The sequence below is a fragment of the Pseudomonas sp. 008 genome (assembly GCF_016861935.1).
Lineage (GTDB): Bacteria > Pseudomonadota > Gammaproteobacteria > Pseudomonadales > Pseudomonadaceae > Aquipseudomonas.
In genome coordinates, this window is the sequence record NZ_BOMA01000007.1 from 1 (window position 1) to 54,074 (window position 54,074).

At 58.9% G+C, this 54,074-nt stretch carries 58 protein-coding genes and 4 pseudogenes (1 of these 62 running past the window's edge); 33 read left to right on the forward strand and 29 right to left on the reverse strand.

Annotation, left to right across the window (positions count from 1 at the left end):
- A pseudogene (locus JUI81_RS31820) lies at positions 1 to 956 on the reverse strand (adhesin); the annotation flags it as partial.
- 352 nt (positions 957 to 1,308) lie between these two features.
- Between JUI81_RS31820 and JUI81_RS15590 the strand changes: the two are divergent.
- The 8 genes and pseudogenes from JUI81_RS15590 to JUI81_RS31825 all read left to right on the forward strand — a co-directional run.
- A complete protein-coding gene (locus tag JUI81_RS15590; RefSeq protein WP_204124724.1) occupies positions 1,309 to 1,842 on the forward strand; it encodes a Bro-N domain-containing protein in 534 nt (177 codons plus the stop codon).
- Between the two features lie 118 nt (positions 1,843 to 1,960).
- Entirely contained in the window at positions 1,961 to 2,674 is a 714-nt protein-coding gene (locus JUI81_RS15595; RefSeq protein ID WP_028939373.1) for an HNH endonuclease signature motif containing protein, read from the forward strand.
- Between the two features lie 189 nt (positions 2,675 to 2,863).
- The gene (locus JUI81_RS15600) at positions 2,864 to 4,048 is read left to right on the forward strand and encodes a colicin E3/pyocin S6 family cytotoxin (protein ID WP_204124622.1); all 1,185 of its coding nucleotides are present in this window, start codon (positions 2,864 to 2,866) and stop codon (positions 4,046 to 4,048) included.
- The gene (locus JUI81_RS15605) at positions 4,045 to 4,275 is read left to right on the forward strand and encodes a hypothetical protein (protein ID WP_028939375.1); all 231 of its coding nucleotides are present in this window, start codon (positions 4,045 to 4,047) and stop codon (positions 4,273 to 4,275) included. Before JUI81_RS15600 ends, JUI81_RS15605 begins: the two co-directional genes overlap by 4 nt.
- Positions 4,276 to 4,354: 79 nt before the next feature.
- Positions 4,355 to 4,900: pseudogene (locus tag JUI81_RS15610) on the forward strand (colicin E3/pyocin S6 family cytotoxin); the annotation flags it as partial.
- Positions 4,897 to 5,124 (forward strand): hypothetical protein, encoded by a 228-nt coding sequence (locus JUI81_RS15615; protein WP_028939376.1) that lies wholly within the window; start codon positions 4,897 to 4,899, stop codon positions 5,122 to 5,124. The pseudogene JUI81_RS15610 and the gene JUI81_RS15615, both read left to right, overlap by 4 nt.
- A gap of 86 nt (positions 5,125 to 5,210) precedes the next feature.
- A pseudogene (locus tag JUI81_RS15620) lies at positions 5,211 to 5,438 on the forward strand (helix-turn-helix domain-containing protein); the annotation flags it as partial.
- A 6-nt stretch (positions 5,439 to 5,444) separates the two neighbouring features.
- Positions 5,445 to 5,564, forward strand: a pseudogene (locus tag JUI81_RS31825) (HNH endonuclease); the annotation flags it as partial.
- Positions 5,565 to 5,697: 133 nt separating this feature from the next.
- Here the strand turns inward: JUI81_RS31825 and JUI81_RS15625 are convergent.
- Positions 5,698 to 5,943, reverse strand: a complete 246-nt coding sequence (locus JUI81_RS15625) for a type II toxin-antitoxin system Phd/YefM family antitoxin (protein ID WP_028939378.1) — start codon at positions 5,941 to 5,943, stop codon at positions 5,698 to 5,700.
- Between the two features lie 200 nt (positions 5,944 to 6,143).
- Here JUI81_RS15625 and JUI81_RS15630 point away from each other — a divergent pair, with 200 nt between their 5' ends.
- Positions 6,144 to 7,133 (forward strand): hypothetical protein, encoded by a 990-nt coding sequence (locus JUI81_RS15630; protein WP_204124623.1) that lies wholly within the window; start codon positions 6,144 to 6,146, stop codon positions 7,131 to 7,133.
- A 3-nt stretch (positions 7,134 to 7,136) separates the two neighbouring features.
- Here JUI81_RS15630 and JUI81_RS15635 read toward each other — a convergent pair whose 3' ends face one another.
- Entirely contained in the window at positions 7,137 to 8,327 is a 1,191-nt protein-coding gene (locus JUI81_RS15635; RefSeq protein ID WP_204124624.1) for a hypothetical protein, read from the reverse strand.
- 103 nt (positions 8,328 to 8,430) lie between these two features.
- Positions 8,431 to 9,261, reverse strand: coding sequence for a sulfite exporter TauE/SafE family protein (locus JUI81_RS15640; RefSeq protein ID WP_204124625.1), 831 nt, complete (start codon positions 9,259 to 9,261; stop codon positions 8,431 to 8,433).
- Between the two features lie 112 nt (positions 9,262 to 9,373).
- On the opposite strand from JUI81_RS15640, the gene JUI81_RS15645 reads away from it, so the two are divergent.
- Positions 9,374 to 10,141, forward strand: a complete 768-nt coding sequence (locus JUI81_RS15645; RefSeq protein ID WP_204124626.1) for a helix-turn-helix domain-containing protein — start codon at positions 9,374 to 9,376, stop codon at positions 10,139 to 10,141.
- Between the two features lie 59 nt (positions 10,142 to 10,200).
- Here the strand turns inward: JUI81_RS15645 and bglX are convergent, their stop codons facing one another.
- Positions 10,201 to 12,564 carry a beta-glucosidase BglX gene (gene bglX / locus JUI81_RS15650; RefSeq protein WP_204124627.1) on the reverse strand — a complete coding sequence of 788 codons (2,364 nt, stop codon included), beginning with the start codon at positions 12,562 to 12,564 and terminating at the stop codon, positions 10,201 to 10,203.
- 254 nt (positions 12,565 to 12,818) lie between these two features.
- Here bglX and JUI81_RS15655 point away from each other — a divergent pair, with 254 nt between their 5' ends.
- Positions 12,819 to 13,136, forward strand: coding sequence for a helix-turn-helix domain-containing protein (locus JUI81_RS15655; protein ID WP_018926408.1), 318 nt, complete (start codon positions 12,819 to 12,821; stop codon positions 13,134 to 13,136).
- Between the two features lie 11 nt (positions 13,137 to 13,147).
- Positions 13,148 to 13,342 carry an XRE family transcriptional regulator gene (locus JUI81_RS15660; protein WP_019581424.1) on the forward strand — a complete coding sequence of 65 codons (195 nt, stop codon included), beginning with the start codon at positions 13,148 to 13,150 and terminating at the stop codon, positions 13,340 to 13,342.
- A gap of 44 nt (positions 13,343 to 13,386) precedes the next feature.
- Here the strand turns inward: JUI81_RS15660 and JUI81_RS15665 are convergent, their stop codons facing one another.
- Positions 13,387 to 14,445 carry an MBL fold metallo-hydrolase gene (locus JUI81_RS15665; protein WP_019581425.1) on the reverse strand — a complete coding sequence of 353 codons (1,059 nt, stop codon included), beginning with the start codon at positions 14,443 to 14,445 and terminating at the stop codon, positions 13,387 to 13,389.
- Between the two features lie 215 nt (positions 14,446 to 14,660).
- Between JUI81_RS15665 and JUI81_RS15670 the strand changes: the two genes are divergently transcribed.
- Together JUI81_RS15670 and JUI81_RS15675 are read left to right on the forward strand one after the other, a co-directional pair.
- Complete coding sequence (locus JUI81_RS15670; RefSeq protein WP_204124628.1) at positions 14,661 to 15,269, forward strand: TetR/AcrR family transcriptional regulator; 609 nt, start codon at positions 14,661 to 14,663, stop codon at positions 15,267 to 15,269.
- A 141-nt stretch (positions 15,270 to 15,410) separates the two neighbouring features.
- Positions 15,411 to 15,956 carry a DUF1003 domain-containing protein gene (locus tag JUI81_RS15675; protein WP_019581427.1) on the forward strand — a complete coding sequence of 182 codons (546 nt, stop codon included), beginning with the start codon at positions 15,411 to 15,413 and terminating at the stop codon, positions 15,954 to 15,956.
- On the opposite strand, the gene JUI81_RS15680 is transcribed toward JUI81_RS15675, so the two are convergent.
- The gene (locus JUI81_RS15680) at positions 15,928 to 16,890 is read right to left on the reverse strand and encodes a LysR family transcriptional regulator (protein ID WP_204124629.1); all 963 of its coding nucleotides are present in this window, start codon (positions 16,888 to 16,890) and stop codon (positions 15,928 to 15,930) included. The genes JUI81_RS15675 and JUI81_RS15680 overlap by 29 nt on opposite strands.
- Positions 16,891 to 16,905: 15 nt before the next feature.
- On the opposite strand from JUI81_RS15680, the gene JUI81_RS15685 reads away from it, so the two are divergent.
- Positions 16,906 to 17,613, forward strand: coding sequence for a CTP synthase (locus JUI81_RS15685; RefSeq protein ID WP_204124630.1), 708 nt, complete (start codon positions 16,906 to 16,908; stop codon positions 17,611 to 17,613).
- A complete protein-coding gene (locus JUI81_RS15690) occupies positions 17,610 to 17,933 on the forward strand; it encodes an antibiotic biosynthesis monooxygenase (RefSeq protein ID WP_019651741.1) in 324 nt (107 codons plus the stop codon). Before JUI81_RS15685 ends, JUI81_RS15690 begins: the two co-directional genes overlap by 4 nt.
- Before the next feature lie 73 nt (positions 17,934 to 18,006).
- Here the strand turns inward: JUI81_RS15690 and JUI81_RS15695 are convergent, their stop codons facing one another.
- Positions 18,007 to 18,333, reverse strand: a complete 327-nt coding sequence (locus tag JUI81_RS15695; RefSeq protein WP_019581430.1) for a DUF2025 family protein — start codon at positions 18,331 to 18,333, stop codon at positions 18,007 to 18,009.
- A gap of 236 nt (positions 18,334 to 18,569) precedes the next feature.
- On the opposite strand from JUI81_RS15695, the gene JUI81_RS15700 reads away from it, so the two are divergent.
- The 3 genes from JUI81_RS15700 (at position 18,570) to JUI81_RS15710 (ending at position 21,494) form a co-directional block, all read left to right on the forward strand.
- The gene (locus JUI81_RS15700) at positions 18,570 to 19,697 is read left to right on the forward strand and encodes a glycerophosphodiester phosphodiesterase (RefSeq protein WP_019581431.1); all 1,128 of its coding nucleotides are present in this window, start codon (positions 18,570 to 18,572) and stop codon (positions 19,695 to 19,697) included.
- Between the two features lie 172 nt (positions 19,698 to 19,869).
- A complete protein-coding gene (locus JUI81_RS15705; RefSeq protein ID WP_007934833.1) occupies positions 19,870 to 20,175 on the forward strand; it encodes a PepSY domain-containing protein in 306 nt (101 codons plus the stop codon).
- A 158-nt stretch (positions 20,176 to 20,333) separates the two neighbouring features.
- Positions 20,334 to 21,494, forward strand: a complete 1,161-nt coding sequence (locus JUI81_RS15710) for a GAF domain-containing sensor histidine kinase (RefSeq protein ID WP_204124631.1) — start codon at positions 20,334 to 20,336, stop codon at positions 21,492 to 21,494.
- Here the strand turns inward: JUI81_RS15710 and JUI81_RS15715 are convergent.
- Together JUI81_RS15715 and JUI81_RS15720 are read right to left on the reverse strand one after the other, a co-directional pair.
- A complete protein-coding gene (locus JUI81_RS15715; RefSeq protein WP_019581434.1) occupies positions 21,491 to 21,925 on the reverse strand; it encodes a hypothetical protein in 435 nt (144 codons plus the stop codon). The genes JUI81_RS15710 and JUI81_RS15715 overlap by 4 nt on opposite strands.
- A gap of 112 nt (positions 21,926 to 22,037) precedes the next feature.
- Positions 22,038 to 23,663: a methyl-accepting chemotaxis protein gene (locus tag JUI81_RS15720; protein WP_018926422.1), complete on the reverse strand. Its 1,626-nt coding sequence runs from the start codon at positions 23,661 to 23,663 to the stop codon at positions 22,038 to 22,040.
- 275 nt (positions 23,664 to 23,938) lie between these two features.
- Between JUI81_RS15720 and JUI81_RS15725 the strand changes: the two genes are divergently transcribed.
- Positions 23,939 to 24,961, forward strand: a complete 1,023-nt coding sequence (locus tag JUI81_RS15725) for a transporter (RefSeq protein ID WP_019581436.1) — start codon at positions 23,939 to 23,941, stop codon at positions 24,959 to 24,961.
- A 274-nt stretch (positions 24,962 to 25,235) separates the two neighbouring features.
- Positions 25,236 to 26,852 carry an inorganic phosphate transporter gene (locus JUI81_RS15730; protein WP_019581437.1) on the forward strand — a complete coding sequence of 539 codons (1,617 nt, stop codon included), beginning with the start codon at positions 25,236 to 25,238 and terminating at the stop codon, positions 26,850 to 26,852.
- Between the two features lie 83 nt (positions 26,853 to 26,935).
- Here the strand turns inward: JUI81_RS15730 and JUI81_RS15735 are convergent, their stop codons facing one another.
- The gene (locus JUI81_RS15735) at positions 26,936 to 27,376 is read right to left on the reverse strand and encodes a multidrug/biocide efflux PACE transporter (RefSeq protein ID WP_028939392.1); all 441 of its coding nucleotides are present in this window, start codon (positions 27,374 to 27,376) and stop codon (positions 26,936 to 26,938) included.
- A gap of 89 nt (positions 27,377 to 27,465) precedes the next feature.
- Between JUI81_RS15735 and JUI81_RS15740 the strand changes: the two genes are divergently transcribed.
- The gene (locus JUI81_RS15740) at positions 27,466 to 28,320 is read left to right on the forward strand and encodes a LysR family transcriptional regulator (RefSeq protein WP_018926428.1); all 855 of its coding nucleotides are present in this window, start codon (positions 27,466 to 27,468) and stop codon (positions 28,318 to 28,320) included.
- A gap of 116 nt (positions 28,321 to 28,436) precedes the next feature.
- Here the strand turns inward: JUI81_RS15740 and JUI81_RS15745 are convergent, their stop codons facing one another.
- The 3 genes from JUI81_RS15745 to JUI81_RS15755 form a co-directional block, all read right to left on the reverse strand.
- The gene (locus tag JUI81_RS15745) at positions 28,437 to 29,672 is read right to left on the reverse strand and encodes an RNA polymerase sigma factor (RefSeq protein ID WP_204124632.1); all 1,236 of its coding nucleotides are present in this window, start codon (positions 29,670 to 29,672) and stop codon (positions 28,437 to 28,439) included.
- A 76-nt stretch (positions 29,673 to 29,748) separates the two neighbouring features.
- Entirely contained in the window at positions 29,749 to 30,093 is a 345-nt protein-coding gene (locus tag JUI81_RS15750; protein ID WP_018926430.1) for a YciI family protein, read from the reverse strand.
- Positions 30,094 to 30,191: 98 nt separating this feature from the next.
- Positions 30,192 to 30,617, reverse strand: coding sequence for a nuclear transport factor 2 family protein (locus tag JUI81_RS15755; RefSeq protein WP_018926431.1), 426 nt, complete (start codon positions 30,615 to 30,617; stop codon positions 30,192 to 30,194).
- A gap of 139 nt (positions 30,618 to 30,756) precedes the next feature.
- Here JUI81_RS15755 and JUI81_RS15760 point away from each other — a divergent pair, with 139 nt between their 5' ends.
- Both JUI81_RS15760 and JUI81_RS15765 read left to right on the forward strand, forming a co-directional pair.
- Positions 30,757 to 31,242, forward strand: a complete 486-nt coding sequence (locus JUI81_RS15760; protein ID WP_028939395.1) for an N-acetyltransferase — start codon at positions 30,757 to 30,759, stop codon at positions 31,240 to 31,242.
- Positions 31,243 to 31,261: 19 nt separating this feature from the next.
- Complete coding sequence (locus JUI81_RS15765) at positions 31,262 to 31,867, forward strand: pyridoxamine 5'-phosphate oxidase family protein (protein ID WP_028939396.1); 606 nt, start codon at positions 31,262 to 31,264, stop codon at positions 31,865 to 31,867.
- A 42-nt stretch (positions 31,868 to 31,909) separates the two neighbouring features.
- Here the strand turns inward: JUI81_RS15765 and JUI81_RS15770 are convergent, their stop codons facing one another.
- From JUI81_RS15770 to JUI81_RS15780, 3 genes are all read right to left on the reverse strand, one after another.
- Positions 31,910 to 32,398, reverse strand: a complete 489-nt coding sequence (locus JUI81_RS15770; RefSeq protein ID WP_204124633.1) for a GNAT family N-acetyltransferase — start codon at positions 32,396 to 32,398, stop codon at positions 31,910 to 31,912.
- Between the two features lie 324 nt (positions 32,399 to 32,722).
- Positions 32,723 to 33,208, reverse strand: coding sequence for a GyrI-like domain-containing protein (locus tag JUI81_RS15775; protein ID WP_064616409.1), 486 nt, complete (start codon positions 33,206 to 33,208; stop codon positions 32,723 to 32,725).
- Between the two features lie 69 nt (positions 33,209 to 33,277).
- A complete protein-coding gene (locus tag JUI81_RS15780; RefSeq protein WP_019581442.1) occupies positions 33,278 to 33,940 on the reverse strand; it encodes a LysE family translocator in 663 nt (220 codons plus the stop codon).
- A gap of 138 nt (positions 33,941 to 34,078) precedes the next feature.
- Here JUI81_RS15780 and alaC point away from each other — a divergent pair, with 138 nt between their 5' ends.
- A complete protein-coding gene (gene alaC / locus JUI81_RS15785; RefSeq protein WP_007934798.1) occupies positions 34,079 to 35,287 on the forward strand; it encodes an alanine transaminase in 1,209 nt (402 codons plus the stop codon).
- Positions 35,288 to 35,352: 65 nt separating this feature from the next.
- Here alaC and JUI81_RS15790 read toward each other — a convergent pair whose 3' ends face one another.
- On the reverse strand, positions 35,353 to 36,705 hold the full coding sequence (locus JUI81_RS15790) for a GntP family permease (RefSeq protein ID WP_019581444.1): 1,353 nt from the start codon (positions 36,703 to 36,705) through the stop codon (positions 35,353 to 35,355).
- Between the two features lie 81 nt (positions 36,706 to 36,786).
- Positions 36,787 to 37,320, reverse strand: a complete 534-nt coding sequence (locus JUI81_RS15795) for a gluconokinase (RefSeq protein ID WP_019581445.1) — start codon at positions 37,318 to 37,320, stop codon at positions 36,787 to 36,789.
- A gap of 215 nt (positions 37,321 to 37,535) precedes the next feature.
- Here JUI81_RS15795 and JUI81_RS15800 point away from each other — a divergent pair, with 215 nt between their 5' ends.
- From JUI81_RS15800 to JUI81_RS15810, 3 genes are all read left to right on the forward strand, one after another.
- A complete protein-coding gene (locus JUI81_RS15800; RefSeq protein WP_019581446.1) occupies positions 37,536 to 38,567 on the forward strand; it encodes a LacI family DNA-binding transcriptional regulator in 1,032 nt (343 codons plus the stop codon).
- Positions 38,568 to 38,631: 64 nt separating this feature from the next.
- A complete protein-coding gene (locus tag JUI81_RS15805; protein WP_018926441.1) occupies positions 38,632 to 39,264 on the forward strand; it encodes a glutathione S-transferase family protein in 633 nt (210 codons plus the stop codon).
- Positions 39,265 to 39,307: 43 nt separating this feature from the next.
- Positions 39,308 to 40,051 (forward strand): NAD(P)-dependent oxidoreductase, encoded by a 744-nt coding sequence (locus JUI81_RS15810; protein ID WP_018926442.1) that lies wholly within the window; start codon positions 39,308 to 39,310, stop codon positions 40,049 to 40,051.
- A 98-nt stretch (positions 40,052 to 40,149) separates the two neighbouring features.
- Here JUI81_RS15810 and JUI81_RS15815 read toward each other — a convergent pair whose 3' ends face one another.
- Positions 40,150 to 41,049: a LysR family transcriptional regulator gene (locus JUI81_RS15815; protein ID WP_204124634.1), complete on the reverse strand. Its 900-nt coding sequence runs from the start codon at positions 41,047 to 41,049 to the stop codon at positions 40,150 to 40,152.
- 99 nt (positions 41,050 to 41,148) lie between these two features.
- Here JUI81_RS15815 and gstA point away from each other — a divergent pair, with 99 nt between their 5' ends.
- A complete protein-coding gene (gene gstA, locus JUI81_RS15820; RefSeq protein ID WP_204124635.1) occupies positions 41,149 to 41,751 on the forward strand; it encodes a glutathione transferase GstA in 603 nt (200 codons plus the stop codon).
- A 57-nt stretch (positions 41,752 to 41,808) separates the two neighbouring features.
- Here the strand turns inward: gstA and JUI81_RS15825 are convergent, their stop codons facing one another.
- The 4 genes from JUI81_RS15825 to JUI81_RS15840 all read right to left on the reverse strand — a co-directional run bounded on the left by JUI81_RS15825 (position 41,809) and on the right by JUI81_RS15840 (position 45,298).
- The gene (locus JUI81_RS15825; protein WP_204124636.1) at positions 41,809 to 42,822 is read right to left on the reverse strand and encodes an ABC transporter substrate-binding protein; all 1,014 of its coding nucleotides are present in this window, start codon (positions 42,820 to 42,822) and stop codon (positions 41,809 to 41,811) included.
- Positions 42,819 to 43,382 carry a sigma-70 family RNA polymerase sigma factor gene (locus JUI81_RS15830; protein WP_204124637.1) on the reverse strand — a complete coding sequence of 188 codons (564 nt, stop codon included), beginning with the start codon at positions 43,380 to 43,382 and terminating at the stop codon, positions 42,819 to 42,821. Before JUI81_RS15830 ends, JUI81_RS15825 begins: the two co-directional genes overlap by 4 nt.
- Positions 43,383 to 43,540: 158 nt before the next feature.
- A complete protein-coding gene (locus tag JUI81_RS15835) occupies positions 43,541 to 44,332 on the reverse strand; it encodes a phosphate/phosphite/phosphonate ABC transporter substrate-binding protein (protein ID WP_204124638.1) in 792 nt (263 codons plus the stop codon).
- Between the two features lie 24 nt (positions 44,333 to 44,356).
- The gene (locus JUI81_RS15840; protein WP_204124639.1) at positions 44,357 to 45,298 is read right to left on the reverse strand and encodes a fatty acid desaturase; all 942 of its coding nucleotides are present in this window, start codon (positions 45,296 to 45,298) and stop codon (positions 44,357 to 44,359) included.
- A 340-nt stretch (positions 45,299 to 45,638) separates the two neighbouring features.
- Here JUI81_RS15840 and JUI81_RS15845 point away from each other — a divergent pair, with 340 nt between their 5' ends.
- Positions 45,639 to 46,058 carry a GNAT family N-acetyltransferase gene (locus JUI81_RS15845; RefSeq protein ID WP_019581452.1) on the forward strand — a complete coding sequence of 140 codons (420 nt, stop codon included), beginning with the start codon at positions 45,639 to 45,641 and terminating at the stop codon, positions 46,056 to 46,058.
- 19 nt (positions 46,059 to 46,077) lie between these two features.
- Here the strand turns inward: JUI81_RS15845 and def are convergent, their stop codons facing one another.
- The gene (gene def, locus JUI81_RS15850; protein ID WP_018926451.1) at positions 46,078 to 46,617 is read right to left on the reverse strand and encodes a peptide deformylase; all 540 of its coding nucleotides are present in this window, start codon (positions 46,615 to 46,617) and stop codon (positions 46,078 to 46,080) included.
- Positions 46,614 to 47,558, reverse strand: coding sequence for a YihY/virulence factor BrkB family protein (locus JUI81_RS15855; protein WP_018926452.1), 945 nt, complete (start codon positions 47,556 to 47,558; stop codon positions 46,614 to 46,616). The genes def and JUI81_RS15855 overlap by 4 nt, the downstream gene beginning before the upstream one ends.
- 217 nt (positions 47,559 to 47,775) lie before the next feature.
- On the opposite strand from JUI81_RS15855, the gene JUI81_RS15860 reads away from it, so the two are divergent.
- The gene (locus JUI81_RS15860) at positions 47,776 to 48,153 is read left to right on the forward strand and encodes a hypothetical protein (protein WP_018926454.1); all 378 of its coding nucleotides are present in this window, start codon (positions 47,776 to 47,778) and stop codon (positions 48,151 to 48,153) included.
- A 217-nt stretch (positions 48,154 to 48,370) separates the two neighbouring features.
- Here JUI81_RS15860 and fadD1 read toward each other — a convergent pair whose 3' ends face one another.
- A complete protein-coding gene (fadD1, locus tag JUI81_RS15865; RefSeq protein WP_018926455.1) occupies positions 48,371 to 50,071 on the reverse strand; it encodes a long-chain-fatty-acid--CoA ligase FadD1 in 1,701 nt (566 codons plus the stop codon).
- Between the two features lie 376 nt (positions 50,072 to 50,447).
- Positions 50,448 to 52,136, reverse strand: a complete 1,689-nt coding sequence (gene fadD2 / locus JUI81_RS15870) for a long-chain-fatty-acid--CoA ligase FadD2 (protein WP_019581454.1) — start codon at positions 52,134 to 52,136, stop codon at positions 50,448 to 50,450.
- Positions 52,137 to 52,369: 233 nt separating this feature from the next.
- On the opposite strand from fadD2, the gene JUI81_RS15875 reads away from it, so the two are divergent.
- Together JUI81_RS15875 and JUI81_RS15880 are read left to right on the forward strand one after the other, a co-directional pair.
- Positions 52,370 to 53,314: an alpha/beta hydrolase gene (locus JUI81_RS15875; protein ID WP_019581455.1), complete on the forward strand. Its 945-nt coding sequence runs from the start codon at positions 52,370 to 52,372 to the stop codon at positions 53,312 to 53,314.
- 44 nt (positions 53,315 to 53,358) lie between these two features.
- Complete coding sequence (locus JUI81_RS15880; RefSeq protein WP_019581456.1) at positions 53,359 to 53,829, forward strand: MaoC family dehydratase; 471 nt, start codon at positions 53,359 to 53,361, stop codon at positions 53,827 to 53,829.
- 192 nt (positions 53,830 to 54,021) lie between these two features.
- Here the strand turns inward: JUI81_RS15880 and JUI81_RS15885 are convergent, their stop codons facing one another.
- On the reverse strand, positions 54,022 to 54,074 hold the 3' end of the coding sequence (locus JUI81_RS15885; protein WP_019581457.1) for a PA2169 family four-helix-bundle protein. It continues 415 nt past the right edge of the window; only the last 53 of its 468 coding nucleotides appear in the window; its start codon lies beyond the right edge, outside the window; it ends in the stop codon at positions 54,022 to 54,024.

Below are 54,074 nucleotides of genomic sequence, written 5' to 3' on the forward strand. Positions count from 1 at the left end.
CCGACAGTGACATTACCAAATGGATCGGTATGGACTAGCCATTTCTCTACTCGTCCTGCAAGCAAAGCACTACGGATGTTTTCCGCCTTGTCTGCATCGCCACCCACAGACTCAAGAATGCGATTGTAATTAGTGGTTGTCCCCGTCATCCAATCATCACTCATCTGCAAACCGTCTTTAGTCGGTTTCAATTTAGACGAGCCGAATTTGTACTCCACGATCAAGTAATCAGCACCCGGCCTGTCGACCTTATACAGGTCATCAATACCGGTTTGACCAATATCCGGAGCCCGGCCGATTTTCTCGGCACCTGGTACCAGTGTTTTGATCTGCTCGCCACCCATGACATCGCCCACGATGCTTTTTTGCGCGTTGGTCAAGGCCCGGAAATCCATCAGGGGGGTGCCGTTAGGGTTGAACTGCCCACCACGGGCCACTAGCTTCTCGAACCTGGCCAGTCCGGCCATCGCCTCAAGCCCTTCCGTCCCCACCTTAATCCCGGTTTTCGCCAACGCCACGCCGCCCTTGGCCGCCCCGCCGACGCCGGTGGCGATGCTGCCGACCTGCCAGACGAGTTCGCCAATGTCCTGGCCCAGTTGCACGGCGCGGTCGTCGCCGCCGTTTTCCAGGGCGTCTTTGACGCGGTCGATTTTGACGTTGAGTTCATTGACTACGCCGTCGCCGAACTGCTTGCGGGCCTCGGGATCGTTGACCAAGGCTTTGAGGCCGTTGAGCCCGTCAACAGGATGCAGGAGGAATTGCGCCAGGCCCTCGACGTCGCTCCAACCCGCCTGCACCAAGCCTTTGCCCACGCCGAAGCGAGTCAGTACGTCTTGTTTTTGATTGATGAAGGCCCATTTGGCGATCACTTGCAGTTTGGCCGCAGTACCGACGGCCTCTGTGTATTCTTTGTCGGCCTGGACCAGTTGCTGGGTCGCAAGCCAGTTATTGTCCACCGCTGCGCCTGCCGCACTGTTGGCGGCAGGGACGACTTTTTATTGGGTAAGAAAATTCTCACTAATTTCGACCTTCGCTACTAAAACTCCTACAACAATTCCAGCACCGTCCGCATTGATGTCGTTTCAGAGCATCTCTAAGCTCTATAGCAGGTGCCTAAGAAACGCCCAACGTAGAAGCTAACTTCCTTTCCTCAGTACGCGCGCTGATATCAGCGATATACGCGTAATCCTGTGAGTGGGAGAAACAGCCTGTTGGGACTTCTTAGATCCTCTACGTCGGGTTCCGGCCCTCTTCCACTCATACGTAGAGGTAATGGATATGCCTGCAGAAACTCCACACCGATCGATCATGCGTGATCCCTTTAGGGCGACGATCTTCACCCGCCACAACCTTCACCTCCATGCCCTTCTTCTTGAAAATCAACCATGGTTCTGCGCCCGCGATGTTGGCCGTTTGATGGGTGTCCATCTGAGTGATCGTACGGTCAGCAAGCTGGATAAAGATCAGCGTCGCATTTTGTGGATTGAGTATTTCCGACAACCAGAAAAACAGCTAATGCTCAGCGAGTCCGGCGTGTATGCGCTTTTGGTGTATCACTATGTTCCAGGGAATCGATTGCTGCGAGAGTGGTTGACCCATCAGGTGGTGCCAGCCTTACGCGATGCAAAACCCTCGGAAAATTCGGATCGTCCGATGTTGAGTGTGTTGGATTGGCCGGAGATGTCGTTGAGTTTGATTCATTGGCAGGATGAAAGTTGGATTCGGCTTCGGGACATGCCGTACCTGTTGAGCGATCAATCGCAGCGGCACGTGGCGGCGGTTAGGCCTTGGTGGCGGAAGGTTGCGGAGGTGTTTCAGTCTTCGAAGCGTTCGGTGGGTTAGAGCGACGTGTATTTGTAGGATCGCTTGAGCGATGCGTCGGTCTTTTCTGTAGGAATTTTCGTAGACAGGTGTAATGGCCACTCAGTATCGTCCGAGGGTTTCAACCCTCGGCGATTGTATGGATACGGAAAAAAGCAATAGCGATTGGAGTGACGTGGAGATTCAGGCTGCGGTCGATGCCTATCTCAGCATGTTGTCACGCGAGCAAAGCGGTCAGAAGGTCAATAAGGCTCACGAGAATCGCGTCCTGCGCGAAGGTGCCTTAGCGGGCCGCACCAAAGGCTCGGTTGAGTTTCGAATGCAGAACATCTCTACCGTGCTGGTCGAACTCGGACGAGATCGCATTGAGGGATACAAACCTGCCAAGAATGTCGGCGCGAATGTTGCGCGTAGCATTCGTGAAGCGCTGAACGCGCCGAATACTGTAACGCCGGAAGACTTTGCCCCGACCGCCGATGAAGCAACGCTAGAAGAACGTGCTGCCAAACTTGAGAAGCGACCGTTCAAAGGCGAGCCGAAGGGGATATTGAAACCACAACAAGTGCCGAGCTCGAGCAACTCTTTTGTACGCGATCCTGAGGTTAGAGCCTGGGTGCGGAAAGAGGCCAAGGGTATCTGCGAGGGTTGCGGAAAACCGGCTCCGTTTGAAAAGGACGGCAAGCCGTTTCTTGAGGTTCATCACGTTAAGCATTTGGCGCAGGAAGGTTCGGATCGCCCGAGCAATGCCGTGGCGCTGTGTCCGAATTGTCATCGACGTTGTCACCATTCGAGTGATCGGGATGAGTTCACTGCTTCGCTGTTTCAGAAGGTGAAGCGGTTGAAGTTTGAGTGATTGGGCCTGGAAAACTTCATCGACGCATGTACACGAAGGCGGCGAGTCGTAAGGATTGCTGCCGTCCTGAAAAAAAGAAAACACCTAGAGTCATCCAGGACTCGTCCTACAGCCACGATTAGCCACGTTCGTTAACGTCGCGCAGCCCCCTTTTCCGGGGCTGCCGATGGATGAACGAAAGGATGATCAGTGGCTGGCAACAAGGACATTCCGCGGATTAAGAATCCACCCTCCGGTGATGGGCATCACGTCACCTACCGCTACATGTCTGCCACCGAATTGGCCGAGCGGGACGCCCGACAAAAAGCCTACGAAGCCATGCTGGTCAGGCAAGACGCCTTCGAACACAGCCGTCAGGTCATCGCGGAAAAGCAAAGGCCTACTCAAGCCGGATGTGTCTTCGCCAAGTCCTGCAAGCTGCCGGATGCCATCACCGATTACTCGAATCCCTCAGGGATGGTGCCGACCGATAGCCTGAGAGACTACGGTGACCTGATTCTGCTGGGTGCTCGCGAAGCGGATGAATCAGGCGCTGTGCCACTGAAGAAGATCAGTGGCACAGCGATTCCCGTCGGTCTGGGCTCCCTCGCCTTGGCCGGCTCGGCATTCGCCGCTGCTCCCGTGGCCGCGGCGAGCGCCGTAACAGCAACGCTGGTTGGCCTTGTTGCGCTGGTCACACCATCGAGTCTGGGCGACAGCTCGCTTTACAACGAAGACCAACTCCGTGCACTCAAACAGGCCCGCACCCGCGTTCGCCTGCGGGTCGAGCAACAGACTGACGGCAGCCTCAAGGGATACGGTTTCTACACCGGCAAAAACCGCGATTGGGAAATGGTTGATGTCGTGCAGTTCACATTGCGCGGCAGCCAGCAGGTGGCTGACCTGGGTGACGGCATTGAACTGATCTGGACCCCGGCTGTAGATGGTTCCGACATCCTGGGCATTCCTGCGCTGGAGGCTGCCCCGCAAGCGCCACATATCTGGGTTTACCCGCCGACGAAAGCAGCTGACAGCATCATCGTGAACCCGGTATATCCGCCGGAGTACAAGGATTTCATTCTGGTATTCCCGGCTGATTCAGGGATTAGGCCGGTTTATGTTGTGGTGAGTGTTGCTGACCACAAATACCATCCCGCACCGAATGGGCTAATTGCCTTTCCCGATGCAACGAGAGCGAATCGTAAGACCCCGGTAAAAGGCGGCGGTGGTCTTCGAAAACGATGGAAAACGTCAAAAGGGACAATTTTTGAATGGGACTCGCAGCACGGCACTGTGGAGATGTACGACAAACGCGGCCGCCATCTCGGAGAATATGATCCGACTACCGGCAAGCAAACCAAACCTGCAGACAGCTCTAGGAGTGTGGAACCATGATTTATGTAATCGAAGCCTTTCACAAACATAACGAACTGCTGGCATTCGAAGTGGAGTTACCGACTGGGCACGACCTGGAAATTAAAAACATCATGGGTTGGACTGCTGAGCAGCACGGATGGGAGGGATACAACCTTACGGACGAGCAGCTTGGAGCCTTGGAGGCTTTACTGGGGAAAAAAGTGTATGACGCAGCCTACCTATTTCAACTTAGCTGCAACGCTTGAATATATGAATGGGGGTACAAAAGTCATGCAGTGGAAAAACACGACAAACTCGGGATCTATTTAGGCGAATTCAACCACAGATTGGGAAATGGTAGATGTCGCGCAGTTCACATTGCGTGGCAGCCAGCAGGTGGCCGACCTGGGTGACGGCATTGAACTGATCTGGACCCCGGCCGTGGACGGTTCCGACATCCTGGGCATTCCGGTGCTGGAGGCTGCCCCGCAAGCACCACATATCTGGGTTTACCCGCCGACGAAAGCAGCTGACAGCATCATCGTGAACCCGGTATATCCGCCGGAGTACAAGGACTTCATTCTGGTGTTTCCCGTGGAGTCGGGGGTAAGACCCGTCTATGTCGTTGTCAGTATTTCTCATCATTACTACCCGAAGCCACATACCTTGCCGGCCTTCCCGGATGCAAAATGGGCCCCAGGCAAAACCCGCATGAAGGGCGGGGGCCTGCGTCCTCGTTGGAAGGATAAAAAAGGCACGATTTACGAATGGGACTTCCAGCACGGCGCAGTGGAGAAATACAACAAACGCGGAAAACACTTGGGCGAGTTTGATCACGCATCAGGCAATCAGACAAAACCCGCAGACCCAACGAGGACGGTAGAGCCATGAAGCACACGGTGATGGGTATCTATGAGGGAGACGACTTTGCTTCTTATGAGAACGTGCTTCCGATCAAAAGCGAGGAGCTCGCGGTATTGATGGGCTGGAAGGATCAAGAGGACTATGTGTATGACTACCAATTGACGAAGGATCAAATTACAGCCATTGAACAGGCCTGCTCGGTTTCGTTTCCATCCGATCTCATTCTTTTTTTAACCACCAGTCAAAATTGACGTGTAATGGGTTAACGGTGCAAAAAAAGCAGCGATCACAGATGCTGATCTCTGTGAAGCGGTGCAGGAAGTCGTGAACGGACAAGCGGGAACTCGACGAGACCTGCATTGCTGATGTGCCCGCTGAAATCCCGCCAGCTCAGATCAAGAAGATTCGTCTGCGTAGTCACGTCAGTCAGCCGGTTTTTGCCCGCTACCTGAACACAAGCGCATCGACAGTTAAGCAGTGGGAAGCCGGCGACAAGCGCCCTGGAGGGATGGCCCTTAAACTGCTCAGCATCGTGGAAAAACACGGTATCGAAATACTGGCCTAACTGTTGGCTAAAAGCGTCTGCGAAGATTGCGGTCAGAACGCACCGTTCGAGGTGGACGGGTTGCCGTATCTTGAAGTCCATAATGTGAAACATTTGGCTCAGAAAGGGTCGGATAGCGTTGGAAACATCAATGTCCCGCCCCCCCTCACAACCCTGCCAAAACCACCCGTACGCCATACTGCGGAATAATCCCGTCCGCCGTGACCAATTCCAGCCCCTCCGCCTGAGCCTGGGTAATCAGTATTCGATCACAAGCGCCTCATAGGCAGCCCTCAAATCCATCAATGATGTCGTCAGGGGTCTTGTCAAAATCCGCAGACATCCGAATCTTCCCCTTCAACCGTCCAAGCTTACGCGCCCAAGATGTCTCGACATGAGGCAGCAGATCCAGATAAGGCTTGCCATCCTTGACGATCACAACCGCATCGCCACGCCATGCACGCTCAGCGAGTTGAGAGAGCTGGGACTTTGCTTCGAGCATGTTTACTTGTACCCGTTCAGTCATATCGCACCTCCACAGAGTTAGCCAAGCTAGCTGAAGCCTGAGATTTTCGATAGGCAAAGGTATTGAGCTGACCGTCTGTCAAAAATGGCGTTTCAAGTCCTGCCCAACGATCAATGCGGCCCACCACTTGAATCAACAGGTGCGCCATCTCATGCTACCCGCTATTAATACCCTTCCCCACTCAAGGACCCGAGCCCGCCATGAAATTCAACCTCGCCTACTGCCTCAGCCTCGACGACAAACTGTCGATCTATGACGTGCGCGATTTGAATTTCGACGAAACCATGGAGTTCGATTCCGCCAAGGAGCATTTCCAGTGCCCCAACGATGCCTGCCGTTTGGCGTTCGATGCGGCCAACGTGTTGGGGACGTTCAACGCCAAGAATGTGAATTACGTGCGTACGCCGCACTTCAAGAACATGCCCAGCACGCGGCATGTGGCGGATTGTCCTTATGTCAGTCTGAAGACGCCGGCGTCGGGTCTGGAGGCGGACGGGGCGGAATCGGATGACGGTCGGGAGGAGCATTTCCCGTCAGAGTTGTTGCTGACTCGGCGTGAGTATGTGCGTAAGCCCGCGAGCCCGGCAGTGGCGGCGGATGTTTTGCGCGATGCCCCGACTCTCACTTCAGCGAGCAGTAACGTCGAGCAGCCAAGCCGGGAGTCGGCGCCGGACAAGACCAGTGTCTTCGCCCACCCGGTGGAGTGTTTTGTGTCGAACTTCGCGGACAAGGAGCTGCTCAAGCGCATGCCGCTGAAGATTGGCGAGCACACGGCGCCTTATGGGTCGTTCTTCAAGAAGATCGAGTACCTGCAGGACAACAAGGGGCTTATTTACTGGGGCAAGATCAAGGAGATCAAGGATTACACCCAGAGCTTTCGCATCGATTTCGAACAGAAGGTCTGGTTCAAGCAAGCGGACGAGGCGAAGAAGAAGCCTTATTCGGTGAACGTCTATCTGAGCAAGAAGCTGATCGACAACTACCGCAAACGCAAAGCGTTTCTGGAGGAGATCAAGCACGCCGTCGACAGTGATGCCGAGTTGTATTGCTTCTTTTATGGCGTGACGCCGGAGTTGAAGCAGGTGCCGAGCAAGAAAAACCCCGAACAGACGTTCGGGGTGTTCAGTGCCAACATCGAGAATCTGGATCACTTCATTATTCGGGAAGCGCCGGGGTTGGCAGCAGGCTAAGGATTAGTTGTGAGGCAGTTCGAGTTTGACCGCGCCGGGATGTTGCTTGACCACGGCGTATGGCAGCACTGACCAGCCCGGGTCATCGCAGTTACGTTGTACGCGGGCGAAGTACGGTCCCAGGTACAGGCCTTTGGCGGTGAAGTGCCAGTTGGAATAACCCCAAACGCTTTCGTCGGTGTAGTCGCAGCTGTCCTCGTCCGCCGGCTTCTGCATTTCCTCGGGGTACAGCGCGGCGAATTGCTTGATCAGCCAGGGTACGAACACTTCGCGCTGATAGGTGAATCGTGCCTTGCTCTCTTCCTCGGTCAAGGATGTATCGCTCGCGCCGTCGCGGTCGGCGTGCAGCAGCGGCTTGCCGTTGCCAACCCACAGCACGTCTTCCAGCGACAGGCTATGGCCGGTGTGAACGTCGAGGTTGATCGGCGAATTGCCAAAGTCCGGGTGAGCGCCGCCGCAGCTGTAGCTGGTGGAGATGTTCAGGCTGACCACATCGGGCGACAGGAATTGGGGGGCGACGCCTTGGTCGAATTCGGCATATTCCCCACCTCCCAGCAAGCAGCCGTGGTAGTTGATGACTTCGCTCCAGAGCCGCTCCAACAATTGCTGATTGATCCGCTGCTGGTCAGCTTTCGGGTAGCCGGACTCGATGCTGAACATGGAGAGACCGGACGCGGGCTCCGTCCACCATTGCAGGTCGTAGTCCATGAAGGACTCTTTCTTGCCCGGTTTGAGTTTCAAGCCTTGCAGACGCAGATATTCGTAGGGGTCGCTTTTCGGCAGCGCGGCGATGAAGGGCAAGGCGTCTGCTGCCGGTGCCGGGAGCTTGGCCTCGGTCAACAGCACTTTCAGGACTTTACCCTTGGGGCTTTTCCATTCGCCTTGCCAGCCGTTGGCCGTTTCTTGCAACTTCAGGGTTGCCAGGGGTTTGTCTTCGCTGTAGCGGCTGTCGCCTTCGGTCAGCGTCAGGGTCTCTTCTTGCAGCGAGCCGCTCAGCTCCAGGTCGCGATGGTATTTCTCATAGAAGTAGCGGCCGGTAACTTCGTCCGGCTGGTTGGTGTTGAGTTCCAGCACGATCGGCATCTTGCCCAGGGTGCCGGTGAACACTCGTCTCCCGTCCTCGGCATGAGCAGTGGAACACAGCATGAGTAACAGCGTGGCAACTGGCGCCAGGCGTAACAATCCTTTGAACATTGATCGATCCCTGAATGAGTCGGAAGCCGCGCCGGGCAGATTGCATGCGGCGCAGGTTGAACGGGGGACGGATTATGGCGAGGTTGCAGGGGAGAATCGAGCCTCATTGCGCGCCCCACTTCGTCGCCATGCTGAGCATCACCACCACCAGCAAACCAATATAAACCCGGGCATGCACCCGATCCGGTATCCGCCCGATCCACGGCGTCGCCAGCCGAATCCCCACCAGCGACCCAGCCGTCAGCACCGCAAACGCCAACACATCCACATAACCGACAAACCACGGCCCCAGATCAAACTCGGTAAACCCGGCCATGACCATATAGGTCAGCGTCCCAGCCACTGCAACGGGCAGACTCAATGGATTAGCCATGGACGTCGCCTGGGACATGCTCAGCCCACAACGGCGTAATAACGGCACGGTCATGACGCTACCGCCCACCCCAAGAAACGTGGCGATAGCGCCAATTCCCACACCGCCGCCAGACACTTCTACCCTGCCCAACTGCCGTGGGATCACAGCATCAGACGGCGTAAGAAAACCGCGTCTGAACAAGCAGTCCAGAATGGTCACGCCCAGGTAAACGATGAAGGCAAAACGGATCAGCTCACCACTCGCCCACATCGCGGCAATAGCTCCGACGATCGCGCCCAGGCCGATGAACCCACCCAACGGCCACAGATAATGGCGGATGAGATTGCCCGCGTGATGATGTTTTCTGGTGGCGATAAGTGCATTGACGATCATCACGCAGGTCGAGGTGGCTACGGCAATGTGCATCGCCGCTTGGCCGATGGGATCGTCGGTGCCATGGCTGGCCGTGAGCATGCGGTACAGCAAGGGCACGACGACGAAGCCGCCGCCGAAGCCGAACAGCACGGCGGTGACGCCGGTCATGCAGCCGAAGAGTGCCAGCAAGAGGTAGAAGAACATCGCGCATCGTCCGTGGGTTGAGAGTGGCCGACGATAGAGCGACGGGGCTTGGCCTGCTTCAGCAAGTCAGCCAATAATGTTTGTGTTTACGCCAATCGCTGGGTGCCGCTCGATGCGCAATGTTTCGATTGATCTGCTGGACGACACGCCACGGCCGGTGGTGGCCATCGGTACGGATTATCCCGACGGTCATCGGTTGCCGCGCCATACCCATCGGCGGGCGCAGTTGTTGTATGGCGCCACGGGGGTGATGCAGGTGAGCACGCTGGACGGTAATTGGGTGGTGCCGCCGCAGCGGGCGGTGTGGATTCCGCCGGGGGTGGCGCATGAGGTGTTGATGCTGGGGGTGAGCACCCGCAGTGTGTATATCCAACCGGGGGCGGTTGATCTGGGCAGCCGCTGCCAGGTGATCAGTGTTTCGCCGTTGCTGCGGCATTTGTTGGTGGAGGCGGTGGAGGTTGCGCTGGAGTATGACGAGGCCGGGCGCGATGGGGCGCTGATCGACTTGTTGCTGCATGAACTGGCGCGCAGTGCTCCTCTGCCGTTGCACATTCCGCTGCCTGTGGATTCGCGGCTGCTCGGGTTGTGTCAGACGTTTCTCCGGCAACCGAACGCTCACCAATCGCCGCAGCAATGGGCCGATCAGTTGCACATCAGTTTGCGTACGTTCAATCGTCTGTTCCGCCAACAAACCGGGCTGAGTTTCAGCCAATGGCGGCAGCGGGCCTGCGTGGTGCTGGCGTTGGCGCGGCTGGCGGTGGACACGCCAGTGACGCGCATTGCCCTGGATTTTGGTTATGAAAGCCCGGCGGCGTTTTCGACCATGTTTCGTCGTGTGCTGGGGCAGGCACCGTCCGTTTGGTTGGAAGGGGTGAAATGACCCCGTAGGAGCGAGGCTTGCCCGCGAAGAATGCAACGCGGTATTTCAGGGATTACGCATCATCGTTCTTCGTGGGCAAGTCGGATCGCCGCACCGCTCGCGTCTACAGGTTCTGCACCAGGCGCATGATTGTCTTGACTGGCTTGTTCTGACAGCAATTCAAAGCTCTGCTCCTTCACATCCTGGGAATCCAGGCCGATTTGCACCCGGAACTCACCCGGCTCGGCGACGTATTCCAACTGGCTGTTGAAGAACTTCAAGTCGTTCTCGTCAATGCTGAAGTGCACCGCTTTCTCCTCGCCGGCCTTGAGCATGATTTTTTGAAAGTTCTTCAGTTCTTTGACTGGACGGGCGACGGAGGCAACGACATCGCGGATATACAGCTGAACCACCGTTTCGCCGTCACGCTGGCCGGTATTTTTCACCATGATGCTGGCGACGAGGTTGTCGGTCTTGTTCAGTGTGGTCGAAGACAGGGCCATGTCGGTCAGGCTGAAATCGGTATAGCTCAGCCCATAGCCGAAGGGGTAAAGCGGCCCATAGGATTGATCGAAATATTGCGACGTGTAGTTGCGAAGCGCACCCGGCAGGTACGGACGGCCGGTGTTCAGGTGGCTGTAGTAATTGGGGATCTGCCCCACGGAGCGTGGAAAGGTGATGGGTAATTTGCCGGACGGGTTGTAGTCACCGAACAATACATCGGCAACGGCATTGCCTCCCTCGGAGCCGCTGTACCAGGTTTCCAGGATCGCATCGGCTTGTTTCTGCTCCTTGCCGATGGACAGCGGCCGACCGTTCATCAACACCAGTACCAGCGGCTTGCCGGTGGCTTTCAGGGCGGTGATCAATTCACTCTGGCGCCCAGGCAGATCGAGGCTGGTTCGACTGGCCGCCTCATGGGACATGCTGCGAGGCTCTCCCACCACGGCGATCACAACATCGGCTTGCTGTGCAGCCTTGACTGCTTCGTCAATCATTTCTGCTGACGGACGGGGGTCGTTGGCGATTTCGGACACGCCCTGGTATTCCAGGTATTTAACAACCTCCTGATCCTCCTCGAGATTGGCACCTCGGGCATAGATCAGCGAGCCCTGGTTCATCGCGTTTTTCAGCCCGTCGTAGATCGTCACCGATTGCGCAGGCACACCGCTCGCGGACCAACTGCCCATGATGTCGACGGCACTTTTTGCCAACGGGCCAATGAGCGCGATCGTGCCTTGTTTTTTCAGCGGCAATAGCCCGTTTTCATTCTTCAGCAGCACCAGTGTCTTGCGTGCCACTTCACGGGCCTGCGCTCTGTGCAGATGGTTTTCGGGGTCGTTATCAGCTGCGTTTGCACTGGCAGCGCCGAGGCGTCGGTAAGGGTCTTCGAACAGCCCCATGTCGTACTTGGCACCCAGCACCTCGCGCACCGCGTTATCAATATCGCTCTGGGAAACAGCGCCAGACTCAAGCAGCCCCGGCAACTCCGGGCCATAGGAGGAGTCGTTCATGCTCATGTCAATGCCGGCCCTGATGGCGAGCCTGGCCGCGTCGCGAGGATTCCTCGCAACACCGTGCTGAACCAGATCGGTTACCCCGTTATGGTCACTGATGACCAGTCCCTTGAAGCCCCACGCTTTGCGAAGCAGGTCCTGCATCAACCAGGTATTGGCCGCCGCCGGCACGCCATTTACCGAGTTAAGCGCCGCCATGACGGCTCCCGCGCCACCCTCGATCGCCGAACGATAAGGTGGCAAGTAGTCCTGGTACATTCGGGCCAGGCCCATGTCGACGCTGTTGTAGTCGCGCCCTCCTTCGACAGCCCCATACAACGCAAAGTGTTTGGCACTGGACATGATGCTGTCGGGCGCGCTCAAGCTCTGGCCCTGGTAGGCCTGGACCATCACTCTGGCAATGCGTGAAACCAGATAGGTGTCTTCACCGAAGCCTTCGGATGTGCGCCCCCAGCGAGGATCACGGGCGACATCGATCATCGGTGCGAAGGTCATATCGATACCGTCCTCACTGGCTTCTTTCGCCGCCGTTCGACCGCTCAACTCGATGGCGTCCATATCCCAACTGGAGGCCAAGGCCAGGCCGATGGGGAAAATGGTTCGATGACCGTGTATCACGTCCCAACCGAAAAACATCGGTATCTTCAGGCGGCTTTGTTGAGCCGCGTCTTGCATGGGGCGGTTTACATAACGGCTCACAGAGCCATACGTCCCCCCGATTCGCCCGGCAGTGATCTCCTGGCAGATTTTTTCGGGCGTCATCTTTTCATCGATAGCGATCAGCCGCAGTTGGCCGACTTTTTCGTCGAGGGTCATCTGATTGATGAGGTTGGTGACAAAGGCATCTTTGTTTGGCGATGCCGTATCGGCCAGGACCGGCAGAGTTGTAAAGCTGATCAGGGCACATAGCAGACGTAGTCTTTTCATGATTCCCTTCCCCGCATAACGCTGTGGCGCACTGCTTTTGAAACGCCACCTTTCCGGCATTGAAGATCAGAAGGCTGACGTTCAATCATTTGGAGCTTTCAGGAAACCGCCTAGAGACAGCGTAGTCGGTCCAACGCCCCTGCCTGAGCGAAAAAAGACAATCGATCAAAAAATGAGTTTGATCCGGGCGCAAAACAACTGTACAAAAACACAGTACATTTTCGAATCGCCACGCTCGATCCCCGGAGAAAACCATGGCCTCTCTTGCAATGAAAATCACCCTGGAACGTATCGCCCTCTTCCAGTTCACCCCCGCCCACTGCGCCCAGGCCCGAGCGATGCTGGGTTGGAGTGTGGAAGAGTTGTCCGAGGAATCCGGGGTTTCCGTTGACGCCATCCAGCGATTCGAAGCGCAGCGTAATGTGCTGGATGTCACGCGGCTGGCGTTGGCGTATCGGTTTGAATCGCAAGGCCTGGTGTTCTTCCCGGGGTTTGCACCGGGCCGAGGGATGAATGTGAAAGGGTCCACACCAAATCCGGTTGGGCGGGCGGATTATGCGATGGTTGAGTGAGGTTGCAGCAGATGCGGGCCAAAGCCGAACACGTTATGAAAATAGGCATGCTCCTCGAAACCGGTCGGCTGAGTCAGGCTGATGCTGCCCATAGGCTCGGATTGTCTGAGGAGGAACTGAACGAAATACTCCGTGGAGAATTTTGCGATCTGACCGTGGCAAAAATCTCGGAATATACAAAGCCGTTACTGGACGAACGCAGCTGAAAAGTCCGGGGCGCTTGCACCGCAAGCGCCCCGGCAGCACAACATCAAGCGTTCTGCACTGTCGCCTGATCGCTTACATCTTCCACACCCAACCACCACGCGCCACCACTCTGCGGATACATCACGTTGAACGCCTCGCCCATTTGCGGTGTGGTGATCGATACGTTCCGTTCCCAGGCCAGCGCCAGAATACGGTCGAAAGGTTCGTACCAGGCGTGCATCGACAGGTCGAAGGTGCCGTTGTGGATCGGCAGCAACCAGCGCCCTTTAAGGTCGATGTGCGCTTGCAGGGTTTGCTCGGGCTGCATGTGCACGTGAGGCCACTCGACGTTGTAGGCGCCGGTTTCCATAAGGGTCAGGTCGAATGGGCCGTACTGCTCGCCGATGCGTTTGAAGCCATCGAAGTAGCCGCTGTCGCCACTGAAGAAAATCCGCGTGTCGCCGTCGATCATCACCCACGATGCCCACAGGGTGCTGTTACCGTCGAACAGCCCGCGACCGGAAAAGTGCTGCGAAGGTGTGGCTACGAATTGAAGGCCATCGACCTCGGTGCCCTGCCACCAATCCAGTTGGCGCACTTTGCTGGCGTCGATGCCCCACTTGATCAGGGTGTCACCCACGCCCAGGGGCGTGAGGAAGTAGCGGGTCTTGTCCGCCAGTTTGAGTACGGCCTGATAATCGAGGTGGTCGTAGTGATCGTGGGACAGGATCACCGCTTCAATCGGCGGCAGGTCTTCGAGACTGATCGGCGGCTGGTGGAAACGCTTGGGGCCGGCCCATTGCACGGGCGAAGCGCGTTCGGCGAAGACCGGGTCGGTGATCCAGAACTTGTCCTGCAGCTTGAGCAGAAGCGTGGAATGGCCCAGGCGATAGACGCTGTGGTTAGGCGCGGCAATCAACGCCGCCTGGGTCAGGGTTTGCACCGGAACGGGGGCCGACGGCCGGGTGTCGTGCGGTTTGTTGAAGATAAAGTTCCACAGGATGCGCAAGGTTTTGCGAAAGCCTTCGCGCTGCACCGGCACATGGTTTCGGTACTGCCCTTGAGCCTGTCGGGACGCTTCAGGCGTTGAAGCGTTGTTCGCTGGGGAAGTTGAAGTGTCCATGACTGAATGACTCCAGAAAAACCGCACAATCGACGATTTTCCGCTTGGGACGATAAATGGCCAAGGCACGCACGCATCAGCCGAAGATTCAATTTCTCACTGTGCAGGATTAACAAAACATTACACTGCACAGTGTAGTTTCTAGGTTGCATCAAAGCCGATCACAAGTAAACTACCAAGTGTAATTCTCCACTTCTTCCTGCCGAAACGTACTTATGACAGCTCCACAGCGCCTCACCGACCGAAAACGCGAAGCCATCATCCAGGCGGCGATTGCCGAATTCCGTACCAACGGTTTCGACATCACCAGCATGGACAAGATCGCCGCCACCGCCGGCGTGTCGAAGCGCACGGTGTACAACCACTTCCCGAGCAAGGAAGAGTTGTTTGCCGAAATCCTCAATCAGTTATGGACTCGAGTAACGGCCGAACAGGAAACGGCCTATCGCCACGACCTGCCCCTGCGCGATCAGCTGCGCCTGATGTTGCAGGCGAAATTGCAGATGCTGGCCGATGATAATTTTCTCGACCTGGCGCGGGTGGCGATTGCCGCCACCATCCACTCTCCCGAGCGTGCGCAGAACATGGTTGCCCGAATGGGTGAGCGCGAAGAAAGTTTGACCGTGTGGATTCGCGCCGCCCAGGCCGATGGCCGCCTGAAACAGGTCGAGCCTGAGTTCGCCGCGCAACAGATCCATGGGTTGCTCAAGTCCTTTGCGTTCTGGCCGCAGATCTCCATGGGCCAATCGGGCCTGTCGCCCGACATGCAGCACACCGTGGTGGAGTCGGCGCTGGACATGTTCCTGGCGTGTTATGCGTGCTGAATCAAGCTGCAAAAAATGACAATGTCCGCCGTTTTATCGCTGATCGGCCGCTCTGAATAAGAACCCGGTAATGTGTTTCTGAATGAGACTGACGCTGGAGCTATAGTGAGCCTCAGTCCCCCGCCCCCTTCAGAGAGCATCATGAGCACTCCGACCCACGAAACCGAAACCGAAATCACCGGCCCCGTCGATCACCTGCGCTTCCATCGCCCTCACGCGCACCTGGCACCTACTTTCGGTACCGACCGTTTTGCCCTGCGCGCCGAGGCTTTTGCGCGGTTCTTCGGCACGCCGACCTTCCTTGGCGCCCAGACCTTGGTGGTGGTGATCTGGATTTGCCTGAACCTGTCCGGCGTAACCCAATTCGATGTGTACCCCTTCATCCTGCTCAACCTGGCGTTCAGCCTGCAGGCAGCCTATGCCGCGCCGTTGATTCTGCTGGCCCAGACGCGTCAGGCCGCGCGGGACAAAGCCCAGTCAGACGCCGATGCGCGACATCGTGAAGCCTTGGCCATCGCCAACAGTGAACGTCAGGCCCAGGCCGCGCGGAACACTGCGCAACTGAAGGAGTTGCTGGAGCAAAATACCCGGCTCACCGAAATCACCAAGACCCTGACCGAACGCATCGAAAGCCTGACGTCGGAAATGCATCAACACTTCATCGGCAAGGAGCCACCGAAGGTTTGATCCGGAGCGCCCGCCCCAACTCGTCGAACAACGTCACCACCGAGCGCAACGCGCGGCAGTCCGGGCGGGTCAGCAGCCACAGCGCGGTGTCGTAACCGTGCAGGGGCTCGGTCAATGGCTGCAGTCCTTCACCGATCAAAAAGTCCGGCAACGCCGCGACGCCCAGTCCCGCCCGCACCAACTCGGTCACCGACAACATGCTATTGCAGCGATAACCGGGTGTTACGCCAGGCAACTGCTGACGCCGCCAGGCGACAGTGGGGTGATCGGGCAGAAAGTCATCGGGGGCGATCCAGGTCAATGAGGCCAGGTCGTGGGATTCGACCGATTGCAGATAGGCCGCGCTGGCACAGACCCGGTAGGAAATGTCTGCCAATCGCCGGCCAACCAGATGCTCGGGCGGGGTACGGGTCAGCCGCAAGGCGATGTCGGCGTCGCGGCGGCTGAGGTTGGCGAAGTCGTTGGAGGTGCAGAGTTCAATAGTCAGTGCCGGGTAAGACGGCATGAACCGCGCCAGTGCCGGCAGCAGCAGACTTTGCAGGACCGAATCGGTACAGGTCAGGCGCACGGTGCCGCTGATGATTTCACCACCCTGCTCCACGCCAATGCGCGCCGCCTCCAGTGCTTGTTCGGCGCGTTCAGCCTGCTCGGCCAGGGTCTGAGCCAACGTGGTAGGCAGGTAACCAGCGCGGCTCTTTTCGAACAGTTGCTGGCCCAGCGCGGCTTCGAGGCGACGGACTGCGCGAAACACCGTCGAAACGTCGACCTTCAACAACGCCGAAGCCCGGGCCAGAGAGCCGCCGCGCACCAAAGCGAGGATCAGCGACAGGTCGGGATAGTCCAGCTGATAGTGCGTCGATGCATTGATCACTTGGGATAACGCCAATATTGATTGCGTGAACGCCAATCTATAGTCGGTGCCAGAAATCAACAAGCGTCGAGATCACTCATGGAAACCAACGCCATCCGCATTGCCCTGATCGGTGACTACGATCCACAGGTCACCGCCCACCAAGCCATCCCCGTCGCCCTCGGCATGGCCGCCGAACACACTGGCCAGAACGTTCAGTTTCAATGGCTGGCCACCGACTACATCACCGCCGATACACCATTGGATGACTTCGACGGTTTCTGGTGTGTGCCCGCCAGCCCTTATCGCGACATGGATGGCGCGCTACGGGCGATCCGCTTTGCCCGGGAACAACAACGGCCGTTCCTCGGCACGTGCGGCGGTTTTCAGCACGCGGTGCTGGAATTCGCCCGCAACGTATTGGGCTGGGAAGATGCCGAACACGGCGAGACTTCGCCCAACTCGACGCGGGCGTTACTCACGCCGCTGACCTGTGCGCTGGTGGAAGCCGTCGACAGCATTCATTTGGTTGAAGGCTCGTTGATCGCCAAGGCGTACGAAAGTGCGGAGATTCGTGAAGGCTATCACTGCCGTTACGGTGTGAATCCCGAGTTTGAACGGCAGCTACTGACGCGACAGTTGCACGCGGTTGGCCACGATTCGGCGGGGGATCTGCGGGCAGTGGAGCTGCAGGATCATCCATTCTTTGTCGCAACGCTGTTCCAACCGGAACGCGCCGCGCTCAAAGGCCTGCTGCCGCCATTGGTCAAGGCGTTGATCGAGGCCTGTGTGAGGCAAAAATCATGATCGCCCAGACACCTGCAGCACCTTACTACGCAGTGATTTTCACTTCGCTGCGCACCGAAGGCGATCACGGTTACGAACAGGCCGCCGAACGCATGGTAGAGCTGGCCCGTGAGCAACCCGGCTTCCTGGGCGTGGAATCGGCCCGGGGCGCGGATGGGCTCGGGATTACGGTGTCCTACTGGGCCAGCGAAGCGGCGATCCTGGCCTGGAAGCATCATCCCGAACACAGCGCGATTCGTGAGCGCGGGCGATCGACCTGGTATTCGGCGTGTCATACGCGAGTGTGCAAGGTTGAGCGGGCCTATGCGTTCAAACAGTGAATGACCCGGTGATTCTGGAGGCCGTCTTCGCGGGCTTGCCCGCGAAGACGCCATAACAGCCACCACAAAACCCTCACCCCCGCACCAAACTCCTCACCGCCGTAATCTGCGGCACGTCCTGTCGATTCATGTACACCCGCAACGGCTCGGTGATGTTGATCCGGTCGTCGATGTTCTGGTCCAGCAGCAACTGAATCAGTTCGCGCTTGAGCGTCATGGTCTGCTCGGGGCCGGGTGCCCAGACGAACTCACTGGTAGGGATGATGCCGTCGTCGGCTACGTCCATGCCGAAAGCGTCTTCACTGAAGCGCACGATGTACTGGCCGGTTTTGCGATTGAGGCCGACGAAGCCTTTGAGTTGGTCGGCGGCCTGGCAAATGAGCTGGGAAGTGATGCGCATGGTAAACCTCACAAAAGGTCGCTAAGGACCGGTGATCGATGGTTTACACGCAGGGCAAGTGAACGGGTTTCCCTCTGCCGGGGAAACTGCAGGTGTGAAGATTACTGCAAAGAGCCGCACAAAAGCGTCGAAAAAATCTTCTTTAAACACGTTTATGTCGGTCTGGTGATAGCACAAGCGGCGCTCAGTTGTTAAAAGATACGTCTTTGAAAACTCATCGCAAAAGGACTTCGACCATGCCTGTCTCCTTCACCAAAAGCGCCCTGCTGCTGAGCCTGATGCTCGGCCTCGGCCAGGCACAGGCCACCAGCGAGCCAAGCCCCAGCGCACTGGCAACCCGCCTGGGCATTCCGCACCCGGCGGTGATCGCCCACCGTGGCGCCTCTTTCGATGCACCGGAATCCACCGCCGCAGCCTACAAACTGGCTCGTGACCTGGGCGCCGACTACCTGGAAATGGACCTGCAACGCAGCAAGGATGGTGTGCTGTTCGCCCTGCACGACAACAACCTGCAACGCACCACCGACGTCGCTACCAAATTCCCTGAGCGCAAGGACAGCCCGGCCAACGAATTCACCATCGCCGAACTGAAAACCCTGGATGCCGGCAGCTGGTTCAATACGGCGTACCCGGATCGCGCGCGTCCGGGCTACGTGGGTCTGAAGATCCTGACCCTGGACGAAATCATCGACATCGCCCAAGGCAATCCGCTGCACAAGCCTGGCCTGTACATCGAAACCAAAGAACCGAAGCAGTTTCCCGGCATCGAGCGCGATCTCAAGGATAAATTGCAGGACCGTGGCTGGCTGAGCCCGACGGGTTCCAAACTGGCAAAAAGTAATCTGGCGGTCGGCCAGGGGAAAGGCAAAGTCGTGCTGCAAACCTTCGAGAAGAGCAGCCTCGAACTGCTCGAGAAGGAGATGCCGCAAGTGCCGAAAATCCTGCTGTTGTGGGTCGGCGAAGGCAGCATCGAGCCGAAATCCAAAGTGACGTTTGCTGAGTCCGGAGACAAGGACAAAGCGACTTACTACGCCAAACAGGAACCGAAAGACAAAGCCGAATTCCAGCAATGGGTCGAGTACGCCAAGTCCCAGGGCGCTATCGGCACCGGGCCTTCTGCCGCGCTGACCAAGGGCGGCGATCAGAGCTATTCGGACCTGGTAAAACCGTGGATGAACCAGTTCACCCACGATCAGGGCATGCTGGTGCACGTCTACACCATCGACGATGCCGTGGATTATCAGAAAGTGACGGATGCCGGTGTCGACGGCATCTTCACCAATCGCGCCAGCGAACTGCTGAAGTTCTACAAGCGCCCGGCGGCGGCGAGTGTTGCGCAGTTGTTGCAGAACAACGGGTACTGATTGGCGCCAGGCACTGCACCGCGTCGTCCCCATCGCGGGCAAGCCACGCTCCCACAAGGTCTGCGCAAAACCTGTGAGAGCGTGGTTGCCCGCGATTGTTTTTTTAAGGGTGAATTAAGTTGTGCTGTTTAATCTGATCCCACTTAAACAGCTCCTCCAAGGAAAGAACTTGATGAAAACCTTAACTGCCCTGTTCACCGCTGCTGCCCTGACTCTCACCGCTGGCCTGGCCCAGGCTGACGTTCGCGTCGACCAGATCCCCGAGTTGGTCAAAAGCGGCAAGATCAAACCCCTGGAAGAAATGAACCAGGCCGCGCTGAAGTTGCATCCGGGCGCCACAATTACCGATACCGACCTGGATAACCACTTCAACGGTTACGAATATGAAGTTGAACTGCGTCTGGCTGACAACACCGAATGGGACGTGGACTTCGATGCCGCGACTGGCAAGGTCCTGAGCAACAAACAAGACAAGTGATTCAACTACAAAAAGCCGCACGACCTTCGGGTCGTGCGGCTTTTTTGCGTTCGGCGTAAGGCAAATCGCTGCAGTGATGAACGAAGTCGCGCCCTTTTGCGCAGGCCCGCTAGAATCCCTCAACACCACTCAGCATGTTGAAGCAGAGAACCACGGATATGGGGCAAACAGCGGCAGCAGACATCGCCACGATCAGCCGGATCAGCGCGGTGCCAGCAGTTCTTCAGGTGATAGGTGAGTTGACCGGTTTGCGGTTCGCGGCGGTGGCCCGCGTCATCGACAACACCTGGATCGCCTGCGCGGTGCTCGATCGACTGGATTACGGCGTGCAAGTGGGCGATGAACTGCAGCTGGTCTCCACGCTGAGTGACGAAATTCGCCGGGGCCAACAGTCGGTGGTCATCGACAAGGTCAGTGAAGACCCGCTCAGCCGCGATCATCCCTTCGAAAGCTACATCGCCGTGCCGATACTTCGCACCGATGGACGCTTCTTCGGCACCCTCTGCGCTCTCGATCCTGATCCTGCGCCGCTCAAGTCCAGCACGATCCGGAGCACCATGGAATCGTTCGCCCGGATGCTGTCGCTGCAGATCGAAACCGAAGAAAACCTGCAACGGACCGAAGCGGCGTCGATCAAGGAACGCAAAACCACTGAGCTGCGCGAGCAGTTCATCGCCGTGCTCGGTCATGATCTGCGCAACCCCTTGTTCGCCATCAGCGCCGGTGCCGAAATGCTCCTGCGCAAAGTCAAAGACCCGGCGAATGAGCAACGGGCGCGACATATCCTCACCAGCGCCCGGCGTGCGACCAAACTGGTCGACGACGTACTGGACTTCGCGCGCGGGTCATTGGGTCGCGGCATCCCGGTGAATATCGAGCCGTGCCCGGATTTGGGGGATGTGCTGCGGCATGTGATCGCCGAGATCCAGAGCATTCACCCCAAGCGCATTATTCAGTCGTCGATTGGCGACCTGAGCGACATTCACTGCGATCGCGAACGGGTCGCGCAGTTGCTGTCCAACCTGCTGGCGAATGCCGTTGTCCACGGAGATCCCGACGGCGCGGTCGAGGTCAGTGCGCAGGTCAAGAACGGGCACTTCGTGTTGAGCGTGAAAAACCAGGGGCTGATTGCCGAAGATGCACTGCCGCACCTGTTCCAGCCCTACTCGCGACCGACCGGTGGAACACCGCAGGCCGGCCTCGGGTTGGGGCTGTACATTGCCAACCAGATCGCGCTGGCCCATGGCGGCAAACTGGAGGTGGAATCGACCGAGCCGCAGGGCACGACGTTTACCTTCAGCTTGCCCCCCAGGACTTAAGCGGTGGTGCTGACCACCGAACCCGACGTACTGCCACCCTCATCCTGCAACGCCTGCAACAACGCCGCCGTCACCGTCTGCATCGAAGCCGACGTGGCCGCAATTTGCGATTGAGCCGCCGCAACTTCCGCGGCCTTGGCTTCGCTGCTTTGTTGCTTGGCCTGGGCCGCTTGCAGTTGCTGCTGTTGCTCCTGCAATTGCTTTTGCAGTTCGGCGAGCTGCTTGCGCAGTTCTTTCACCGTATCGGACTCACTGCTGCTGGAGCTGCTTTCGCTCGACGCGGCTGCGCCGCCAGCGGCAGCCTTGGTGGTGTCACTGGAGGTCTCGGTGGATGCCGCGACGGTGCTGTCTTCGGTGTTGTCGCTGATCGAAACCTGGCTTGAAGAAGTCGACAGGGTCTGGTTGATCGAAACGGAACTGATGCTGACCATGGGCGTTATCCAATATGCAGTTTGGGTAACTTCCGTCATCGTCAGGCGCGGCACGAACTTGAGAGCGACTGTGTACCGATTCGGTAACCGAATCGGTACACAACCCATTTCATTAGGCGCTCAACCGCGCCGTCACCTCATTCAATTGCCCTGACAGCCCATGCAGGTTGTGGCTGGCCGCTTCGGTGCGCTGCACGTTGTCCAGGTTGGTGCTGGCGATGCTGGTAATTTCGGTGAGGTTGCGCGAGATGTCTTCGGCCACTGAAGTCTGTTCTTCTGCGGCGGTGGCGATCTGGCGGTTCATGTCGCGAATGGCTTCCACGGCATGGGTGATCCGCTCGAGCATGGCGCCGGCCTGGGTCACTTGCTCGACGCTTTGCTCGCTGCGCGACTGGCCGCTTTCGATGGCCTGGGCCGCATCCACCGCACCGGTTTGCACGGTTTGAATGATCTGGTTGATCTCGATAATCGACGCCGCCGTGCGCTGGGCCAGGCTGCGTACTTCATCGGCGACCACCGCAAAACCACGCCCGGCTTCACCGGCACGGGCCGCTTCGATTGCCGCGTTGAGCGCCAGCAGGTTGGTTTGTTCGGCGATGCCGCGAATCACTTCCAGCACCTTGCCGATGCGCCCGCTGTCTTCTTCCAGACGACGGATGACCGTGGCGGTGTTGGCGATTTCGCCACGCATTTGGGTGATGGTGTGAATGGTGCCCTGCATGACCTTCTCGCCTTGCTGGGCGGACTGATCGGCATCGTCGGCCGCACGTGCCGCTTCGGCGGCGTGGCGCGCGACTTCTTGCGCGGTGGCGGACATTTCGTTCATCGCCGTGGCCACCTGATCGGTGCGATTGAACTGCTCGTTGGTGCCGCTGGCCATAAGGCCGGCAATCGAGTTCAGCTCACCGCTGGCACTGTCCAGGTCCGACGCGCTGCGCTGCAAACGACTGAAGGTTTCGGCGAGGAAATCGCGCAAGGTGTTGGCGGCCCTGGCCAGGTTGCCCAACTCGTCCTGACGGGTGCTGGCCACGCGTTCGGCGAACCGGCCCTGACTGAGTTGCGCCACGTAGTCGATCAGTTTGCGGATCGGCTCCACCAGGTTGCGATTGACCAGCCACAGACTCAACAAACCAATCAGCAGGCCCGACACCAGCATCACCGCGAGCCCCGACAACACCGTCTGATCGGCACTGGCACTGATCAATTTCGATTGTTCGACACTCTGCTTGCGCAGTTCGCCGACCAGTTCATTCATCTGCTCGCTGGCGGCGCGGTCCACGCCCTTGACCGCATTGTCGCCGGCCGCTGGGTCGGCACCGGCCGCCACGTAGGCATCACGGCCCTTCTGATACGCCGCACCTAATACACGATGCTCCTCACGCAGGCGTTCGATGCGGGTCTTGAGTTGCGGCTCCATACCCTTCTGCCCGGCCAGTTCACCAAGGATACCCTGCACATTGCGTTGCCCCTCCTCGAACTGCTTCCAGTATTTGTCCAGGTCCGCGGGTTGCTTGCCGCGCAGCAGGACGTTTTTCCACTCCTGAACCTGCACCTTGAATTGCAGGTTGGCTTCATCGATCAGTTGCGAGGTGTGCAACGGGCCTTCGATCAGGTTCGCGTAGTTCTGAACGCCGTTGGACAAAAAGTGAAAGCAGGCCAAAGCGATCAACAACATCGCCAACAGGCTGCCGCTCAACAGGGCGAGAATTTGTGCTCGAAGGGACTTTTGTAAAGACATCGGGAAGTACTCGAAACAGGAATGAGGCACGCGGATGAAGGCGTGAAAAGTATCCGGACATCCCTGTCTGCCACGTTGGCCCTTGGCCGAAGGCGCGCAAACGTAACCCAAGCGTGATCGGCGTTCCAGAGCGGTTCTTGAGGAGAATCCGACCATCGGTATCGCAATCGTTTGCGTACACCTCGCCATCACAAAACCGTCATGAGCGCTTGCAATGATGGGGCTCAAGTGAACCTGTGAAACCCGCGACAGGCGCCTCCTCGCAGCGAGACTTCATGAACCACAGCATTGACCAACGCCATCGCGATTCCGACTTGTTCGGCCTGCTTTACGGTTTCAGTTTTCGCCCCGGCGAGCGCGGTCGAGAGATCGATTCGGCCAAGGCACTGCACTGCCTGCAACAACCGGACGACAGTGACGAGTTTCTCTGGCTGCACCTGAACCTGGCCCATGCGGCGTGCGAGCGCTGGATGAAAAGCCATCTGGAATTGCCCGACGAGTTTTTCGAAGCCTTGCATGAAGGGTCGCGTTCGACGCGCATCGAGCATGTCGATTCGGCGTTGCTGGCGGTGGTCAACGATGTGGTGTTCAACCTCAGCAGCATGGTTTCCTCGGATGTCTCGACGCTGTGGGTCTGCGCCCGCAGTCGGCTGATCATCAGCGCGCGCCTGCAACCGCTGCACTCGGTGGACAAGCTGCGCTCTTCGGTGAAGGCCGGTGAATGCTTTCGCTCACCGCTGGAATTGCTGGTGCATTTGCTGCGCGATCAGGGCGAAGTGCTGACGCAGATCGTGCGCAAGACCAGCCTCAGTGTCGATCAGATCGAAGATGAATTGCTGTCGTCGCGCCTGTCCACCAACCGTGCCGAACTGGGCGCCAACCGCCGAGTGCTGGTGCGCCTGCAACGGCTGCTGGCGCTGGAGCCGGGCTCGTTGCTGCGCCTGCTCAATCGCCCGCCGCAATGGTTGCAGAAGGAGGACGTCAAGGAGCTGCGCAAATCCACCGAGGAGTTTGCGCTGATCATCAACGACCTTACGGCGCTCGGTGAGCGGATCAAGCTATTGCAGGAAGAAATCGCCGCCAATCTCAACGAGCAGAGCAACCGCACGCTGTTCACCCTGACCGTGGTCACGGTGTTGGCGCTGCCGATCAACATCATCGCCGGTTTCTTCGGCATGAACGTCGGCGGGGTGCCGCTTGCCGGTGATCCGGAGGGGTTCTGGATTCTAGTGGCGCTGGTCGCGACGTTTACCCTGATTGCCGGGCGTTGGGCGTTTCGCAAGCGGCGCGATTATTAAGCAAAGTACCAAGGCCTTATCCCAATCCTGTGGCGAGGGGGCTTGCCCCCGTTGGGCTGCGCAGCGGCCCTTATCGGGTTTATTCATTCAAACCGCATTCTCTGGTTTTACGACTGCTTCGCAGCCGAACGGGGGCAAGCCCCCTCGCCACAGATATTTGCCTGCATTAACTTCTAGCCCCACAAAAAAACCAAACACTGACCCAGCGCAGCCTCACTGTAATATTTAGCAACGATCATGGCCGATACTCCTTCTCTGCTCAGGATTGTCCGGCATGGCTACGCCTTCTTTCACCGCCGCTACACAGGCTCCTGCCAGCGGCGCCAGGCCGCAGTTCGATAAAAAGCCCGGCCTGCTCACCTTCGTGATGTTCTTTGCCGTGCTGGGCAGCGGACTGCTGTTCACCGCCTACAGCCTGATGCACGACATGAGCGAACTCGGCACGGTGGTCACCACCTGGACGCCGTTTCTGCTGTTGGGTGTCGCGCTGCTGATTGCTTTGGGCTTTGAGTTCGTCAACGGTTTTCACGACACCGCCAACGCCGTGGCGACGGTGATTTACACCCACTCCTTGCCGCCGAATTTCGCCGTGGCCTGGTCCGGGTTCTTCAACTTTCTGGGGGTGTTGCTGTCCAGCGGCGCGGTGGCGTTCGGCATCATCGCCCTGCTGCCGGTGGAGCTGATTCTGCAGGTCGGCTCCTCCGCCGGTTTCGCGATGATCTTCGCCCTGTTGATCGCCGCGATCCTGTGGAACCTCGGCACCTGGTGGCTGGGCTTGCCGGCCTCTTCGTCGCACACCCTGATCGGTTCGATCATCGGCGTCGGCGTGGCCAATGCCTTGATGCACGGCCGCGACGGCACCAGTGGCGTGGACTGGGCCCAAGCGACCAAGGTCGGTTACGCGTTGCTACTGTCGCCGCTGATCGGCTTCGCATTCGCCGCGTTGTTGCTGCTGGCGTTGCGTGTCTTCGTCAAAAATCGCGCACTGTACAAGGCGCCGAAGGGTAATACCCCGCCACCGTGGTGGATTCGCGGCATGTTGATTCTGACCTGCACCGGCGTGTCGTTCGCCCACGGCTCCAACGACGGCCAGAAAGGCATGGGCCTGATCATGCTGATTCTGGTGGGCACGCTGCCGATGGCGTATGCATTGAACCGCACCATGCCGGCGGATCAGGCCTTGCAATTCGCCGCGGTGGCCGAAGTCACCCAGCAAGCCCTGATGAGAAACACACCACTGCCGATGCCCACCGATCCACGCCCGGTGCTGACCGACTACATGCGCAACAAGGAAGCCACCCCGCAACTGATCCCCGCCCTCGCCGCGTTGGCGGGCCAGATCGGTAACGAAGTGAAGGGTTACGGCTCGCTGTCGAAAGTCCCGGCCGAAGCGATGGGCAACGTGCGCAACGATATGTACCTGACCAGCGAAACCATTCGCCTGATGGACAAGAACAAGGTCGGAAACTTCGACACCGACACCACCGGCAAGCTGCAGTTGTTCAAGCAACAGATCGACAACGCCACGCGGTTCATTCCGCTGTGGGTGAAGATCGCGGTGGCCATCGCCCTGGGACTGGGCACCATGGTCGGCTGGAAACGCATCGTGGTGACGGTCGGCGAGAAAATCGGCAAGACGCACCTGACCTATGCGCAGGGCGCATCGGCAGAAACCGTGGCGATGCTGACCATCGGCGCCGCCGACATGTTCGGCCTGCCGGTATCGACCACTCATGTGTTGTCTTCAGGCGTGGCCGGAACCATGGTCGCCAACGGTGGCGGCTTGCAGATGAAGACCATCCGCAACCTGCTGATGGCTTGGGTGCTGACCTTGCCGGCGGCGATTGTGCTGTCGGGCAGCTTGTACTGGTTGTTCACCAAGCTGTTCTGACCATACACAACCTGTGTAGGAGCGAGGCTTGCCCGCGAAAGCGGTTTCACATTCAACGATGAAGCCTCGCTCCTACAGGTCATTCAATAGCCTTCGCAAGCCCTGCGCAGTAATAGCCGCTCCCGCACCACGTCGTAACCCCAGTGGTACACGTAGGTGTACGGCAGGAAAAACAGCAGCACGCCGATATCCAGCAGGAACGCCTGCCACAGGCTGATCTTCAGCCACCAGGCAATCAACGGCACCCCAAATGCCACCAGCCCGCCTTCGAACAACAGCGCATGCACCACGCGCACCCAGGCGTTACGCACAATGGCGAAGCGTTTGAGCACGCGGTCGAACAAGCCGTTGAAGACCACGTTCCAGGCCAGGGCAAGGGCTGCAATCGCCATGGTTGCCACGCCCATTTCCAGCATGGGTTTGTCCATGACCCAGGCCAGCAGCGGAGTACAGATCAGTATCGCCAGCAGTTCGAAACCGATGGCCTGGAGAATTCGTTCAGTGATGGATTTGTTAGCGTTCATGGCCAGACTCCCTGAGTGACTGTGGTTGCCATGATCTGCCATCACACCGATACTTCATAACCAATAACCATCGATCAAGGCGATAGTTCATGGCTTCCCACGAAGTGTTGCTGGCGTTTGTAGAGGCCGCGACCCAAGGCTCGTTTTCCGCCGCGGCGCGCAAGCTCGGGCGCAGTCAGTCGACCATCAGCGCCGCCGTGGCGAGCCTGGAAATCGACCTGAACCTTGTCCTCTTCGACCGCAGCAGTCGCAAGCCGAGCCTGACTCCGGCCGGGCACGTCATGCTGCAACGGGCCGAAGAGATTCTGGCCGCCACCAGCCGTCTGGAAATGACCGCCAGCCAATTGTCCCAAGGCATCGAGCCAAAGTTGACCGTGGCGATTTCCGACACTTACCAGTCCGACCGTTTCGAAGCGGCGCTCAGTGCTTTCGAGCAGCGGTATCCAGACCTGGAACTTGAATGCCTGATCGCCGAATGCGATGACCTGGTAGCACTGGTACAACGCGGCCGCGCGCACGTCGCCTTCGCTGAAATGCAGGACAGCTACCCGCCGGACCTGGTCAGTTCGACGGTGGATGAGCGCACGGAAATCGCCCTGTTCGTGTCCCACGCGCACCCATTGGCGACGCTGAACGACATCGATCAGGACGTGCTGCAACAGCACCGCGAACTGCGTCTGGCGACGATCGTCAATCCGTATGAAAGCCGCGCGAAGGGGCGGGTCTGGTCGGCACCGAGTTACCTGATGCTGCTGGAAATGGCCCAGGGCGGGTTCGGCTGGGCACCGTTGCCGCGATGGCTGGTGGGGCGGTTCGGGGCTGGTTCGTTGGTGGAATTGAAAGTGCGCGGCTGGCCGAAACCGGTGTACGTCGATGCGCTGTGGTCGCGTTTGCACCCGCCGGGGCCGGCGGGGAGTTGGTTATTGGGCAAGATGCTGGAATGAAGGTCCTGCGGACCTTATCGCGGGCAAGCCACGCTCCCACAGGATTGAGGCGATCACACCTTTGCGATTCGACTGTGGGAGCGTGGCTTGCCCGCGATGGGGCTAGTGAAATCACATCACTCCAACGCCCGGAGCCGTCCCTCGATAAACCGCCGCTCCGGCACCTGCTGTGTCAATTCCAGCGCCCGCTGATACGCCGCTCGCGCCTCTTCCACCCTTCCCAACTGCCGGCAAAACTCTGCCCGTGCCGAATGCGCCAGGTGGTAATCCAACAACTCGCCCCGGGCCAGAATCCCTTCGATCAACGTCAGCCCGGCCTGCGGGCCATCACGCCTGGACAGCGCCGCCGCGCGGTTCAGTTCGATCACCGGCGACGGCACCGCCCGCAGCAGCACGTCGTACAGACCGACAATCTGCGCCCAGTCCGTCTCTGCCGCCGAGGGCGCTTCGGCATGCACCGCGGCAATCGCTGCTTGCAGGCAATAAGGTCCGAAGCGCCGTGTCGTCAGCGCCCGCTCAATCAAGGCGCAGCCTTCGGCAATCAGCTCGGCGCTCCACAACGAGCGATCCTGTTCATCCAGCACAATCAGCTCACCGCTCGCGGAGGTCCTGGCCGGACGCCGGGACTCATGCAACAGCATCAGCGCAAGTAGCCCCATCACCTCCGGTTCAGGCAACAACTCCATCAACAACCGACCGAGACGAATTGCTTCGCGCGTCAGGTCTTCACGGGTCAGCTCGCTGCCGACAGACGCCGAATACCCTTCGTTGAACACCAGGTAAATCACCCGCAACACGCTATCGAGTCGCTCGGGCAGTTCCGTCAGGGTGGGCACTTGGTATGGGATTTTCGCGTCACGGATCTTGGCCTTGGCGCGCACGATGCGCTGGGCGATGGTGGCCGGTGCCGAGAGGAATGCCCGGGCGATTTCTTCCGTGGTCAGGTCGCAGACTTCGCGCAGGGTCAGCGGCACTTGAGCGTCCGCCGCCAGCGCCGGGTGGCAACAGGTGAAGATCAGGCGCAGGCGATCGTCTTCCACGTCTTCGTCACTCCAGTCGGCCTGCTCCAGCGCCTCCAGTTGAGCGATCAACAACGGCCGGGACGCGTTAAAACGCGCGCGCCGGCGCAACACATCAATGGCCTTGAAACGGCCGGTGGACACCAGCCAGGTGCGCGGATTGTCCGGCACACCGTCGCGCTGCCAGCGCTCGACCGCGACGAAGAACGCCTCGTGCAGCGCTTCTTCGGCGAGGTCGAAATCGCCGAGCAAGCGGATCAGGGTCGCCAGGATTCGCCGCGACTCGTCGCGGTAAACCTGCTCGACTTGCGCCCGTACCGATTCGCCCGGCATCAGTCCGGCATGCCTGGGGCCATTTTTCGCTGGACGGTTCGCACACTCATAAAAGAACTCCTGTTGTGATAGTTATTCAGACATTCAACTGGCGAACGGGCCGCACCTCGACGCAGCCGACCCGGGCCGCCGGAATGTTACCGGCGACCTGGAGGGCTTCATTGAGGTCCTTGGCATCGATCAGGTAGAAGCCGGCCAACTGCTCCTTGGTTTCAGCGAACGGGCCGTCGGTGATCGACATTTTGCCGTTGCGCATGCGCACGGTGGTCGCGGTCTGCACCGACTCCAGCGCTTCGGCGGCGATCATCCGGCCGCTGCCCTGGATCGACTCGGCATAGGCCATGCACTCGGCGTCGTTGGGGCTTTCGGGCATCGAGTGCAATTCGTGCTCGTTGCTGTAGACCAGGCATAAATACTTCATGGGACTCTCCATTTCAGGCGGCTTTGCCGTGACCGAACTGATCAACTATGGCTGTCGATTGGCGCTTTGGCGCTGCTTTCCGATAAACAGCCCGACCATCAGGGTTCCAGGTTGAACAGCGCCGCGCCGCTGGTCATGTCGAACGGAGCCGACCAGTGTTCGTGGACGATCTGCCAGAGCCCTGCTTCCTGCCGATAGCACGCGGTGACGCGCATCCAGCAAGCCTGGGTTTCACCCTTTTCATTGGTGCCGCCGCAATGCGCCAGCCAGTGAGCGAAAGCGATCTCCTGCGATGGCACGACGTTGATTTCATGGAACTCGAAAATATGCGGGCCGGGGCACATCTCCATGCATTCCTGCCAATGCGCACGGTAGGCCGCCTTGCCCTTGAATTGCAGGGCTTTGACGGCATCGAAGGAGACGATGTCGTCGGCGTACAGGGCCATGACCTTTTCCACGTCCTTGGCGATGACCGCCTGACGGTAGTTCTCGATCAGGTTATGGATTTGTGTCTGAGCGTTCATGAGGGTTCTCCGTGTTTTTTGTTGAAGACACCTTTAGTCGTCTGGCAAAAAGCCAAATCGACAACCGAAATAAAAATAATCCATGGAGGCAAACTCGCTAGAATCCGAGCCTCATTTGTGTTGGAAAAAGGACACTCCAGTGACAGCCCGACTCGTGCCTTACGAAAGCCTGAACGCCTTGCAGCGCCAACAGGTCGAGGCCATCGAAATCCACGCCGAACAAATCAGATTCTCCGGTGACATCCACGGTGCATTGCACACCTTGCTGTCCAAACCGGGCCCAGGCGTCAAAGGCTTTGCCCTGCTGGCCGAAGAGGTTCCAGTGGCCTTCCTGCTGCTCAAGCGCCCGCCGGTGCTGCCGGCCTGGGCCGACGAACACAGCGCCACCCTGCACGCCCTGCAAGTCGATCACCGTGCCCAGGGCAAAGGTTACGGCAAGGCCTGCCTGCAAGCCCTGCCCGAGGTTGCGCGCCAGGCCTGGCCGGAGATCAAAGGGCTGGAGTTGTCGGTGGATGCCGACAATGAATCGGCCATCGCGCTGTATGCCAAATACGGTTTTGTCGACAGCGGCGAAGCGTACAAAGGCCGGATCGGTTACGAACGACGGATGGGACTGGTTTTCTGATTCATGGAGGGATGAACGAATGTTGAATTCAATCGAAGCACTGGAAGCGATCTACGGCCAGCCCCATGAGCGCGCGGTGCGCAAGCAGATCCCGTTTTTGAACGAGGACTATCAGGCGATGGTCCGCGCCTCGCCGCTGGTGATTATCAGCTCGGTCGGCCCCGACGGCATGGACGGTTCACCGCGCGGCGATACGCCGGGTTTTGTGCGGATCATCGATGAGCGCACGCTGGCGATCCCGGATCGCCCCGGCAACAACCGCATCGACACGCTGCGCAATGTCGTGCTCGACTCGCGGGTATCGCTGCTGTTCATCATTCCGGGGATCGGCGAGACGCTGCGGGTCAACGGCACGGCGCAGATCAGCGCCGAACCGGCATTGCTGGAGAGTTTTGCTGTCAATGGCAAACCGGCGCGCACGGTAATGCTGGTGACGGTGGAAGCGGCGTATTTCCATTGTTCGAAAGCGATTGTTCGTTCGGATTTGTGGAACCCCGAGCGCTACCTCGACCGCTCTGCCCTGCCGACGGCAGGGGCGTTTCACAAACGGCTGAACGATGGGCAGTTCGATGCCGAGACGTATGACCGGGAAGCACCGGCCAGGGTACGAGACAGCCTCTACTGATAACACCGTTGATGATCGTTCCCACGCTTTGGGAACGATCAATCAAAGGTCCAGAATCATCTCATGCCACGCCATCCCGCCATGGTCGGACGCCGAAGGCTTGATGTAGACAAACCCAAACCCGGCATACAGCGCAATGTGCCGCTCTTTGCACATCAAATGGATGCTGGCCTTGTTCAATGCGCGCATGCGCTGGATGAATTCACCCATCAAGCGTTTTGCCAGGCCTTGCCCCTGATAATCCGGATGCACCACCACCGACATGATCACCACATGCGGGCCGGCCGCGTCGTGGCCGATCAGTTCCTTGAACGCCTCGTCCGACATTTCCACCTCGAACGCCGCACCGGAATTGACGAAACCGGCCACAACGCCATCCACTTCGGCGACGATGAAGCCCTCGGGCCATGTGGCGATGCGGGTGGCGATTTTCTCGCGGGTGGCGGCTTCGTCGCCTTCGTAGGCAACGGTTTCGATGGCGTAGCAGCGGTCCAGGTCAGCGGGAATGACGTGGCGGATGACGGTGTTCATGGCAGCTCGGAATCGGCGGGGGAAAGGCTGGGATCATAAATTAATAAGGTGTTCATATCGATCACGACGAGTGCCGTAAAGCCTTCGTATAGGCACTTTCATTGCGCGTCGCCCGGGGCTATTTGTGTTGCCTGTCTCTAGTCACCATGAGGGGAACACACCATGAGCAGCGTCCAAATCGGTCTTCTTATGCTGTTGGGCATCAGCACGTTCGGCTTCGTTTCTTTGGCGATCGACCTGTTGCGGGCACGACGGGTGAACAAGGGAAAATAGTGCCCGCAGGACATGCAGAGGCGGCCGGTTGAGCCGCCTCCGCAGATGTGATCAGGACTTGATCGGCAGCCAGATTTCCAGCACGCCGGTATTGAGCTTCGGGTTGAAGTCTTCGCTGTAGCGTTCGAACTCCGGGGCATCCGCTGCCTCGTGACCGGACTGCGGCAACCAGGTGTTCCAGATGTACTGAAAGGTCTGGGGCAAGGTATCCAGCGAGCCCTTGTGCTCGAAAACCGCGTAATACTGGGGCTGAATCTCGACCCAGCGGTATTTCTCGGGCAGGTCGTCGAGCTTGCTGATCTCGACACCGGCGATGTATTCAAAACCGCCCTTGCCATCCGGGTTGCAGCAAACGCCGTAGGTCACTTCGCCCTTTTGCCCGGGAACATTGCCGATGTGGGGAACGAATTTATCCCAGAGCTTGGGAATCTTGCCGGCCGTCTCTTGGGTAAATCGTCCGCCAAGCCCCGCTATGAGCATGAAGTGCCCGTGTTCGAAGCGTTGCTCAACCTGATCATCGCGTATTTGCTCATCCATGACTCGACTCCTGGGAACGTAAAAAGTGGGTTCGGCTGGGAGTATAGAGGCCAAACCCGATTCGCCCAGTCAGAGCCCCGGAAGCTGCCCGGCGGTGGGCGCACCGATAAACTCGTTGTAACCCGAAAGAATCACGTACACCGCGAAATAGCAGAAGATCGCGGCCGATGCCATGTAGGAATATCGCAGCAGTTTGTCTCCGAGCAGCTTGCCGCCATGGCTCGCCGCGAAGCACAGCGTGACGCACCAGAGAATTCCCGCGCAGAGAAATCCACCGAGAAACAACGCCGAGCTGAGGGTGCCGCCGCCACCGGAACGGGCGATCAACGTGCCGCCCACCGCCGCGAACCAGAGGATCGCGCTCGGCGACGACATGGCGAGAAAAATCCCACGGAAGAATTCCTTGCGATGGGAGTTCTGGCCGACCTCGGCGGTCGCCGCCAATTGCGCCTCGTGGTGGATCGCCGAATAGATCATCTTCGCCGCAAAGTAGATCAACAGCGCCGAACCGCCGATCCACAGCACCCAACGCACGGTTTCGTATTGCAGCAATACGGTCATGCCGGCCAGTGCCAGCACTGCGTAAATCAGGTCGCCGACGCAAGTCCCCAGCCCCAGGGCAAAACCCTGGAAATAGCCGCGCTGCATCGCCAGCGTGATCATCGCGATATTGGCCACGCCGATGTCCAGGCACAGCGAAAGGCTGAGCAGGAAGCCACTGGTAAATTCCATCAACCCGTTTCCTTCGGAAAATTTGTTTACGTAGAGGCTGGACAGTTTGCCATACCTGCCCTTACATTCCGCCACAGGCCACCGCAGTGGCCAGCGTCGCTCGGACGGTTCCGGGCGCTTACGTTATTCGAGGCAACAATGGCCGAACAAGGTTCGCCGCGCCGCTTTGCGCGCATAGATCGACTCCCCCCTTACGTTTTCAACATCACTGCCGAGCTGAAGATGGCCGCCCGTCGTCGTGGCGAAGACATCATCGACTTGAGCATGGGCAACCCCGACGGGGCAACGCCGCCGCACATCGTGGAAAAACTGGTCACCGTCGCCCAGCGCGAAGACACCCACGGCTACTCCACGTCCAAAGGGATTCCGCGCCTGCGCCGGGCGATTTCCAATTGGTACAAGGATCGCTACCAGGTTGATATCGACCCGGAAAACGAAGCCATCGTCACCATCGGTTCCAAGGAAGGCCTGGCGCATTTGATGCTGGCCACCCTCGACCAGGGCGACACCGTGCTGGTGCCAAACCCGAGCTACCCGATTCACATCTACGGTGCGGTGATTGCCGGTGCCCAGGTGCGGTCGGTGCCGCTGATCCCTGGCGTGGATTTCTTCGCCGAGCTGGAACGGGCGATTCGCGGTTCGATCCCGAAACCGAAAATGATGATCCTCGGCTTCCCGTCCAACCCCACTGCCCAGTGCGTGGAGCTGGACTTCTTCGAACGGGTGATCGCCCTCGCCAAACAGTACGACGTTCTGGTGGTGCACGACCTGGCCTACGCCGACATCGTCTACGACGGCTGGAAAGCCCCGTCGATCATGCAAGTGCCCGGCGCCAAGGACATCGCGGTGGAGTTTTTCACCCTGTCCAAGAGTTACAACATGGCGGGCTGGCGCATCGGCTTCATGGTCGGTAACCCGGAGCTGGTCAACGCTCTGGCGCGGATCAAGAGCTACCACGACTACGGCACCTTCACCCCGCTGCAGGTCGCGGCCATCGCGGCGCTGGAAGGCGATCAGCAATGCGTGCGCGACATTGCCGAACAGTATCGCCAGCGTCGCAACGTGCTGGTCAAAGGCTTGCATGAATTGGGCTGGATGGTCGAGAACCCGAAGGCGTCGATGTACGTCTGGGCCAAGATTCCCGAGGCGTATGCACACCTGGGCTCGCTGGAATTCGCCAAGAAACTGCTGGCCGAGGCCAAGGTTTGCGTCTCGCCGGGTGTCGGGTTTGGTGAGTACGGGGACGATCATGTGCGCTTCGCGCTGATCGAAAACCAGGACCGGATTCGTCAGGCCGTGCGCGGAATTCGCGGGATGTTCCGGGCGGATGGGTTGGTCACCAAATAACCCCCTGTAGGAGTCGCCCACAAAAAAACCGCATCGCTGCGGTTTTTTTGTGTTGGCCGTTCGTGTCAGACGAACAATGACAACAGCAAAATGAAGCCCAGGCCTACCACGGACAGGATGGTTTCCATCGCGGTCCAGGTCTTGAAGGTTTCCGCCACGGTCATGTTGAAGTACTGCTTCACCAGCCAGAAACCGGCGTCGTTGACGTGGGACAGGATCAACGAACCGGCACCGGTGGCCAGCACCAGCAGCTCACGGTTCACACCCGGAATCATCCCCACTACCGGCACCACGATGCCGGCGCCAGTGATGGTCGCCACGGTTGCCGAACCGGTCGCGATGCGAATCACCGCGGCTACCAGCCAGGCCAGCAGGATCGGCGAGATCTGAGCCGCCACCGCCATGTGACCGATCACATCACCCACACCGCTAGTCACCAGCATCTGCTTGAAGCCACCACCGGCACCGATGATCAGGATGATCGCGGCAGTCGGCGCAAGGCTCGAATCCAGCCATTTGAGCATCTGTTGCGAACCGATGCCCTGCTTGTAGCCGAAGGTGTACAGCGACAGCAGCAACGCCAGCAGCAGCGCCGAGATCGGGTGACCGATCAGGTCCATGAAAGTGCGGAAGAAGTTGCCGTCCGGCAGCGCCACATCGGCAAAGGTCTTGAGCAGCATCAGGAACACAGGCGACAGCACGGTGACCAAGGTAATGCCGAAGCTCGGCAGATCGCCTGCATCCTCATCGCGCACCAGTTGATCCACCAGCTCCTGGTTTGGATGACCGGGAATGTGCTTGGCAATGAACGTACCGAAGATCGGACCGGCGATGATGGCCGTTGGCAGCGCAACGATCAGGCCATAGAGAATGGTTTTACCGATGTCGGCACCGAACACGCCGATCGCCAGCAACGGCCCCGGGTGCGGAGGAACCAGACCGTGCACGGCGGACAGACCGGCCAGCAGCGGGATACCGATCTTGATGATCGACACACCGGTACGACGGGCGACGATGAACACCAGCGGGATCAGCAGCACGAAGCCGATTTCGAAGAACAGCGGGATGCCGACCAGGAAGGCCGCGAACATCATGGCCCACTGCACCTTATCCTTGCCGAAGGCCCGAATCAGGGTCTGGGCGATCTGATCCGCCCCGCCGGACTCGGCCATCATTTTGCCGAGCATGGTGCCCAGCGCCAGAATGATCCCGACGAAACCGAGAACGCCGCCGAAACCATCCTGGAACGCCTTGATGATGGTGCCGATCGGCATGCCGGAGGTCAGCCCGAGGAACGCGGCGGCGATGATCAATGCAATGAACGGGTGAAACTTGAACTTGGTGATCAGGACAATCAAGCCGATCACCGTGACCACTGCATCGAGCAGCAGAAACGACTCGTGGGACATGCCAAACATGGGGGGTGTCTCCTGTTTGTTGTTGTTATTAAAGCGATTAATCAGAAGCCGTCAGGACAGCGCTATCTTTTGCAGCAAAACTCAACTGGCGAGTTTCAAGCCGTGATCGAGCCACCAGCGGTGGGCCTGAGCGGCCAATTCGTCGACGCTGTAACTTGAAGCATCCAGAGCCAGGGTCAGGGGCTCACCAACGGGCGATTCAAGGGTGGCGAACTGGCTGTCGATCAGGGTCGACGGCATGAAGTGGCCCGGCCGATGGGAGACACGATCGGCGGCGACTTCAGGGGTCAACTCAAGGAACACAAAGCCCAGGCCCGGCAAGGCACTGCGCAAGCGTTCGCGGTAACTGTGTTTGAGGGCCGAACAGGTCAGCACCGGGCGCTCGCCACGGGCATCGACGCGGCGCAGTTCATCGCACAGGCTGTCGAGCCAGCCGGCACGGTCTTCGTCGTTCAGGGGGATACCCGCGCTCATCTTTTCGATATTGGCGGCAGGGTGGAAAGTGTCGCCTTCAATGGCGGTCGCGCCGCTGAGCTGGCACAGGGCCTGGCTGACGCACGTCTTGCCGCAACCGGCAACGCCCATGATGACCAGGGCGGTGATGGGATGATTCATGTAACACCTCAGCGCGCAGACAGCGCTACCTTTGCTACGTAAAACTCTAGTGCAAAAGCAGATGTTGCCGACGCCTTCTTGTCATTTTTGTGGGTTGCAGCATGTTCGTTCTCGATGCCGAAAAGCGAGGATCAGGCAAACCCCGCTCACGCATTTGCAGCTGCATCGAGACAGCGCTACCTTAGTGCCTTGAATTTTGTTTGGCAAGCCGTCCGATGAATACCCCTAAAAACGATAAAAATACACGAACCACTGGCCGTCCTACCCTCAACGAAGTCGCGCGCCTGGCCGGTGTCAGCCCGATTACCGCCTCCCGCGCCCTGCGTGGCGTCAGCACGGTGGCCACCGAACTGGTGGAAAAAGTCCAGAAAGCTGCCCTCGAGTTGAACTATGTGGTCAACCCCGCCGCACGCGCGCTGGCCTCGGCCCAGAGCCATTCCGTCGTGGTGTTGGTACCGTCATTATCCAACCTGCTGTTCATCGACACGCTGGAAGCCATTCATCAGGTTTTGCGACCAAAGGGCTTCGAAGTGCTGATCGGTAACTTCCATTACTCGCGCGATGAAGAAGAAAACCTGCTGCGCAACTACATGGCTTATCAGCCGCGCGGCTTGCTGCTGACCGGTTTCGACCGCACCGAAAGTTCGCGGCGGATGATCGAGGCCAGCAACATTCCCTGCGTCTACATGATGGAACTGGACAGTGCGGCGGGACTCAATTGCGTCGGTTTTTCGCAACTGGCCGCCGGCGAAACGGCGGCCGAGCATTTGCTTTCCCGTGGTCGCAAACGCCTGGCTTATATCGGAGCGCAACTGGATCAGCGCACGTTGCTGCGGGGCGAAGGTTTCCGCCGGGCGCTGCAAAAAGCCGGATTGTATGATCCGGCCCTGGAAGTGCTGACCCCACGCCCCTCCTCCGTCGGCCTCGGTGGCGAACTGTTCCTGCAACTGCTGGCTGCGCATCCGGACCTCGATGCGATCTTCTTCGGCAACGATGACCTGGCCCAAGGCGCACTGCTCGAAGCCTTGCGCTGCGGGATCAAGATCCCCGAACAAGTGGCGATCCTCGGCTTCAACGACCTGCCCATGTCCGAACACATGGTGCCGCGCCTGAGTAGCATCAATACGCCTCGAGAGGCCATTGGCCGTCGTTCGGCCGAGTTGATGCTGACCTTGATGGCCGGCAATTCGGTGGCCAAACCGGTGCAGGACATGGGGTTTGAATTGAAGGTGCGCGAGAGCACCTGATACGCAATCATCCCTTTGCTCGTGCTAGATTCCCGGCACCTGTAACAGCAAACGGAGAAGCTCAATGGGACATGCGCTGAAGATTTTGGGTCGGGCCTCGTCAATCAACGTCAGAAAGGTCCTGTGGGCCTGCGACGAACTGGGCGTTTCCTACGAACGGGAAGACTGGGGCAGCGGTTTTGCCTCGACCCAGAGTCCGGAATTTCTCCAGCTCAACCCAAACGCACAGGTGCCGGTGCTCATCGACGAAGCCGGCGTGCTGTGGGAGTCCAACACCATCTGCCGCTATCTGGCCGGCAAATACCAAAACACCGATCTGTTGCCCATCGAGCCGGCGGCGCGGGCTCGCGTGGAACAGTGGATGGATTGGCAAGCCACCGAACTCAATCCGTCCTGGGGCTACGCCTTTTTTGCGCTGGTGCGGCAATTGCCGAACTTCCAGGACGCGCAGCGGATCGCCGATGGCGTTCGCGGCTGGAACGCGAAAATGGGCATCCTTGAACAACAACTCGCGTCGACCGGTGCGTATGTCGCCGGACCTCGGTTCACCCTGGCCGATATCCTCATCGGCTTGTCGGTCAACCGCTGGCGGATGACCCCGATGGAGCGCCCGGACTATCCCGCCGTCGACGCGTATTGCCAACGACTGGCGCTGCGACCGGGGTTCATGGAACACGCCTGCAACGGCGTGCCATAACGCCAAACCCGCTCCCTCTGCCCTTCCATAAAAAGAGAACCCCATGAACGGACTCAACGTACTGCTGACCGGCGCCTGCGGCAGAATCGGCAAAACCTTTTTTGAAGCTTCGCAGGACCGCTACACCTTCGTGCTGACGGATCGCATCGAGCCCGACTTCAATGTCGAAGCACCGCATCGCTTTGTACGCCTGGACCTGTCCGACCTCACCGCCATAAGCGAAGTGCTGAAAGGCATCGACGTCATTGTGCATCTGGCCGGCATCCCTCACGCCACCGCCTCTTTCGATGAGTTACTGCCCAACAATATTCTGGCCACCACTTACCTGTTCGAAGCCGCCGTGGCTGCGGGTTGTAAACGATTGGTGTTCGCCAGCAGCGCGCAGACCATCGAGGGCTATCCGGTGGACCGGCAGATCACACCGGGCATGCAGGTGATGCCGGCCAATCTGTATGGCGTCAGCAAGTGTTATGGCGAAGCCTTGTGTGCGTTCTACGCTGCCAAACACAACCTCTCGAGCATTGCCATACGCATCGGCGCTTTCGAGTTTGCGGACCGTCACGAATTGACCAACGCTCGCGACCTGAGTGCATGGCTCAGCCCTCGTGATGCAGTGCAGTTGCTGCAACTCTCTGTGGAGGTCGAAGGTGTGCAACACCTGATCGCCCACGGTATCTCCAATAACCGTTTCAAACGCCTGGACCTCAGTGAAACTACCCGGGTGTTGGGTTATAGGCCGGTGGACGATGCATTTCAGGAGTTCGACATTCCCATTGGGTTTCCTTGACGGTGCGTCTCCAGAATCCGGGCAACGTGGTTCTTGCGCTGTAGCCTGAGGTCGGTCGACCTCTGCCGCTCGGCGGCAAGGGTTGATCGCCCTCCTTTTCAGTTCCCGGACGAATCAGCCGATAACTGATGTTCTGCGAGCATCCTCAGCAGCGCCCGCACCGCCGCCGAAGGTTCTTTGTCGGGCGCGACCACCAAGGCAAACTCCCGGTCGATGCGTGGCGTCACCGGCACTATCCGCAGGCCTTGGCGATGAGTCGGCAGGGTCATTTCCGGCACCACGGTCACGCCGATGTTTTCCCGCACCAGGGTGAACGCACTGCTCCACTCACGCACCTCGGCCCGCACATCCAGCAGTTGCAACCCGGCATCAGCCGCCAGGCTGCGGGCATTGGTCGAGCACCCGCCCGTGGCCAGCACAAAGGGTTGCTGCGCCAGTTCCGCCAGTGAGACGCCCTCTTCATTCGAGCGACGCGCCAAGGGATGGCCACCGGGCAAAACCGCCACCCAGGCATCACGCCCCAAACGTCCGGCATTGCGCGCGGGTGCCGGGTTCAACGCCACACCGACATCCACCAGCCCATCACTGAGCAATGTTTCCACTTCATTGTCGCTGACCTCCAGCGCCACCACTTGAATGCCGGGATACAGCCGATTGAACTGGCGCAACAGCGGCGGCAGGAGTGTCGTCAGCACCATCGGGAAACTGGCCAGACGAATCGTCCCGCGCTGGATGCCTTTAGCGGCGTCGACGGTGCTGCGAATGTTTTCCAGGGCACCGAGCATGGTTCGCGCCTGTTCGATCACAGGCAAGCCGATGGCGGTCGGCAAGGTCTGGCGGTTTTCCCGGCTGAACAGCTGAACGCCCAGGGTTTCTTCGATCAAGGCCAGCGCCTGGCTGGCACCGGATTGGGTTATGCCGACCCGTTCGGCAGCGCGGGTAATGTTGCCGGTATCGGCCACCGCCACCACCATTCGCCAATGCATCAAGTTCATCATGGCAGTAGCTTTCCTTATGGCAGTTTTCTGAAAGATTAATTTTACCGAGGGTGCCGCGCACTATGACACTGGCGCAAATCCGCAACCAGAGCCCTGCCCATGAAGTTGTATTACATCCCGCAAGCCTGCTCATTGGCGCCGCACATTGTGCTGCGCGAACTGGAGCTGCCGTTCGAGTTGGTCCGCGTCGACAACAGCAGCAAGAAAACCGTCACCGGTGATGACTTCCTCGCCATTAACCCCAAAGGCTACGTCGCGGCATTGCAGCTGGATAACGGCGATGTGCTGACCGAGGGCCCGGCGATCCTGCAGTACCTGGCGGATCTGCACCCGGAGGCAAACCTGGCACCGGCGAGCGGAACGTTCGAGCGGGTGCGGTTACAGGAATGGCTGAACTTCGTTTCGACCGAGATTCATGGCGGGCTGGGTTGGCTGTTCAATCCGCAGTTTGCGGACGAGGTGAAGGCGCTCATCAAAGAGAAACTGTTCAAGCGCTTTGCCGTGTTGAGCCGGACGCTGGAGCGGCAGGATTACTTGATGCCCGGCGGGTTCAGCATTGCCGATGCGTATCTGTTTACGGTGTTGCGTTGGGCTCAGCTGTTTGCGATTGATCTGGATGATTGGCCGGCGTTGGCCCGGTTTCAGGCGCGGGTTGATCAGCGGCCAAGCGTGAAAGCGGCGTTGGCGGCGGAGTTGGTGTAAGGCTTTAGATCGCTTCGCGGGCAAGCCCGCGATAGCTATCTATCAAACACCGCTGAACTACAAACTCGCACTCACTTTGCTCGCCACCTCACCCGGCACCCAGCCCTTCCACACTTGCGGCTGATCGCGCAAAAACGCTTCGGCGACCTGACGCGGTTGCTGGCGTTTTTCGCTCATCTGCCCCAGGGTCTGGTTCAGCAGATCGATCGGCAAATCGACCTTTTCGAAGAACGCCACCAGGTCCGGGTACTGCGCCTTGAACGGTGCCGACACGCCGATGGCCAGGCTGGCCGGCATCGAACGCGTGCCCTTGGGGTTCGGATTGTTGGCATCGGCCAGGGTTTTCCAGGCTTGCGCGTCGAACGGTGGCTCTTCGAGTTTCACCAATTTGAAGCGGCCCAACAGTGGCGTCGGCGACCAGTAGTAGAACAGCACCGGTTTGCCCCGGCGGATCGATGAAGCGACCTCGGCATCCAGCGCCGCGCCGGAACCGGTGCGGAAGTTGACGTAGCTGGCGGTCAGGTCATAGGCCTTGAGTTTCTGGCTGTTGACGATCTCCGACGTCCAGCCGGTCGGGCTGTTGAGGAAACGTCCGCGGTTTGGGTCTTCGGGGTCGCGGAATACGTCCTTGTAGCGGGCCAGGTCGGCGACGGATTTCAGCTCCGGCGCCAAGGGCTTGATGCCGCGTTCCGGGTCGCCCTTGATCACGTATTCCGGCACCCACCAGCCTTCGGTGGCGCCTTTGACGGTGTCGCCCAAACCAAACACTTTGCCCTCCGACGCGGCTTTGACCCAGGCCGGACTGCGCCCGGCCCACTCTTCGCCGATCACCTGGATGTCGTTCTTGGCCAACGCGGCTTCGAGGCTGACGGTGCTGCCGGGCAAGGTGTCGGTTGGGTAGCCATAACCTTTCTCGACGATCAGCCGCAGGATCTCAGTGATCAGGCTGCCGCTTTCCCAAGTGATGTCGCCGAAATGGATGGGTGTGGCTTTTTCTGCGGCGGGAACATGGCCAGCCACAAGGCTCAGGGCCAGCAGCGAACTGCCGAGCAGGGTTTTGATCGATCTCATGCGGACCTCCGGGTCTGGGGTGTTCGGTTCAAGGACGTTCGGCTCAGGGGTTCGTTGGCGCTGTGCAGCGTGCACAGTGCCTGGGAACGGGTCATGTAGACGCTGACCGAACGCTGGGAAATGCCCAGTTCGGCGGCGATTTGTGGGTAGGTCAGGCCGTCGATTCGCGACAACAGAAACGTTGCCCTGACCTTGCCCGGCAGGCGATCGAGGGTTCGATCCAGGTGCTTCAGGGTCTGGGAGAACTGCGCCTGGTCTTCAGGCGATGGCCCGCCAATCGGATCAGTCGGCAGTAACTGCTCGAGGTGTTGGCGTTCCAGATCCCGATGGCGCCACAGCTGATAAATCAATCGCTGGGCGATGGTAGTGAGTAAGGCGCGGGCTTCGCGAATCGGCGTCAGGCCTGGCGACTCGAGCAATTGCACGAAGGTTTCGGCGGCAATGTCTTCGACACTGGGACTGGCTCCCAGATATCGGCGCAGACGTGCGCACAGCCAGGTGTAGTGGGCGCGGAACAATCCGCCCACGTCGTTGCGATGGGAAACGTCGGCGCCGGACATCGGGGCTCCTTGGGTTAGGGGTCGCTGAATGTCCGGTGATCCGGTGGCGCGATCCTAGCAAGGAGCCTTATTCATTAAAAATACTTAAAATGAATTTTTATATTCCATAAATGAATTTGCATGAATGGCGCCTGATACATCGCTATCGCGGGCAAGCCTCATCGCAACCGCCCATACCCCAGCGCTTCGGCGTCCCGCTGATAATCGAGAATAATCTGATAGTCGCTCTCGCTGGCGGGCAACACTTCTTGCAGGCCCAACGTTTCGGCGACCTCGGGCAGTTCCTTCAATGTCTGGTTCATCACCTGTCGAAGCTGTTCAGCCTGCACATCAGTGGTGTCAGCCGCCGCGATGTACGGCAACGTCGGACTGAACGCGGTGCGCGCCAATACTCTCAAGCCAGCGACTTCTGCCTGGGCGTGCTGCGCCAGATAGGCGAAGGTCACGCTGTCGATAGCGGCCAGGTCCGCCAGGTCATCACGTAGCCAACGCAAGCTTTCGCGGTGGCTGCCGCTGATGGCGACACGGGTAAAAAACTGTCCGTCGCGATGCAATGGCGCCAGTCGGTGACGCAACAGGTTCATGCCACTGTTGGAGTCTTCGCCGTTGATCACTCCGCGACTGCCGCGCAAGGCCGACAAGGTTCTTCGAGGATCATCGGCACGAGTCAGCAACAGGCTGCAATGGTTGCCGCCGCTGCTGTCCGGCAGTTCATAACGAGGACGACCAATGACCCGGACGCGACCGCGCAAGGCTGTCATCAACGGGTAGCCGCAGGTTTGGGTCAGCAGCAGGTGCGGGGATAGCCAAAGGTCCATCAGCGACAGTTCTTCGGCATCAAGGCAGGTGCTGCCGAGCTGTTCGAGTATCTGCGACAGCCAACGCTCGTTGGCCTGGTGGATCGGCTCGGGAGCGACGTACATCAGTAATTCAGCGAGGTGTTGTGTCATCGAATATTTCTTCACCAATGAAAATCAATGAAACGGATGCCGCGGACTGTCAATCGCCCTCACCCCGTGCCAACGCACCCACTGGCCATAACCCTGCACCAGAAACCCGCCACTGCGCGTCAGCCATTGCTCGCGACGCGCGCGGTACACCCGTGGCAAGTCGTACCAGGGCAGCCCCGGCAAGTCGTGGTGCACCAGGTGCAGATTGAGATTCAGGAACAGCCAGCGCCACGGCCACCCCGCTTCATTGATGACGGTGCGCTGCTCCGGTTGTGTATGCGGACGGTGTTCATAGTAGGAGCGAATCATCGCAATCGACAGCGCCGGCACGCTGATCAGCAACAGGTAATACCAGACCGGAAGCACGCTGTAGCGCGCGATGAACGCCAGCATCAGCAGCGTCAGCGCACCATGGCTCAGCCACATCAACCAGGCTTGGCGCTCACCCGTTTTCAGCCGTTGCAGCTCCTCCCGCGCCAGCGCCAGCAAGGCCAGTGGCGCACCGAGGGCCAAGCGCCCCAGCACGGTTTTGTTCAGCCAGTGCAGGCCCTGTTCGAACAGCGAACTGCGCTGCCACTGTTCAGCGCTCAGGTAACGGCTTTCCGGGTCGCTACCTGGGATGGTCAGGTCTTCGTCGCGGTGATGCAGCAAATGGCTGTCGCGGTACAAGGTGTAGGGATACCAGACCGCAAACGGCGCATAACCGAGGACTTTATTCAGCATTGGCCAACGGGTGGGATGACCGTGCAGCAATTCGTGCTGCACCGACAACCACAACACCAGCAGTGGAATCAGCAACAACGTGCTCCACCAGAGCCCCAACCGGGCACTGCCCAGCACAATACTGAACCAGCCGACGTAAACGCCGATCAGCAGCAACCAGGTTGGCCACTCGGTGCGAGCGGTGAAACGTTGGCGCAGGGTTTCGATTTCTTCACGATGGGCAGCGTCAAAGTAATGGGGCATGGCTTTGCTCAGAACGGGAACCAGTCCCCCTCTGTGCTACGGCGCCGGGATTTCTTGCAGATTGTTTGGTTATTTCGATAGACGCAAAAAACAGGAGCCCGAGGACTCGGGCTCCATGGACGCGGGATCAGTGGCCGAACACATTCACCTTCTTGGCTTTCTTGTCCGCGCGTTTTTCAATTGCGGTTTTCGCCGGTTTTTTCTTCGCGGCTTTCTTTGATTCCATACCTTTGGACATGATGCGTACTCCACTAACAGGGGATGTGAGATCAGGTATACACCTATCCCGGCGCGCGTGTTCTTTTATAATCTGTGCCCTGCCCACCGACTGTCCGAGCCCATGCCCAACACCCAGTACACCGTGCTCGACGCGCCGTTATGGCCGTTGATGAACAAGTTTTACCGCGCCCACCAATCGTCGATGAAAGCGGTGCGAGACGCTCAATTGTGGGTCGCAAGACGTGAAGAGATCATCGCGGCGCTGTGTTTGCGGCCGGTGGCCGGCGGGCATTGGCTGACCGGGCTGTTTGTCGACCCGAGCTGTCGCGAACAAGGAATCGCCGCGACGTTGATCGCCCACGCCGTCAAGCACCTTGAAGAGCCGGTCTGGCTGTTCTGCCATCCGGATTTGCGTGGCTTTTATGAGCGTCGTGGTTTTACCTTCGACCCGCCCCTGCCCTACGCCCTGGCCGAACGGTTGAGCCGTTATGCGCGCAGCAAACCGATGATTGCCATGGGTTTGCAACCAGGTTCGGCATGAACAGCGATCCTTTAGCGATTCAATCGTCCGCCGCAGGATCAAGGTCCGGGAACATCACTTCGGTAAACCCGAACTTGCTGAAGTCGGTGATGCGCGAGGGGTATAACCGGCCGATCAGGTGATCGCATTCATGCTGCACCACCCGTGCATGAAATCCCGAGGCAATGCGCACGATCGGCTCGCCCTTGGGATCAAAGCCTTCATAGCGAATCTGCTGATAGCGATCCACCGCCCCGCGCAGGCCCGGCACCGACAGGCAGCCTTCGAAACCCTCTTCGAGGGTCGGGCTCAAGGGCGTGATCAGCGGATTGATCAGAATTGTCTGCGGCACCGCTTCGGCGTCCGGATAGCGCTCGCTGTGCTCGAAACCGAAGATCACCAGTTGCAGGTCGACACCGATCTGCGGCGCGGCCAGGCCGACCCCGCCGACGCTTTCCATGGTCTGGAACATGTCATCGATCAGTTGCCACAATTCGGGGCTGTCGAACATTTCCGCCGGCACCGGCGGAGCGATGCGCAGCAGGCGTTCATCGCCCATTTTCAGAATTTCACGGATCATTTTATGACTTCGTCAGTGGTCGGCTGGATTGAGTGATCTCGCCCCAGTCCTGAGACATGCTGTTTGGGTTCTTCGTGCACCTTTTCACCGGGTTTCTTACCTTCGGATGACATGTGCTCGATCACCGCGTTCATTTCCGCACCGAGCAACAGCACCGCGGCGGAAATATAGAAGTACAGCAACAACACGATGATCGCGCCGATACTGCCATACATGGCGTTGTAGTTGGCGAAGGTTTTGACGTACAGACCGAAGCCCAGCGAAGCGACGATCCAGACCACCACGGACAACACCGCACCCGGGGTGATGAAGCGAAACTCTTGTTTGACGTCGGGCATGACGTAGTAAATCAGCGCCACTGCCATCATCAATAGAATCACGATCACCGGCCAGCGCGCGATGGTCCAGACGGTCACAATGAAATCTTCAAGGCCCACTTGCGAAGCGATCCAGGCCATCACCTGCGGCCCGAGCACCATCAGCGCAGCGGCGGCCAGCAGCATGCCGGCAATGCCGATGGTGTAGAAAATCGACAGCGGAAAACGCTTCCACACCGGACGGCCTTCAACCACGTCGTACGCGGCGTTCATCGCACTCATCATCAGCCGCACACCAGCGGACGCGGTCCACAGGGCGATCACAATACCCACCGAGAGCAAACCACCCTTGGATTGCTGGAGCTGGTCGATCACCGGGTTCACCTGCTCCAGTGCCTGGGGCGGCAAGACCAGTTCCGATTGCAGGCGCAGCCAGGAGAAGAAGTCCGGCAAGTGCAGGAAGCCGATCAGGGCAATCAGGAACAGGATGAAAGGAAACAGCGAGAACAGCATCTGATAGGCGAGCGCCGAGGCATAGGTCGACATCTCGTCGGCGACGAACTCGGTGACCGTGCGCATCATCACGCGATGCAGGGGCAGACCTTTCATGGTCGGGAAAAACATTAGCGTCTCGCCGCAAAAAAGTTGAAGTCATGGCGACTCAGGGGCCGTTTTCTACAACAAAGTAGCCTACTTGGCGACTTTGAAACAATTTCGTAGTTCGACCGTTGCGACATTTCATCGTTCTACGCAGATCAAGCTTTATGTTTGCAGGCTTTGCCCCGAGAATGCGCAACGTATTCAGGCCATGGCGCTGAAGATCCAATCCCGTAGGAACGTTATGAAACTCGATAAAAAGCAGGCCATTGCCCGCAGAAACCAGGAACTTGGCGGTGCCGTGCTTGGCGTCAACAACTGCCATTTCACCGAATTGAACCGTAACCGCAACATTTTCTGGTTCGATATTCCGGTCGCGCGCCTGGCCATTGGTCAGTACGAATGGATTCACTTGCTGATGCACACCCCGGACACCGACGAACTGCTGCACCTGAAAGTGCCGACGGTGTTCCTGCGCGAGAAGCTGGAAGGCCTGGTGGTGCGCAACCAGGGTAAACGCAAGGCCGCCCTGAGCCTGGAACTGAGCGCCGACAAGGACTCGTACCTGCAGGACATGCGTCCGGCGGGTACCAACGTCAATTTCGCGCAGTTCCGCCAGTAATCCTCTCAAGCCATCAAAGAGTCCCCTGTGGCGAGGGAGCTTGCTCCCGCTGGGGTGCGTAGCGCCCCTAAATCAGGCACCTCGATTCACCTGATCAGGCCGCTGGCTGCTTTTACGACTGCTGCGCAGTCGAACGGGGGCAAGCCCCCTCGCCACAAAAGCACACTTCATACTGCTTTAAACAAAAAGCCCCGCATCTGCGGGGCTTTTTGTTTGATCAGGCGCTGACTTTCTTCACGCCCAGCTTTTTCAGCTCTTCGTCGCGCAACTCGCGGCGCAGGATCTTGCCGACGTTGGTGGTTGGCAGCGCGTCGCGGAACTCCACGGCTTTGGGCACCTTGTAGCCGGTGACGTTGGCGCGCATGTGCTCCATCACCTGTTCCTTGGTCAGGGTCACACCCGGTTTGGCAACGATGAAGATCTTGATCGCCTCCCCCGACTTCTCGTCCGGCACGCCGATGGCCGCGCATTGCAGCACGCCCGGCAGGGTCGCCAGCACGTCTTCCAGTTCGTTGGGGTACACGTTGAAACCGGAGACCAGGATCATGTCTTTCTTGCGATCGACAATGCGCATGTAGCCATCGGGCTGAATCAGTGCGATATCACCGGTCTTCAACCAGCCTTCGCTGTCGAGTATTTCATCGGTGGCTTCCTGACGCTGCCAGTAGCCCTTCATGACTTGCGGACCTTTCACACACAGTTCACCGATGCCGCCCAACGGCTGCTCAACGCCGGCATCGTCGATGACTTTGCACCGGGTCGACGGCACCGGAATGCCGATGGTGCCGATCTGGATATTCTGGCTCGGGTTCACCGTGGCCACCGGGCTGGTTTCGGTCATGCCGTAACCTTCGCAGATCGGGCAGCCGGTGACCGCTTTCCAACGTTCAGCCGCGGCCAGTTGCAAGGCCATGCCGCCGGACAAGGTGATTTTCAGGTTCGAGAAATCCAGCTTGCGGAACGCTTCGTTGTTGCACAGAGCAACAAACAGCGTGTTCAAGCCGACGAAACCGCTGAACTTCCACTTCGACAGTTCCTTGACCATCGCCGGCAAGTCGCGCGGGTTGCTGATCAGGATGTTGTGGTTGCCGATCAGCATCATCGCCATGCAATGAAAGGTGAAGGCATAGATGTGGTACAGCGGCAGCGGCGTGATCAGGATCTCGCAACCTTCGTTGAGGTTGGAGCCCATCAGCGCCTTGCACTGCAGCATGTTCGCCACCAGGTTGCGATGGGTCAACATCGCGCCCTTGGCCACGCCGGTGGTGCCGCCGGTGTATTGCAGCACCGCCACGTCGCTGCTGGCCGGGTTGGCTTCAACCACTGGCTGGCCATGGCCTTTGCTCAACACGTCGTTGAATTTGATGGCCTTGGGCAAGTGATACGCCGGGACCATCTTCTTCACGTACTTGATCACGCTGTTGATCAGCAGACGCTTGAGCGGCGGCAGCAGGTCGGCCACTTCAGTGACGATCACGTGCTTGACGCCGGTTTTCGGCACGACGGTCTGTGCCAGATGCGCCATGTTGGCCAGGCAGACCAGGGCTTTGGCACCGGAGTCGTTGAATTGGTGTTCCATTTCCCGCGCGGTGTACAGCGGGTTGGTGTTGACCACGATCAGCCCGGCGCGGATGGCACCGAAGACGGCGACCGGGTACTGCAACACGTTGGGCAATTGCACGGCGATTCGATCGCCCGGCTGCAAATCGGTATGCTGTTGCAGGTAAGCGGCAAAGGCACCGGACAATTCGTACAGCTCACCGTAGGTGATTGTCTTGCCCAGGTTGCTGAATGCCGGTTTGTCAGCGAAGCGTTGGCAGGATTGCTTCAACACTGCCTGAATATTCGGGTACTCGTCTGGATTGATCTCGGCAGCAATTCCAGCTGGGTACTTATCCTTCCAAAAGTCTTCGATCATGGAAGCCCACTCCTCAGCAACGCGAATTCAACACCGCATTTGATGCGATTATTATTGGTGTTTGTCTATTGGTGAATCTGGCTTTACATAGGCCGAGAAGTCACAAAGCGCGCCGAGAGTAGCAGCTTTGCCAAGGGCCGACTAGAGCCTAAATAGGCCCCTACAGTCACTTTGGTGACTAAAGAATGGCAAGCGGTCATTTTAGAGCAAAAATCCTATATCACCCTGAAAGCCTATGAATTCGCGGCTTATAGCCTTAAAAACTTCGCGGGCAAGCCTCGCTCCTACGGTTTTTTGTCGATCACCCGATAGGGCGACACAAATCCACTGTAGGAGCGAGGCTTGCCCGCGAATGCGCGTAGCGCAGCTTCAAACGTTATGCGATATCCCGCAACTCCCGCCGCAAAATCTTGCCCACCGGCGTCATCGGCAAAGACTCACGCAACACGATGTGCTTGGGTACTTTGTACGCCGTGAAGTTTTCCTTGCAGTAAGCCTTCAGCTCTTCAAGGCTGACCCCCGACTCACGGGCCACCACAAACAATTTCACCGCCTCCCCCGAACGCTCGTCAGGCACGCCGATCACCGCACAGTTGGCGACTTTCGGGTGGGCCATCACCACGTCTTCGATCTCGTTCGGGTACACGTTGAAGCCCGAGACAATGATCATGTCTTTCTTGCGATCGACAATGCGCACGAAACCGTCCGGGTCGATCACCCCGATGTCGCCCGACTTGAACCAGCCGTCGGCATCCAGCACTTCGGCGGTGGCTTCGGGTTTCTGCCAGTAGCCCTTCATGATCTGCGGGCCCTTGATGCACAGTTCGCCGCGCTCGCCCAACGGCTGCTCGACGCCTTCATCGTTGATCACTTTCAGGGTGGTGCCCGGCACCGGCAGGCCGACCGTGCCGATGCGCGATTTGTCACCGTAAGGGTTGGTACAGGCCACTGGCGAGGTTTCGGTCAGGCCGTAACCTTCGGTGATCCGGCAACCGGTGAGCTGTTCCCAGCGTTCGGCGGTGGCCTTGACCAGCGCCGTGCCGCCGGAGTTGGTGAGTTTGAGGCTGGAGCAATCCAGGGTCTTGAAGTCGGGATGGTCCATCAGCGCGACAAACAGCGTGTTGAGCCCCAGCAGCGCCGAGAACCGCCAGTTCTTCAGTTCCTTGATGAAGCCCTTGATGTCCCGTGGATTGGTGATCAGCACGTTGTGGTTGCCGGTCACCATCATGCACATGCAGTTCGCCGTGAAGGCATAGATATGGTAAAGCGGCAGCGGCGCGATCATCACTTCCTGGCCTTCGCGCAGCAGCGGCTGACCGTCGGCACCCAGCTGACTGAGGCATGCCCGCGCCTGCTGCATGTTCGCCACCAGGTTGCCGTGGGTCAGCATGGCGCCCTTGGCCAGCCCGGTGGTGCCGCCGGTGTATTGCAACACCGCGATGTCGTCGAGACCGACGTTCAGCGGTTTGATGCCCAGGCCCCGGCCCAGACGTAGCGCGCTCTTGAAGGAGATGGCCTGGGGCAGTGAATAATCCGGGACCATTTTCTTGACCTTGGCGACCACGGTATTGATCAGCCAGCCCTTGGCCGTGGGCATCAGGTCGCCCATCTTCGCTTCGATCAGGTACTGGATGTCAGTGTCGGGCAGCACTTCCTGGACCTTCTGCCCGAACACGTTCAGGTACACCAGCGCCCGGGCACCGGAGTCCTTGAACTGATGACGCATCTCCCGCGCGGTGTACAGCGGGTTGGTGTTGACCACGATCAGCCCGGCACGCAAGGCGCCAAACACGGCAATCGGGTAATGCAGGACGTTGGGCATCTGCACCGCGATGCGATCCCCCGGCACCAGGTCGGTGTGGGCTTGCAGGTAACCGGCGAACGCAGCGCTGTGACGTTCCAGCTCAGCGTAGGTCAGGGTCACGCCCATGTTGCTGAATGCCGGGCGGTCAGCAAATTTCTTGCAGGAACGCTCGAACACCTCAATCACCGACTTATAGGCCCCAAGGTCGATATCCAGGGGCACGCCGGCCGGGCGTTTGTCATTCCAGAAATCAGGTTGCATTGTTCTTGTCCTCATTACCTGAATCTATCCAGGGCCGCTTTTTCCATCACTTCTGAAAAGCGGGGCTTCCCGGACACTAGCAGCTATGGTGAATCAGGCAAATATGCGCACGGTCCTCATTGATCCCGTGAATCTTGCTGCCCCGGCGCGGCCTGATCAGACGGCGCGCGCGGGATGCGCTATACAATGCAACGACGCCCATGCCGCATACAGTCCCATGCAAAGGAATCGCCATGATCCATGACACTTTCTGGCTGACCGCGAGCGACCGCAGCCGCCTCTTCGTCAACCAGTGGCTGCCAGCTGCGCCGCTCAAAGCCGTGATCCTGCTGGCCCACGGCATGGCGGAACACAGCGGTCGCTACGCTCGCCTGGCAGAAAAGTTCTGTGAACAGGGCTACGGTGTTTACGCACCGGACCTGCGTGGACATGGCAAAACCGCTGAAAACGGCACGCTGGGCCACTTCGCCGACAGCGATGGCTGGGGCAAAGTGGTCGGTGACCTCGCCAGCCTCAACCAACATATCGGCCAACAGCATCCCGGTACGCCGATCGTGCTGTTGGGCCACAGCATGGGCAGCTACATCGCCCAGGCTTACTTGCTGCACCACAGCGCCAGTCTGCACGGGGCGATTCTCAGCGGTTCGAACTTCCAGCCCGTGGCGCTCTATCGCGTCGCGCGGCAGATTGCTCGCCTCGAACGCCTGCGCCAGGGGCCCAAGGGTCGCAGTGCATTGATCGAATGGCTGTCGTTCGGCTCGTTCAACAAGAAGTTCAAGCCGGCTCGCACCTCGTTCGACTGGCTGAGCCGCGACCCGGCCGAGGTCGACAAGTACGCCAACGACCCGCTCTGCGGCTTTCGCTGCACCAATCAGCTTTGGATCGATTTGCTCGGCGGCTTGCAGCAAATCAGCAAAGCGTCCAATCTCGCCCAGATCGATCCGGGCCTGCCGCTGCTGGTGATTGGCGGCGAATGTGATCCGGTGAGCGAAGGCAAACGTCTGAAAGATCTGGCCCACGCCCTGCGCGACGCTGGCTGCCAGAGCCTGCACTTGAATATTTACCCGCAGGCCCGGCACGAACTGTTCAATGAAAGCAATCGCGATGAAGTGACTGCCGACGTGCTGAACTGGATCGCCCAGGCCTTGAGCAACCGCCGGCCCCCCAGAGCCGAATAGTTTTTTTTGTGGATTCATTTAATTCGTCACAGGAATCGAGACAGATGACCCAGGTTACCAACACCCCTTACGAAGCCCTCGAAATCGGCCAGACCGCCAGCTACAGCAAAACCGTTGAAGAACGCGACATTCAGTTGTTCGCCGCGATGTCCGGCGACCACAACCCGGTGCACCTGGACGCCGAATTCGCCGCTGCCTCCATGTTCAAGGAGCGCATCGCCCACGGCATGTTCAGCGGCGCGTTGATCAGCGCGGCGGTGGCTTGCGAGTTGCCTGGGCCGGGGACTATTTATATCGGTCAGACGATGAGCTTTCAGAAGCCGGTGAAGATTGGTGACACGCTGACTGTGCGCCTGGAAATTCTCGAGAAAATGCCGAAGTTTCGTGTGCGGATCGCCACTCGCGTGTTCAACCAGCGTGATGAACTGGTAGTAGATGGTGAGGCGGAGATTCTGGCACCGCGTAAACAGCAGACCGTGACATTGCCGACGTTGCCGGCAATCAGCATCGGCTGATTCATCACTTCCTTGTGATGAGAGGCCTTCCCTGTGGTGAGGGGGCTTGCTGTGGCGAGGGGGCTTGTCCCCGTTCGACTGCGAAGCAGTCGTAAAACCTGCTACCGCGTTTAATCAGGTCAAATGCGGCGCCGGTTTCAGGGGCGCTGCGCCCCCCAACGGGGGCAAGCCCCCTCGCCACAGGTCGAACGCTTACGAGCGTGCGCGAGCCTGGTTACGCAGGGCTTTGACCTGATCGTGGTTGC

What these genes read in the sequence shown, in the direction of transcription:
- JUI81_RS15675 (WP_019581427.1), top strand. Translation starts at nt 15,411, where the DNA reads ATGAGCACTCCGACCCACGAAACCGAAACCGAAATCACCGGCCCCGTC.
- JUI81_RS15665 (WP_019581425.1), bottom strand. Translation starts at nt 14,445, where the DNA reads ATGGACACTTCAACTTCCCCAGCGAACAACGCTTCAACGCCTGAAGCG.
- JUI81_RS15635 (WP_204124624.1), bottom strand. Translation starts at nt 8,327, where the DNA reads ATGTTCAAAGGATTGTTACGCCTGGCGCCAGTTGCCACGCTGTTACTC.
- alaC (WP_007934798.1), top strand. Translation starts at nt 34,079, where the DNA reads ATGGCCGAACAAGGTTCGCCGCGCCGCTTTGCGCGCATAGATCGACTC.
- JUI81_RS15825 (WP_204124636.1), bottom strand. Translation starts at nt 42,822, where the DNA reads ATGAGATCGATCAAAACCCTGCTCGGCAGTTCGCTGCTGGCCCTGAGC.
- JUI81_RS15705 (WP_007934833.1), top strand. Translation starts at nt 19,870, where the DNA reads ATGAAAACCTTAACTGCCCTGTTCACCGCTGCTGCCCTGACTCTCACC.
- JUI81_RS15605 (WP_028939375.1), top strand. Translation starts at nt 4,045, where the DNA reads ATGATTTATGTAATCGAAGCCTTTCACAAACATAACGAACTGCTGGCA.
- JUI81_RS15835 (WP_204124638.1), bottom strand. Translation starts at nt 44,332, where the DNA reads ATGACACAACACCTCGCTGAATTACTGATGTACGTCGCTCCCGAGCCG.
- JUI81_RS15755 (WP_018926431.1), bottom strand. Translation starts at nt 30,617, where the DNA reads ATGAACGCTCAGACACAAATCCATAACCTGATCGAGAACTACCGTCAG.
- JUI81_RS15800 (WP_019581446.1), top strand. Translation starts at nt 37,536, where the DNA reads ATGAATACCCCTAAAAACGATAAAAATACACGAACCACTGGCCGTCCT.
- JUI81_RS15750 (WP_018926430.1), bottom strand. Translation starts at nt 30,093, where the DNA reads ATGAAGTATTTATGCCTGGTCTACAGCAACGAGCACGAATTGCACTCG.
- JUI81_RS15805 (WP_018926441.1), top strand. Translation starts at nt 38,632, where the DNA reads ATGGGACATGCGCTGAAGATTTTGGGTCGGGCCTCGTCAATCAACGTC.
- JUI81_RS15830 (WP_204124637.1), bottom strand. Translation starts at nt 43,382, where the DNA reads ATGTCCGGCGCCGACGTTTCCCATCGCAACGACGTGGGCGGATTGTTC.
- JUI81_RS15625 (WP_028939378.1), bottom strand. Translation starts at nt 5,943, where the DNA reads ATGACTGAACGGGTACAAGTAAACATGCTCGAAGCAAAGTCCCAGCTC.
- JUI81_RS15815 (WP_204124634.1), bottom strand. Translation starts at nt 41,049, where the DNA reads ATGATGAACTTGATGCATTGGCGAATGGTGGTGGCGGTGGCCGATACC.
- JUI81_RS15770 (WP_204124633.1), bottom strand. Translation starts at nt 32,398, where the DNA reads ATGAACACCGTCATCCGCCACGTCATTCCCGCTGACCTGGACCGCTGC.
- fadD1 (WP_018926455.1), bottom strand. Translation starts at nt 50,071, where the DNA reads ATGATCGAAGACTTTTGGAAGGATAAGTACCCAGCTGGAATTGCTGCC.
- JUI81_RS15695 (WP_019581430.1), bottom strand. Translation starts at nt 18,333, where the DNA reads ATGCGCATCACTTCCCAGCTCATTTGCCAGGCCGCCGACCAACTCAAA.
- JUI81_RS15685 (WP_204124630.1), top strand. Translation starts at nt 16,906, where the DNA reads ATGGAAACCAACGCCATCCGCATTGCCCTGATCGGTGACTACGATCCA.
- JUI81_RS15640 (WP_204124625.1), bottom strand. Translation starts at nt 9,261, where the DNA reads ATGTTCTTCTACCTCTTGCTGGCACTCTTCGGCTGCATGACCGGCGTC.
- JUI81_RS15595 (WP_028939373.1), top strand. Translation starts at nt 1,961, where the DNA reads ATGGATACGGAAAAAAGCAATAGCGATTGGAGTGACGTGGAGATTCAG.
- JUI81_RS15725 (WP_019581436.1), top strand. Translation starts at nt 23,939, where the DNA reads ATGAACCACAGCATTGACCAACGCCATCGCGATTCCGACTTGTTCGGC.
- JUI81_RS15790 (WP_019581444.1), bottom strand. Translation starts at nt 36,705, where the DNA reads ATGTTTGGCATGTCCCACGAGTCGTTTCTGCTGCTCGATGCAGTGGTC.
- JUI81_RS15710 (WP_204124631.1), top strand. Translation starts at nt 20,334, where the DNA reads ATGGGGCAAACAGCGGCAGCAGACATCGCCACGATCAGCCGGATCAGC.
- JUI81_RS15810 (WP_018926442.1), top strand. Translation starts at nt 39,308, where the DNA reads ATGAACGGACTCAACGTACTGCTGACCGGCGCCTGCGGCAGAATCGGC.
- JUI81_RS15655 (WP_018926408.1), top strand. Translation starts at nt 12,819, where the DNA reads ATGGCCTCTCTTGCAATGAAAATCACCCTGGAACGTATCGCCCTCTTC.
- JUI81_RS15720 (WP_018926422.1), bottom strand. Translation starts at nt 23,663, where the DNA reads ATGTCTTTACAAAAGTCCCTTCGAGCACAAATTCTCGCCCTGTTGAGC.
- JUI81_RS15670 (WP_204124628.1), top strand. Translation starts at nt 14,661, where the DNA reads ATGACAGCTCCACAGCGCCTCACCGACCGAAAACGCGAAGCCATCATC.
- JUI81_RS15660 (WP_019581424.1), top strand. Translation starts at nt 13,148, where the DNA reads ATGCGGGCCAAAGCCGAACACGTTATGAAAATAGGCATGCTCCTCGAA.
- JUI81_RS15745 (WP_204124632.1), bottom strand. Translation starts at nt 29,672, where the DNA reads ATGCCGGGCGAATCGGTACGGGCGCAAGTCGAGCAGGTTTACCGCGAC.
- bglX (WP_204124627.1), bottom strand. Translation starts at nt 12,564, where the DNA reads ATGAAAAGACTACGTCTGCTATGTGCCCTGATCAGCTTTACAACTCTG.
- JUI81_RS15765 (WP_028939396.1), top strand. Translation starts at nt 31,262, where the DNA reads ATGTTGAATTCAATCGAAGCACTGGAAGCGATCTACGGCCAGCCCCAT.
- JUI81_RS15615 (WP_028939376.1), top strand. Translation starts at nt 4,897, where the DNA reads ATGAAGCACACGGTGATGGGTATCTATGAGGGAGACGACTTTGCTTCT.
- JUI81_RS15855 (WP_018926452.1), bottom strand. Translation starts at nt 47,558, where the DNA reads ATGTTTTTCCCGACCATGAAAGGTCTGCCCCTGCATCGCGTGATGATG.
- fadD2 (WP_019581454.1), bottom strand. Translation starts at nt 52,136, where the DNA reads ATGCAACCTGATTTCTGGAATGACAAACGCCCGGCCGGCGTGCCCCTG.
- def (WP_018926451.1), bottom strand. Translation starts at nt 46,617, where the DNA reads ATGATCCGTGAAATTCTGAAAATGGGCGATGAACGCCTGCTGCGCATC.
- JUI81_RS15735 (WP_028939392.1), bottom strand. Translation starts at nt 27,376, where the DNA reads ATGAACGCTAACAAATCCATCACTGAACGAATTCTCCAGGCCATCGGT.
- JUI81_RS15690 (WP_019651741.1), top strand. Translation starts at nt 17,610, where the DNA reads ATGATCGCCCAGACACCTGCAGCACCTTACTACGCAGTGATTTTCACT.
- JUI81_RS15645 (WP_204124626.1), top strand. Translation starts at nt 9,374, where the DNA reads ATGCGCAATGTTTCGATTGATCTGCTGGACGACACGCCACGGCCGGTG.
- JUI81_RS15740 (WP_018926428.1), top strand. Translation starts at nt 27,466, where the DNA reads ATGGCTTCCCACGAAGTGTTGCTGGCGTTTGTAGAGGCCGCGACCCAA.
- gstA (WP_204124635.1), top strand. Translation starts at nt 41,149, where the DNA reads ATGAAGTTGTATTACATCCCGCAAGCCTGCTCATTGGCGCCGCACATT.
- JUI81_RS15880 (WP_019581456.1), top strand. Translation starts at nt 53,359, where the DNA reads ATGACCCAGGTTACCAACACCCCTTACGAAGCCCTCGAAATCGGCCAG.
- JUI81_RS15630 (WP_204124623.1), top strand. Translation starts at nt 6,144, where the DNA reads ATGAAATTCAACCTCGCCTACTGCCTCAGCCTCGACGACAAACTGTCG.
- JUI81_RS15715 (WP_019581434.1), bottom strand. Translation starts at nt 21,925, where the DNA reads ATGGTCAGCATCAGTTCCGTTTCGATCAACCAGACCCTGTCGACTTCT.
- JUI81_RS15730 (WP_019581437.1), top strand. Translation starts at nt 25,236, where the DNA reads ATGGCTACGCCTTCTTTCACCGCCGCTACACAGGCTCCTGCCAGCGGC.
- JUI81_RS15875 (WP_019581455.1), top strand. Translation starts at nt 52,370, where the DNA reads ATGATCCATGACACTTTCTGGCTGACCGCGAGCGACCGCAGCCGCCTC.
- JUI81_RS15860 (WP_018926454.1), top strand. Translation starts at nt 47,776, where the DNA reads ATGAAACTCGATAAAAAGCAGGCCATTGCCCGCAGAAACCAGGAACTT.
- JUI81_RS15700 (WP_019581431.1), top strand. Translation starts at nt 18,570, where the DNA reads ATGCCTGTCTCCTTCACCAAAAGCGCCCTGCTGCTGAGCCTGATGCTC.
- JUI81_RS15840 (WP_204124639.1), bottom strand. Translation starts at nt 45,298, where the DNA reads ATGCCCCATTACTTTGACGCTGCCCATCGTGAAGAAATCGAAACCCTG.
- JUI81_RS15845 (WP_019581452.1), top strand. Translation starts at nt 45,639, where the DNA reads ATGCCCAACACCCAGTACACCGTGCTCGACGCGCCGTTATGGCCGTTG.
- JUI81_RS15590 (WP_204124724.1), top strand. Translation starts at nt 1,309, where the DNA reads ATGCGTGATCCCTTTAGGGCGACGATCTTCACCCGCCACAACCTTCAC.
- JUI81_RS15795 (WP_019581445.1), bottom strand. Translation starts at nt 37,320, where the DNA reads ATGAATCATCCCATCACCGCCCTGGTCATCATGGGCGTTGCCGGTTGC.
- JUI81_RS15775 (WP_064616409.1), bottom strand. Translation starts at nt 33,208, where the DNA reads ATGGATGAGCAAATACGCGATGATCAGGTTGAGCAACGCTTCGAACAC.
- JUI81_RS15780 (WP_019581442.1), bottom strand. Translation starts at nt 33,940, where the DNA reads ATGGAATTTACCAGTGGCTTCCTGCTCAGCCTTTCGCTGTGCCTGGAC.